This window comes from Vibrio intestinalis (genome assembly GCF_025195085.2).
Taxonomy (GTDB): Bacteria; Pseudomonadota; Gammaproteobacteria; order Enterobacterales; family Vibrionaceae; genus Vibrio; species Vibrio intestinalis.
In genome coordinates this window covers 230,687-288,357 of sequence record NZ_JANAVY020000003.1, presented here as the reverse complement: position 1 = coordinate 288,357, position 57,671 = coordinate 230,687, and the positions used below count along the sequence as shown (strand labels likewise).

Annotated in this window: 51 protein-coding genes and 1 pseudogene (2 of these 52 running past the window's edge); 32 read left to right on the top strand and 20 right to left on the bottom strand. The window is 46.5% G+C overall.

Annotated elements, in window-relative coordinates:
- Both thrB and thrC read left to right on the top strand, forming a co-directional pair.
- A protein-coding gene (thrB, locus tag MU515_RS07690; RefSeq protein ID WP_260259936.1) for a homoserine kinase crosses the window boundary here: on the top strand, nucleotides 1–546 show its 3' portion. 411 nt of this gene lie to the left of the window's left edge; the window shows 546 of its 957 coding nt (coding positions 412–957); its start codon lies off the left edge, out of view; the stop codon is at nucleotides 544–546.
- Entirely contained in the window at nucleotides 543–1,826 is a 1,284-nt protein-coding gene (gene thrC, locus MU515_RS07685; protein WP_260259839.1) for a threonine synthase, read from the top strand. Before thrB ends, thrC begins: the two co-directional genes overlap by 4 nt.
- A gap of 75 nt (nucleotides 1,827–1,901) precedes the next feature.
- On the opposite strand, the gene MU515_RS07680 is transcribed toward thrC, so the two are convergent.
- From MU515_RS07680 to mtnN, 4 genes are all read right to left on the bottom strand, one after another.
- Nucleotides 1,902–2,531, bottom strand: coding sequence for a TRIC cation channel family protein (locus tag MU515_RS07680; RefSeq protein WP_260259838.1), 630 nt, complete (start codon nucleotides 2,529–2,531; stop codon nucleotides 1,902–1,904).
- A 97-nt stretch (nucleotides 2,532–2,628) separates the two neighbouring features.
- The gene (btuF, locus tag MU515_RS07675) at nucleotides 2,629–3,453 is read right to left on the bottom strand and encodes a vitamin B12 ABC transporter substrate-binding protein BtuF (protein WP_260259837.1); all 825 of its coding nucleotides are present in this window, start codon (nucleotides 3,451–3,453) and stop codon (nucleotides 2,629–2,631) included.
- Complete coding sequence (locus tag MU515_RS07670) at nucleotides 3,453–4,406, bottom strand: cobalamin biosynthesis family protein (protein ID WP_260259836.1); 954 nt, start codon at nucleotides 4,404–4,406, stop codon at nucleotides 3,453–3,455. The genes btuF and MU515_RS07670 overlap by 1 nt, the downstream gene beginning before the upstream one ends.
- 12 nt (nucleotides 4,407–4,418) lie before the next feature.
- Entirely contained in the window at nucleotides 4,419–5,117 is a 699-nt protein-coding gene (gene mtnN, locus MU515_RS07665) for a 5'-methylthioadenosine/S-adenosylhomocysteine nucleosidase (RefSeq protein WP_260259835.1), read from the bottom strand.
- Nucleotides 5,118–5,361: 244 nt separating this feature from the next.
- Here mtnN and rpsO point away from each other — a divergent pair, with 244 nt between their 5' ends.
- Entirely contained in the window at nucleotides 5,362–5,631 is a 270-nt protein-coding gene (gene rpsO, locus MU515_RS07660; protein ID WP_070972367.1) for a 30S ribosomal protein S15, read from the top strand.
- A gap of 186 nt (nucleotides 5,632–5,817) precedes the next feature.
- Here rpsO and MU515_RS07655 read toward each other — a convergent pair whose 3' ends face one another.
- Both MU515_RS07655 and MU515_RS07650 read right to left on the bottom strand, forming a co-directional pair.
- Nucleotides 5,818–6,924 (bottom strand): ATP-binding protein, encoded by a 1,107-nt coding sequence (locus MU515_RS07655; RefSeq protein ID WP_260259834.1) that lies wholly within the window; start codon nucleotides 6,922–6,924, stop codon nucleotides 5,818–5,820.
- Nucleotides 6,921–8,111 (bottom strand): vWA domain-containing protein, encoded by a 1,191-nt coding sequence (locus MU515_RS07650; RefSeq protein ID WP_260259833.1) that lies wholly within the window; start codon nucleotides 8,109–8,111, stop codon nucleotides 6,921–6,923. The genes MU515_RS07655 and MU515_RS07650 overlap by 4 nt, the downstream gene beginning before the upstream one ends.
- A 387-nt stretch (nucleotides 8,112–8,498) precedes the next feature.
- Between MU515_RS07650 and MU515_RS07645 the strand changes: the two genes are divergently transcribed.
- Together MU515_RS07645 and MU515_RS07640 are read left to right on the top strand one after the other, a co-directional pair.
- Nucleotides 8,499–11,306 carry a leucine-rich repeat domain-containing protein gene (locus MU515_RS07645; RefSeq protein ID WP_260259832.1) on the top strand — a complete coding sequence of 936 codons (2,808 nt, stop codon included), beginning with the start codon at nucleotides 8,499–8,501 and terminating at the stop codon, nucleotides 11,304–11,306.
- A 21-nt stretch (nucleotides 11,307–11,327) separates the two neighbouring features.
- Nucleotides 11,328–14,171, top strand: coding sequence for a BRCT domain-containing protein (locus tag MU515_RS07640; RefSeq protein ID WP_260259831.1), 2,844 nt, complete (start codon nucleotides 11,328–11,330; stop codon nucleotides 14,169–14,171).
- Between the two features lie 12 nt (nucleotides 14,172–14,183).
- On the opposite strand, the pseudogene MU515_RS07635 reads toward MU515_RS07640, so the two are convergent.
- Nucleotides 14,184–14,318 (bottom strand): annotated as a pseudogene (locus MU515_RS07635) (IS982 family transposase); the annotation flags it as partial.
- 260 nt (nucleotides 14,319–14,578) lie between these two features.
- Here MU515_RS07635 and pnp point away from each other — a divergent pair.
- From pnp to MU515_RS07615, 4 genes are all read left to right on the top strand, one after another.
- Nucleotides 14,579–16,702 (top strand): polyribonucleotide nucleotidyltransferase, encoded by a 2,124-nt coding sequence (pnp, locus tag MU515_RS07630; RefSeq protein ID WP_260259830.1) that lies wholly within the window; start codon nucleotides 14,579–14,581, stop codon nucleotides 16,700–16,702.
- Nucleotides 16,703–16,875: 173 nt separating this feature from the next.
- On the top strand, nucleotides 16,876–17,790 hold the full coding sequence (nlpI, locus tag MU515_RS07625; RefSeq protein WP_260259829.1) for a lipoprotein NlpI: 915 nt from the start codon (nucleotides 16,876–16,878) through the stop codon (nucleotides 17,788–17,790).
- Nucleotides 17,791–17,897: 107 nt separating this feature from the next.
- The gene (locus MU515_RS07620; RefSeq protein ID WP_260259828.1) at nucleotides 17,898–18,308 is read left to right on the top strand and encodes a MarR family winged helix-turn-helix transcriptional regulator; all 411 of its coding nucleotides are present in this window, start codon (nucleotides 17,898–17,900) and stop codon (nucleotides 18,306–18,308) included.
- A gap of 74 nt (nucleotides 18,309–18,382) precedes the next feature.
- Nucleotides 18,383–19,720: an MATE family efflux transporter gene (locus MU515_RS07615; protein WP_260259827.1), complete on the top strand. Its 1,338-nt coding sequence runs from the start codon at nucleotides 18,383–18,385 to the stop codon at nucleotides 19,718–19,720.
- A gap of 75 nt (nucleotides 19,721–19,795) precedes the next feature.
- On the opposite strand, the gene MU515_RS07610 is transcribed toward MU515_RS07615, so the two are convergent.
- The 3 genes from MU515_RS07610 to MU515_RS07600 form a co-directional block, all read right to left on the bottom strand.
- Nucleotides 19,796–20,674, bottom strand: a complete 879-nt coding sequence (locus tag MU515_RS07610; RefSeq protein ID WP_260259826.1) for a U32 family peptidase — start codon at nucleotides 20,672–20,674, stop codon at nucleotides 19,796–19,798.
- A 16-nt stretch (nucleotides 20,675–20,690) separates the two neighbouring features.
- Nucleotides 20,691–21,704, bottom strand: a complete 1,014-nt coding sequence (gene ubiU, locus MU515_RS07605; protein WP_260259825.1) for a ubiquinone anaerobic biosynthesis protein UbiU — start codon at nucleotides 21,702–21,704, stop codon at nucleotides 20,691–20,693.
- A 145-nt stretch (nucleotides 21,705–21,849) separates the two neighbouring features.
- Nucleotides 21,850–23,889, bottom strand: a complete 2,040-nt coding sequence (locus tag MU515_RS07600; protein ID WP_260259824.1) for a bifunctional diguanylate cyclase/phosphodiesterase — start codon at nucleotides 23,887–23,889, stop codon at nucleotides 21,850–21,852.
- Nucleotides 23,890–24,088: 199 nt separating this feature from the next.
- Here MU515_RS07600 and ubiT point away from each other — a divergent pair, with 199 nt between their 5' ends.
- The 5 genes from ubiT (at nucleotide 24,089) to prfC (ending at nucleotide 27,770) form a co-directional block, all read left to right on the top strand.
- Nucleotides 24,089–24,616 carry a ubiquinone anaerobic biosynthesis accessory factor UbiT gene (ubiT, locus tag MU515_RS07595; RefSeq protein ID WP_260259823.1) on the top strand — a complete coding sequence of 176 codons (528 nt, stop codon included), beginning with the start codon at nucleotides 24,089–24,091 and terminating at the stop codon, nucleotides 24,614–24,616.
- Nucleotides 24,600–25,103 (top strand): GNAT family N-acetyltransferase, encoded by a 504-nt coding sequence (locus tag MU515_RS07590; RefSeq protein ID WP_260259822.1) that lies wholly within the window; start codon nucleotides 24,600–24,602, stop codon nucleotides 25,101–25,103. The genes ubiT and MU515_RS07590 overlap by 17 nt, the downstream gene beginning before the upstream one ends.
- Before the next feature lie 120 nt (nucleotides 25,104–25,223).
- The gene (locus tag MU515_RS07585) at nucleotides 25,224–25,622 is read left to right on the top strand and encodes a DNA polymerase III subunit psi (RefSeq protein WP_260259821.1); all 399 of its coding nucleotides are present in this window, start codon (nucleotides 25,224–25,226) and stop codon (nucleotides 25,620–25,622) included.
- 22 nt (nucleotides 25,623–25,644) lie between these two features.
- On the top strand, nucleotides 25,645–26,091 hold the full coding sequence (gene rimI / locus MU515_RS07580; protein ID WP_260259820.1) for a ribosomal protein S18-alanine N-acetyltransferase: 447 nt from the start codon (nucleotides 25,645–25,647) through the stop codon (nucleotides 26,089–26,091).
- A 98-nt stretch (nucleotides 26,092–26,189) separates the two neighbouring features.
- Complete coding sequence (gene prfC / locus MU515_RS07575) at nucleotides 26,190–27,770, top strand: peptide chain release factor 3 (protein ID WP_260259819.1); 1,581 nt, start codon at nucleotides 26,190–26,192, stop codon at nucleotides 27,768–27,770.
- Nucleotides 27,771–28,222: 452 nt separating this feature from the next.
- On the opposite strand, the gene srmB is transcribed toward prfC, so the two are convergent.
- Both srmB and MU515_RS07565 read right to left on the bottom strand, forming a co-directional pair.
- Nucleotides 28,223–29,461: an ATP-dependent RNA helicase SrmB gene (srmB, locus tag MU515_RS07570; RefSeq protein ID WP_260259818.1), complete on the bottom strand. Its 1,239-nt coding sequence runs from the start codon at nucleotides 29,459–29,461 to the stop codon at nucleotides 28,223–28,225.
- Nucleotides 29,462–29,573: 112 nt separating this feature from the next.
- Nucleotides 29,574–30,296, bottom strand: coding sequence for a tRNA1(Val) (adenine(37)-N6)-methyltransferase (locus MU515_RS07565; RefSeq protein ID WP_260259817.1), 723 nt, complete (start codon nucleotides 30,294–30,296; stop codon nucleotides 29,574–29,576).
- A 308-nt stretch (nucleotides 30,297–30,604) separates the two neighbouring features.
- Between MU515_RS07565 and brnQ the strand changes: the two genes are divergently transcribed.
- From brnQ to vpsR, 4 genes are all read left to right on the top strand, one after another.
- Complete coding sequence (gene brnQ / locus MU515_RS07560) at nucleotides 30,605–31,918, top strand: branched-chain amino acid transport system II carrier protein (protein WP_260259816.1); 1,314 nt, start codon at nucleotides 30,605–30,607, stop codon at nucleotides 31,916–31,918.
- Between the two features lie 160 nt (nucleotides 31,919–32,078).
- Nucleotides 32,079–33,177 (top strand): peptide chain release factor 2 gene (prfB, locus tag MU515_RS07555; protein WP_260259815.1). Its coding sequence is split into 2 segments (ribosomal slippage): nucleotides 32,079–32,153 and nucleotides 32,155–33,177, totalling 1,098 coding nucleotides; the frame shifts between segments, so codons are not numbered across the junction.
- A gap of 34 nt (nucleotides 33,178–33,211) precedes the next feature.
- On the top strand, nucleotides 33,212–34,729 hold the full coding sequence (gene lysS / locus MU515_RS07550; protein ID WP_260259814.1) for a lysine--tRNA ligase: 1,518 nt from the start codon (nucleotides 33,212–33,214) through the stop codon (nucleotides 34,727–34,729).
- 329 nt (nucleotides 34,730–35,058) lie between these two features.
- Nucleotides 35,059–36,393 carry a cyclic-di-GMP-binding transcriptional regulator VpsR gene (gene vpsR / locus MU515_RS07545; RefSeq protein ID WP_260259813.1) on the top strand — a complete coding sequence of 445 codons (1,335 nt, stop codon included), beginning with the start codon at nucleotides 35,059–35,061 and terminating at the stop codon, nucleotides 36,391–36,393.
- A 67-nt stretch (nucleotides 36,394–36,460) separates the two neighbouring features.
- Here vpsR and tolC read toward each other — a convergent pair whose 3' ends face one another.
- A complete protein-coding gene (gene tolC / locus MU515_RS07540) occupies nucleotides 36,461–37,789 on the bottom strand; it encodes an outer membrane channel protein TolC (protein ID WP_260259812.1) in 1,329 nt (442 codons plus the stop codon).
- Nucleotides 37,790–38,021: 232 nt separating this feature from the next.
- Between tolC and nudF the strand changes: the two genes are divergently transcribed.
- From nudF to parC, 6 genes are all read left to right on the top strand, one after another.
- Nucleotides 38,022–38,651 carry an ADP-ribose diphosphatase gene (nudF, locus tag MU515_RS07535; protein WP_260259811.1) on the top strand — a complete coding sequence of 210 codons (630 nt, stop codon included), beginning with the start codon at nucleotides 38,022–38,024 and terminating at the stop codon, nucleotides 38,649–38,651.
- Nucleotides 38,639–39,079: a DUF1249 family protein gene (locus MU515_RS07530; RefSeq protein ID WP_260259810.1), complete on the top strand. Its 441-nt coding sequence runs from the start codon at nucleotides 38,639–38,641 to the stop codon at nucleotides 39,077–39,079. Before nudF ends, MU515_RS07530 begins: the two co-directional genes overlap by 13 nt.
- 9 nt (nucleotides 39,080–39,088) lie before the next feature.
- Entirely contained in the window at nucleotides 39,089–39,910 is an 822-nt protein-coding gene (gene cpdA, locus MU515_RS07525; RefSeq protein ID WP_260259809.1) for a 3',5'-cyclic-AMP phosphodiesterase, read from the top strand.
- A gap of 2 nt (nucleotides 39,911–39,912) precedes the next feature.
- A complete protein-coding gene (gene yqiA, locus MU515_RS07520) occupies nucleotides 39,913–40,494 on the top strand; it encodes an esterase YqiA (protein ID WP_260259808.1) in 582 nt (193 codons plus the stop codon).
- A 274-nt stretch (nucleotides 40,495–40,768) separates the two neighbouring features.
- Complete coding sequence (gene parE / locus MU515_RS07515; RefSeq protein WP_260259807.1) at nucleotides 40,769–42,649, top strand: DNA topoisomerase IV subunit B; 1,881 nt, start codon at nucleotides 40,769–40,771, stop codon at nucleotides 42,647–42,649.
- 3 nt (nucleotides 42,650–42,652) lie between these two features.
- Entirely contained in the window at nucleotides 42,653–44,932 is a 2,280-nt protein-coding gene (gene parC / locus MU515_RS07510; RefSeq protein ID WP_260259806.1) for a DNA topoisomerase IV subunit A, read from the top strand.
- Between the two features lie 74 nt (nucleotides 44,933–45,006).
- Here parC and degS read toward each other — a convergent pair whose 3' ends face one another.
- The 3 genes from degS to zapG form a co-directional block, all read right to left on the bottom strand.
- The gene (gene degS / locus MU515_RS07505; protein WP_260259805.1) at nucleotides 45,007–46,071 is read right to left on the bottom strand and encodes an outer membrane-stress sensor serine endopeptidase DegS; all 1,065 of its coding nucleotides are present in this window, start codon (nucleotides 46,069–46,071) and stop codon (nucleotides 45,007–45,009) included.
- A gap of 115 nt (nucleotides 46,072–46,186) precedes the next feature.
- A complete protein-coding gene (locus tag MU515_RS07500) occupies nucleotides 46,187–47,554 on the bottom strand; it encodes a Do family serine endopeptidase (protein ID WP_260259804.1) in 1,368 nt (455 codons plus the stop codon).
- A 170-nt stretch (nucleotides 47,555–47,724) separates the two neighbouring features.
- Complete coding sequence (zapG, locus tag MU515_RS07495) at nucleotides 47,725–48,177, bottom strand: Z-ring associated protein ZapG (RefSeq protein WP_260259803.1); 453 nt, start codon at nucleotides 48,175–48,177, stop codon at nucleotides 47,725–47,727.
- A gap of 195 nt (nucleotides 48,178–48,372) precedes the next feature.
- Between zapG and zapE the strand changes: the two genes are divergently transcribed.
- From zapE to sspB, 8 genes are all read left to right on the top strand, one after another.
- On the top strand, nucleotides 48,373–49,476 hold the full coding sequence (zapE, locus tag MU515_RS07490) for a cell division protein ZapE (protein ID WP_260259802.1): 1,104 nt from the start codon (nucleotides 48,373–48,375) through the stop codon (nucleotides 49,474–49,476).
- Between the two features lie 340 nt (nucleotides 49,477–49,816).
- Complete coding sequence (gene rplM / locus MU515_RS07485) at nucleotides 49,817–50,245, top strand: 50S ribosomal protein L13 (RefSeq protein WP_260259801.1); 429 nt, start codon at nucleotides 49,817–49,819, stop codon at nucleotides 50,243–50,245.
- Between the two features lie 15 nt (nucleotides 50,246–50,260).
- The gene (rpsI, locus tag MU515_RS07480; protein ID WP_038866232.1) at nucleotides 50,261–50,653 is read left to right on the top strand and encodes a 30S ribosomal protein S9; all 393 of its coding nucleotides are present in this window, start codon (nucleotides 50,261–50,263) and stop codon (nucleotides 50,651–50,653) included.
- A gap of 325 nt (nucleotides 50,654–50,978) precedes the next feature.
- Nucleotides 50,979–51,572: a ubiquinol-cytochrome c reductase iron-sulfur subunit gene (petA, locus tag MU515_RS07475; protein ID WP_260259800.1), complete on the top strand. Its 594-nt coding sequence runs from the start codon at nucleotides 50,979–50,981 to the stop codon at nucleotides 51,570–51,572.
- Complete coding sequence (locus tag MU515_RS07470) at nucleotides 51,572–52,837, top strand: cytochrome b (RefSeq protein WP_260259799.1); 1,266 nt, start codon at nucleotides 51,572–51,574, stop codon at nucleotides 52,835–52,837. The genes petA and MU515_RS07470 overlap by 1 nt, the downstream gene beginning before the upstream one ends.
- On the top strand, nucleotides 52,834–53,571 hold the full coding sequence (locus tag MU515_RS07465) for a cytochrome c1 (protein ID WP_260259798.1): 738 nt from the start codon (nucleotides 52,834–52,836) through the stop codon (nucleotides 53,569–53,571). The genes MU515_RS07470 and MU515_RS07465 overlap by 4 nt, the downstream gene beginning before the upstream one ends.
- Nucleotides 53,572–53,669: 98 nt before the next feature.
- The gene (gene sspA / locus MU515_RS07460; protein WP_260259797.1) at nucleotides 53,670–54,305 is read left to right on the top strand and encodes a stringent starvation protein SspA; all 636 of its coding nucleotides are present in this window, start codon (nucleotides 53,670–53,672) and stop codon (nucleotides 54,303–54,305) included.
- 10 nt (nucleotides 54,306–54,315) lie between these two features.
- Nucleotides 54,316–54,810 (top strand): ClpXP protease specificity-enhancing factor, encoded by a 495-nt coding sequence (gene sspB / locus MU515_RS07455; RefSeq protein ID WP_260259796.1) that lies wholly within the window; start codon nucleotides 54,316–54,318, stop codon nucleotides 54,808–54,810.
- A gap of 60 nt (nucleotides 54,811–54,870) precedes the next feature.
- Here the strand turns inward: sspB and MU515_RS07450 are convergent, their stop codons facing one another.
- The 4 genes in view from MU515_RS07450 to MU515_RS07435 are tightly spaced (at most 4 nt apart) and all read right to left on the bottom strand, a layout consistent with a single transcriptional unit that may run on beyond the window.
- On the bottom strand, nucleotides 54,871–55,440 hold the full coding sequence (locus MU515_RS07450) for a BON domain-containing protein (RefSeq protein WP_260259795.1): 570 nt from the start codon (nucleotides 55,438–55,440) through the stop codon (nucleotides 54,871–54,873).
- Between the two features lie 4 nt (nucleotides 55,441–55,444).
- Entirely contained in the window at nucleotides 55,445–56,035 is a 591-nt protein-coding gene (locus tag MU515_RS07445; protein ID WP_260259794.1) for a phosphoheptose isomerase, read from the bottom strand.
- Between the two features lie 3 nt (nucleotides 56,036–56,038).
- Nucleotides 56,039–56,407 (bottom strand): YraN family protein, encoded by a 369-nt coding sequence (locus MU515_RS07440; protein WP_260259935.1) that lies wholly within the window; start codon nucleotides 56,405–56,407, stop codon nucleotides 56,039–56,041.
- A protein-coding gene (locus tag MU515_RS07435; RefSeq protein ID WP_260259793.1) for a penicillin-binding protein activator crosses the window boundary here: on the bottom strand, nucleotides 56,391–57,671 show its 3' portion. It continues 546 nt past the right edge of the window; 1,281 of the gene's 1,827 nt are visible here — the last part of the coding sequence; the start codon falls outside the window, past its right edge — the gene reads right to left on this strand; its stop codon occupies nucleotides 56,391–56,393. Before MU515_RS07435 ends, MU515_RS07440 begins: the two co-directional genes overlap by 17 nt.

Sequence of the window (57,671 nt, the reverse complement as noted above, 5' to 3'; positions counted from 1 at the left end):
GGTCAAATCTCTGGTGGTATCCACTACGACAATGTTGCGCCATGCTACCTAGGCGGATTACAGCTCATGCTTGAAGAGCTGGGTGTGATCAGTCAAGAAGTGCCATGTTTTGATGAGTGGTACTGGGTGATGGCTTACCCGGGGATTAAGGTTTCGACGGCAGAAGCCCGTTCGATTTTGCCGTCGCAATACCGTCGCCAAGATGTGATCGCTCATGGTCGTCACTTAGCCGGTTTTATTCATGCTTGTCACTCAGGGCAGCCAGAGCTAGCCGCCAAAATGATCAAAGACGTGATCGCAGAACCATATCGTGAGAAACTGCTACCGGGATTTGCTGATGCGCGTAAATATGCGGCATCGGCAGGCGCGTTAGCAACCGGTATCTCGGGCAGTGGTCCAACACTGTTTAGCATCTGTAAAGAGCAAGATACTGCTGAGCGTGTCGCTCGATGGCTCGAACAAAATTATGTACAAAATCAGGAAGGATTCGTTCACGTTTGTCGCTTAGACAAGCAAGGTTCGAAAGTAACAGGAAGTGAGCTATGAAGCTTTACAATATAAAAGAAAATGATGAACAAGTTTCCTTTGGCCAAGCCGTTCGCCAAGGGTTAGGTCGTAATCAAGGCCTATTTTTCCCATCTGAACTGCCTAAGTTTGATGATGTGGATGCGCTACTGGAGCAAGACTTTGTTGCTCGTAGTACTAAGATTCTATCGGCATTGATCGGTGAAGAGCTTGCAGAGCAGCAAGTTAATTCTATGGTTGATGCGGCATTCCAATTCCCAGCACCGATTAAGCAAGTTAAAGACGGTGTTTATGCGCTTGAGCTTTTCCATGGCCCAACACTGGCGTTTAAAGATTTTGGCGGCCGTTTTATGGCGCAATCTTTAGCAGCAGTTTCAGACGGCGGTAAGATTACTATCCTAACGGCAACGTCTGGTGATACTGGCGCTGCGGTAGCACATGCTTTCTATGGTATGGAAGACATTAATGTCGTGATTCTTTACCCGAAAGGCAAGATCAGCCCACTGCAAGAGAAACTGTTCTGTACACTAGGTAAAAATATCCATACCGTAGCGATTGATGGCGATTTCGATGCTTGTCAGGCGCTAGTGAAGCAAGCTTTTGATGATGCTGAGCTACGTGAAGAGATTGGCTTAAATTCAGCTAACTCAATCAATATCAGCCGTTTAATGGCGCAAATCTGTTACTACTTTGAAGCTGCATCTCAGCTAACCAAAGAGCAACGCGATAATCTTGTTGTTTCAGTACCAAGTGGTAACTTCGGTAACTTAACTGCGGGTCTGCTTGCTAAAGCAATGGGCTTACCGATCAAACGCTTTATTGCCGCGACCAATGCTAACGATACTGTGCCGCGCTACCTAGAAACAGGTAAGTGGGATCCAAAACCGACAGTGGCAACCACATCTAATGCGATGGACGTTAGCCAGCCAAACAACTGGCCACGTATCGAAGAGCTTTGCCGAGTGAAAGAGTGGGGCTTAGAAACGTTAGGTAAAGGCGCTGTGACTGATGAGCAAAGTGCTCAGTCAGTGCGTGACCTAAATGAACTGGGTTACCTGTGTGAACCACATGGCGCGATTGCTTACCGAGTGCTTGAAGAGCAATTGGCGGAAGGTGAAACAGGCCTATTCTTGTGTACTGCGCACCCTGCGAAGTTTAAGGAAGTGGTGGATGACATTTTAGGTAGTGACATTGAGCTACCAGGCCCACTAGCCAAACATGCGGTGATGGAGCTACTGTCAGAAGATCTAGCAAATGACTTTGATGCACTTAAGCAAGTACTGCGTCGCGTTCAGCCGTAGATTAAATGTAAGTTCACCGGAATAGAAAAAGGTCGTCTAAATTAGACGACCTTTTTGTTTGTTCTTTTCCAAGCTTTAATTCGATGGCTTGTGCAAAGCAAATGTCGGCAGAGATAAGTGCCAGCGAATTGCGCCTAGACGAATCAGTAAGGTAAAGAAGACACCAGCAAGGAATGCGGTTGAGTTACTATAACCCATTGCCAGTGCAGTGGTATGGAACACACCGCCAACAATACAGGCGGTCGCATAAACTTCACTTCTCAGTACCATTGGCACTTCACGAGCCAGCACATCACGGATAATACCGCCGCCACAACCGGTTATAACCCCCATGATCACTGCTACCATCGCAGAATCTTGATAGATCATGGCTTTTTCTACGCCAATGCCCACGAACACAGCAAGGCCAATTGCGTCACAAACAGGTAAGATCCACCATGCTAAGCGTTTCGGTCGACGGACGATCAGCATAGTCAGTAGGCAGGTAATAATAATCACCCAAAGGTAATTGGTGTCAGTAATCCAGAAAACCGGAGTTGCGCCCAAAGCCATGTCACGGATTGTACCGCCGCCAATAGCCGTCACGCTGGCAAGTACCGCGACACCAAATGGGTCCATTTTTAAGCGGCCCGCAAGCAGCACGCCAGAGATAGCAAAAATTGCCGTACCAAAAAGGTCAATTGTATAAAGCAGCATGGAGTCCATGTCACTAAGTTCTCATCTTGTTGTTAGCTGTTGATTTTTTCACCGAGCAGGTAACGTTTGCTCGGCGAGGCATAGTACGGAATAAAATCGAGTTCCGTTAACGGTTTTTTCTCACATTTTCGAAGTGCTCACAAACTTGCTCAATGGCGCGCACCGTTCGCGGTGTTGGGCGGTTCAACCAGTCAGAGGTTAACGTCCAGACGTGCTCATTTTGTAGCGCTTGTAATTGCTCATGCCATGGTTGCCACATGGTGTTGTTTTCAATCGCGTGGCGAGAAGTAAATATCACTTCTGGGTTTGCCAGTAGCACCTGCTCTTGTCCTACTTGAGGGTAAGGGGCCGCGGCTTTTTCAAAGATGTTTTCACCACCACAAAAGCTGAATACTTCGCTAGGCCATTTCCCCTGAGCGACGGTAATGATTGGTTTTTCACTTAACTGATAGAAGTAGCTGACTTTGTTATCTGTGTGGTAACGCTGCTTGAGTGCTAATAGCTGTTGGCGAAATTGGGTTGCTGCTTGTTGGCCTTGGCTTGGGTCATCGGCGAACTGACTTAGATCTTCGATATTGCGGGCTATATCTTCTAGTGAATGGGTGTTGGTTTCATACATATTAAAACCGAATTGACGTAATTTTTCTAATTCTCGTGGAGGGTTACCCGATGGCCAAGCAATGATTAAATCGGGTTGCAAAGCGATGATACGCTCAACATTGATGCCTTTGTAGTTGGCGATTTTTTCCAATTGATTCGCGACTGGTGGGTAGTCACTGCGATCGCTGACCGCAATCAGTTTATCACCAAGCCCAGCGGCAAAGGCCAGTTCAGTGGCGGAGGGTGCGAGGCTGATGACTCGCTCAAACGATTGCGCCAATGAAGTAAAAGAAATCAAACTGCTGAGTAGCAGAAGAGAAAAACGGAACATTACAATCCTTGATAGATGAAGCCCATGATAAGGCTTTGTAGCGCGAGCCAAACCCAAATGCGGCTAAGTAATAATTTACGGGTTTGATCTAAGTGAATGGCGGATGGAGCAATGCGTCCGCCTAACTTTGCACGCACGCTTTTTTTGCCGTCATAAATGGCAGGGCCGCATAGGGATAGCTCCAGTTTACTGCCGACAGTAACCAGAACCCAAGAAGGGCCGGGTAAAGGCCATGATGCGGCCTGTTGTTTTAGCAACTGCATGGTTGCGTTGCTGCGTTGACCAATTAGCAGCATTAGGGCAAACAGTCGCAACGGAATGAAATCAAGTACGGCTAAAGCGCGAATCGCTGGAATACCAAATGGGCTGAACCTTTGACGCGAAGGTGACCAAGCGCGAGCAAGCTCTATCGTCATTCGATACATAAAGGCGCCAATACCACCGCCAATGGCATACCAAAACAGCACACCAATGACGTTACGGCTGTAACTCATGATCACGGTTTCTGTTGCTGCTTTGCCTAGCCCCATCAAAGAGAGGGTTTCCGTTGAGCGGTTAATAAGCGGATTAATCAGTTGCTTGGCCGCTTGTTTATCTTCTTTGGCAAGCAGTTGACCAAATTGATTGGCAAATTTTTCAGTATTTCGCCAATCTAAAGCGAGAATAAGAAATGCGAGCTCGAATAATACCGGCTGCCAAACGAGTGTTTTTAATGCGATTAGCACTGCGAGCATAGGCGCTAGCATGAGCAACCAAGCTAACGAACCAGAAAGCAGGCTCTGAGAATAACTGTTATTGTTATTTACTTTGCTTGCTAATAGCTCTGCAAATTTATGCCATAAGATGGCCGGATGGGCTTCGCGAGGGAAGGGCAGAATCGCTTGGCAAAGTAGCGCGCCCCAAAGTGCGAGGAGCGCGCCGTTTGCATAAAACTGATGAAATAGTTCGTCCATGAGCGTGAGCAATTATGCCTTCAACAGTTCAACCATCTTGAACACCATTTCTGATGAGCTCTTCGCTGCAAGAGGTAGGAACTCATCAAAGCTCATGCTCGCTTCTTTGTCCGCTACGTCAGAAATTGCGCGTACCACAACAAATGGTACTTGGAACTGGTGACATGTTTGTGCAATCGCCGATGCTTCCATTTCTACTGCAATAACAGATGGGAAGTGCTTACGAATAAACGCTTGGCGTTCAGCAGTACAAACAAACGCATCGCCAGTACAGATAAGGCCGCGTACCGCGTGTTTATCTTCCATTTGCGATAGGGCTTTTTCTGCCACATCCATTAGGTTGGCGTCAGCCATGAAAGCGGCTGGTTGCTGAGCCATTTGACCCATTTCGTAACCAAATGCGGTTACGTCTGCATCGTGGTGACGAACTTCGGTAGAGATAACCACATCACCAAGGTTTAGGCTTGAATCAAAACCGCCCGCAGAACCTGTGTTAATGACCACATCAGGTTGGTATTCGTTCAGTAAGATTGTTGTGCCGACTGCAGCCGCCACTTTACCAATACCTGATTGAAGCAGAACAACGTCAACACCATTTAGTTGACCAGAGAAGAAAGTACAACCTGCTTTTTTCTCTTCGTGGCAGTTTTCGATAGCTTGTTTAAGGATGGAAACTTCTTGTTCCATTGCACCAATGATGCCGATTTTCATAGTGAGTCCTGTATATATCAGATAGGTCTATCCCCAGAGCGTTGAGGCGCACTTTCATAAATTTAATGAGTGGTCACTTCAACTATTTGGGGTAGTTTGCATTGTTGCTAAGTGTACCAGAAATCGTCGAACTGGAAACAGCTTGCTTAAGCGTTATACATCTCATATAATCCGCGCTTCGCGTAGCGGCTGAATCAGAGATCGGCTGCTACAACTTTAAACCTACTCTTATTAGGAGAGAATTATGTCTCTGAATGCAGAAACTAAAGCAGCAATCGTTGCAGAATACGCACAAGGCGAAGGCGACACTGGTTCACCAGAAGTTCAAGTAGCTCTACTTACAGCTTCTATCAACCACCTACAAGGTCACTTCAAAGCACACAAAGGCGATCACCACAGCCGTCGTGGTCTTCTACGTATGGTTTCTCGTCGTCGTAAGCTTCTAGATTACCTTAAAGGTAAGAACCTAGAGCGTTACCAAGACCTAATCAAGCGTCTAGGCCTACGTCGCTAATCAGCGGCTGCATAGAACAGTTTGTTTAAAAGGGGCTATATGCCCCTTTTTTGTATCTGAAACTTATGATTTGACAGTTCTATTTGTTATATCCTTGCTGAAAGAGTAAGTGATCAATCGCTTCAAACAAAAATGCCAGTTCGCTTAGCGAACTGGCATTTTTTCTTTGGGGAAGGGGTAATAAGGTTAAGAGTTACTTAGGAACAGCTTAGCCAGTTCCGCATCTGCTAATACCCCTTTCACCGAAGCATTACCGCTGTTCATTAGATCCTGCATCAGTCCAAGACGCAGATCGTTTGGTAGGAAGCCCAGCTTAAGAAACGCCTGTATATTACCAATTTGAGCCGGTTTGAGTTTAACGCCACTGACTTTCAGGTAGTGGTGGAGGCGGGTACACAGGGTGGCCAGAATGTCGATTCGTGGTGCGGCACCGCCGGCGATGCGCTCAATTTGTGGAGCGATCTCCTTATCGAAGGATTTGGCATCCACCATAGCCTGAGGCGAAACCAGCTTACTCAGGTTCTGCTCCACAAAGGCGATGAAGGCGGCGCAGGTGGTCTCATCCAAACAGGAGCGAGCCAGAATGTTCACTAGTGGCAGCTGCAACTTGAGATCCTCAATTGCTGCAATGGCTTGGAAGAACTGTACCAGAGAGCGAGGGGTGGTGCGCTCGCCGCTGACCAGCTCAGGGTAGGTCAACACAAAGTCGATGCCTCTAGGGTCGATGTTGGCACCTTCTGCCCACAATGCCCACGCTCTCGCATCAAACTCCATGGTGATGTGCATCATGCGGGTCAGCATGGCGTCGTCCATTGGTGTGACTGAATAGTCGCCACCATCTGGGTTTGCGGTAAGCACAATTTGCCAGCCTTCAGGCAGCGCCCAGCTGATGAGCTCATGGTTTTGCAGCAGCTGCATGATGCCTCGAAGGATGCGCTCGTCGGCGCGGTTAACATCATCAATCAGTAGGATACCTGGGCCGGGTTCGGTCGGAACCCAGTGGGGAGCGGCAAATTGAGTTACGTTTTCTCCCTGTTCATTTTGGGTTACCTGAGGCATCCCCAACAGATCCCCCATTTCCTCAAACTGAGCTGGAGCAATGGTGCGCCACTGCATTTCTCTCTCTTTGGCGATTTGCTCCACCATCTGGGTTTTACCTATGCCGTGACGGCCCCAGATGCAGACAGGAACGCTGCGTTGACCTGATTTAGGTAGCAGATGTTCGATGAAGCTGCGTACTTCCGGCGCTTGGCAGGTTAAACCGTAGTAGCTGTAGTTGTGGCTGTGTGTCATGAATGTCTCGTGCTGGTTTCGGTGCTGGTATTGGTATCGGCCATGGGGATCACCCGACCGCATTGGCGAAGAGGTGTGTTTTTTATCGAAGTTCTGTCGTTGTGAATCAACCACAGAATAGGCGCCCGCGCCGAAATCTCCGGCGGCGGCGCTTCACCATCGGTGAAGTAGATGGTGGCATCAACCCGCAGTCGATTGGCCATTTCAATGGGGGCGTCAAAGCAAGTGCCTCCGCGTCCACTGATCGCTTTTGGTGGTTCGCCTCGGTAACGGTATTGACTTTTGATCTCGGTATCGCATTCAACGATGGTGAGTTCGGCGCCGACACGCCAGATATGGTGTAGCTCCTCAAAAAAACGCTTGAGCTGTTGGTCATCGACACTTGCAGAAGTATCTATGGCGACCAGAATGTGTTGATGAGGCTGAATGCGGGTTCCGGGAGTGGTACCGTAGCGTTTCGAAGGTCGTCGTAGGGTATTTTTTACTGAGGTGCGCCGAGCGCTAGAGGCGAACAGCTTTAGTAGGCGTCGCCAGTTAACTGTAGGGCGACGACGAGCAATAGCCTGGGCAAGCGCTTCCAGTACGCTGGCGGGCAAAAGGCCTCGCGCTCTGGCGTTTACCTGCTCGGTGCGTTGAGCGCTTTCCTCCAGCTTACTGTCTAGCTGCTGACTCACCAGAGAGCGATGGGCTTCATCGAGCTGGCCTAGTGCGTTCCAGCTTTGGTGCCCTAGTCCTGCGCCATCAAAGCCTTGACTGCCCGTGAATTGGTTGTTTTGGGGCAGTCTTTGGTAGTAGTAGCCCAGTTCGCGATGGGGCTCTAACTCTGGATGGCCTAGTCCCGTCAGCCACTGGTTTACCAGTTCGAGATTTGGGGCATTTGGGGCCAATTGGTCAGGGTTGAGATATTGATTCACCACCAGATCAGCCGCCAGATCAAAACGGGCTGAGTCTGCGTATTGGTGGCGGCCGAAGGGATGCCCTAATACTAAGTGCAGGGCTTCATGTTTTAGTGCCCCCAGTTGTTGAGATTCGCTCAATGCGCCCCAAGGTGCAAAGTGGCATATGAACTGAATGTTACTGTTTTCTTTGAGTTTTATCTCAAGAGGAGCGGTTCCTTCGTCACCTTGCTCTAGGGTAGCCTTATGAAAACTACTCAGATAATGGCCGTAAAAGGGCTCATTGAGCATCAGTTTGACTAGGATTCGTGACAGATTGGTGGTGTTTATAGCGTAATCCAGATTAACTATATGATTTAACGTGAATTATCCATATAATGCTCGGGTGGTCAATCCACGTTCGAGTTTAATAGTAAGAGTTTTAGGAGCATTTCGTTGAAACCTATGTATGGTGATTTAACGTAAAGCCCGGTACGCGCAGTAACCGTACAAAGACGAAACCTCGCAGTACCCATCTGGAAACCTATCCACCATGCTCGACTGAGCGAATCAATTTCTGCAGCCATCCAGCTTTTTGAAGTTGAACCTAATCGAATTTTAGAGGTGATTCTCGTTGGTCACCCTTGTTGCCGTGCCTTTGTCGCGTCCCCAACCAGAACAGAACCGTAAGGAGGCTCCATGCTGAGTGTGGAACTGGAAGATTACAATCACGACTCCCTGTTGGAATCGGTACACCTTGATGTCGAGCATTTGTTGTATGACAGTGATGAGCCGATGGAGAGCTGGCAGCAGCTCAGCCGAGCCTTCCCTCGACTTCGTAAGCTGACCTTTGAGGATCTTGGCCGCGTGGGTGGTCGCAAAGAGATCAATGCGGAGTTTTTCCAGCAGTTCCCCAACTTGTCTGAACTGGAAATGCCGACTCGAAGTCGCGATAAGCTGTCGGTGAACTTGGAGAACGTCAATCCGGAGCACCTGGCCAATTTGGAAAAACTGAAACTGAGCCAATGCCGAGATGAGGATCTGGTGCTGCTCTCAAGCCTGCCTAAATTAACCGATCTGACAGTGCGCCTCTACCAGTCCAGCGTTAAGGTTGCCATCAGTGACCAATCCTCTTTGAAGGTACTTAAGGTGGGGCTGGAGTCTCAGGTGAGTGCGCTCAGTTGTGATCTTGAGAACAGCCAACTGACCTCCGTAGTTCTGGGGCAACTGGATTACTATGATGATGGCCCGACGGCTCTTTCTGTGAATCAGCTGTGTTTGCCAAGCTCACTGCAAGAGTTCACCTTAGATGCCCATTGTGTCGGAAAACTGCCCGGCTCTATCTTGGGTGCCAACCAAAGCCTAAACCAGTTAACTCTGAATTTGGGCTCCGCTGAGCTTGCGGAGGATCTTCTCGGTGAACTTAAGGAGTTGAATCGACTCACTCTGACCTTAACTGAGCCGACACCGCCCTTGCCTCCGGCGTTGTTTTCCAAGCTAACTCGAGCTACTAAGTTGGAACTTAAGTGCGAACAGACCCAGATCCCAGGACTGCTGCTACCTCATGGAATGATGGTGGAGGATTTTAATTACAGCAATGTCAGTGGGGCGCTAGAGAAAGCTAATGAGCTGATACTGCCAGAGCTGAGCAGAGCGTGGATTTGTGGCTTAAACGGCGAGCAACTGGATTGGTTGGCTCACAGCCCGAAACTGAACGATTGTAATTTTTTACTAAAGGGCAAAGTGTCGCAGATGCCTGAACTGCCGATGCTTACCAGCTTGACCCTGCGAGGGGGAGAACTGGAGCAGTTACCGACGTCGGTACTGAGCAGTAGCACCATTGAGCGTCTTAATTTACTGTCAGTTACCTTGCCTCGACTGGGGGATATGAGCCAGATGACGGCTCTTGCTGACGTGTGGATTCAGCCTTGGCGTCATCAGCAAGCATCATTGCCAGATCAGAAGGACTTAGTCACCATTCCCGCTCTAAAATCGCTTCGTCTAGACATCGAACTGAAGCAGTTTGATCCCGCCTGGATCAACTTAAATGCGGAGTTGAAACTGGACATCAGCAGTGAAAAATTGGCGGCGGAGTGGCAGATCTTAAAGCGCTCTCACTTAAATGATGAGGAGTCTTTGGGCTACCTGAATATCTTGGCTCCTGTGTATAAGCCCGCTGAGCTGCCATCGATGCCGGCTAATTTCCATTTGACGATGATGGCGGCTAAGTACAACCGCTTTAAGGCACAGCACAAAGCGTGGCTAAGCCAGTTGGCTCAGCACAATCAGCAGCAGCGACCTTTTGGCGCCGACAGTATTTTGTTTGTTTCTGGGCGCAGTGGCTTTAAAGCAACGGAGCTTAAAGCCAAAGCCGAGGAGGTGGGCTTTAGCCTCAGCAAGAAATTGGATGATAAGGTCACTCACATTTTGCTAGGCAGCGCACCTAAGAACACCGAGAGTTTCGATCTTGAGCGCCACGCCATCATTGATGATTCGGTGCTGCAGCAGTGCTTCGAAGCCAACGCGCCTAAGTTTCTGCAGCAGCAGGGCGGCGAATCGATGGAGGCCAGTGTATTGGAGATGTTGGCCTCTCCCGATGAAGCGTCCCACAAGGTTGCCGTACAGATGTTGGAACAGGGCGGGGTGACCGAAGCGATGCGCCTGCCGCTGTTCCTGATTTTGAAAACTACCGCCGACAATGGCTTTCGTAAGCAGATCAAACATCTGCTGGCGGGCATGGGGGATGAAGCCTTCCAACTGGCGGTGAACGATCGCATCCTGTTTCACAACTGCCGCGGCCTCGACGATTATGGCAACCATAAGGGGCAGGGCGTGATGGTCGATAAGCTTAAGAAGCAGCGCAGAAAGTGGGGCGATGTGCTGTGCATGGAGTTTGCGCAGCTATTCTTTAGGCGTTATGGCGAAGGCCTTATTTACGTGATGCTGCAAAAGACCCCAGCTGAGCTGCGTTTGTCGATGCTGGAATCACTGGTTGAGGGTGATTGTCTTAACTGGCGTCGAGGCATGGGTATGGATCAGATTCAGGAGTTCTGGAACAGGGAATCCCAGATTAACTTGCACTGGCATCCGATGTTCTATCTCAATAGAGATAACCTACTGGGCGCAGTGAAAATTGAGATTCCAAAGGAGTTGGCCAGCGGGCGCACTATTCGTCGTCTGGATCTGGGCAACTGCCTATTGAGTACGCTGCCAAAAGGTGCCGATCAATTTACCGAGATCACCAGCTTAAGCTTAGCCCACAATATGTTGGACTCCCTGCCGAGCGCAATGACTAAGTTCACCCAGCTTGAGGAGCTGGATCTCTCCTTTAACCACTTCCGTGAATTTCCCAAGGTGTTATTGAAGATGCCTTGGCTGAAGAAGCTGGACTTTCGCCGTGCCACTCGTCCTGGACTGGATGAGGATTATGGCTCGCACTATCACAAATTGCGTGTGCCGCAGGCATTTTTAGAAGCCTGCCCAGAGTGCGAAGTGCTTCAGGATTAATGAACTAGGATACAATTTTCGATGACAAAAAAAGCTTCTTTGTATGATTATGATCTGGAACAGTTGGAACAGATCCACCCAGACATCACCAATCTGCGTTACCGCGTGAGTGAAGTTGCCCCTGACTGGAACAAGATCGGTCGAGCTTTCCCTAATGTTGAAGAGCTCTATTTCGGTAGCTATCAGGAGCCTCTTCGCCCCATTGATGCCGAGATGTTCAGTGCGTTTCCTAATCTCAAAATTCTCAACTGCGAAACCAATCCGCTGGAGCTTTCCGATGTTAAGCCTGAGATGGTTAAAAACCTTAAGGCGATTCGGGGAGCGGTGGTTACCCAAGCCCATCAATTGGGTTATCTCAAACACTGTCAGGCTCTCACCGAGCTCTATCTTGAGGTGGAGAAGGGATCTTTGGTTCTGGAGCTGCCTGAAGGAAGCCGCCTCCAATCGTTACATCTGCGGGGCGATGAAGTGGATCGACTGGCCTTAAACCTCTCTGGGGCCAAGGAACTGACGGAGCTTCACCTCTATTGTCGTCACTATAATGGTGAGTCTTATACGATGCAGGTAGAGCAATTGCTGCTGCCCGACTCAATTAAGAAGATCTCGATCTCTCCCCATTGCCAGATGCAGATAGAGCGAATTATCGATGCTGGAAACGCTGAACTTGATGAGATGCGACTGGAGGCCGATAAGTTAATTGTGGCTCCCGGAGGCTTGATTCGGGCTAAGTCTGTGAAGGAGCTGCATCTGAATGTGGGGCTAAATGGCACCGAGGTTGCTAGCGATCTGTTTTGCCAACTGGGCAGCGCTGAGCGTTTGATTTTCCTGCCTCACAACGCCAGTTATAACCTGACGGAACTGGTGGCGCCGCTGCAATCCTTAACTTCAATCTACCTGTTTTCAGAGGGCAAAGGAGTGGTTGGTGAGCTTAATTTGCCGCACTTGAATCACCTGTTTGCCACCGGTGTGCCATTTACGCAACTGGACGGCCTGAAAAACTCACCACAGCTGACTCAATTGGAGCTGCGTGACTCGGGAGAGTTGGGCGAGGCCAAGGTGCTTAGCGCCCTAACTAAATTGGATTACTTGCAGCTGGAAGGTTTTACCGACGCAGAGCTGCCGTTAACGCTGCGTCAGCATCCCGGCATTACACGGCTTCGAGTGAGCAATGGACCTACCGAGCAGCTTGGGGATCTGAGTGCCATGACCGGCGTCACCGAGATTCGAATCGAGCAGTTTAGTCATCATGGTCCATGCACCACATTGCCGGCATTGGATCAACTGCTGACCGCACCGTCGCTAAAACGTTTGGCTCTCGACCTGACTGCACAAAACGGCGATCGCACCGACTTCTTAATGCGCATGCCTCCAGAGATTGAGGTGGAGTTTGGCATCTACGATCAAGTGGCCCGCAGTGAAGCCCTCAACAAGCAGCGGAAGATTCTGCTCAATGCCCCGCTAACTCTTGAGCAGCGTCAAACCTACTGGCAACAGCTGTATCATGCGCCAAAACCAAGAGAGCTGCCTCAGATGGAGGGCCGCTTCCATTTGACCTTTCTTGAGGCGAAGTACTCTCCATTTAAGAAACACGCCCACGCCTGGCTGAGGGCTAACGCCGAGCAGGCGTTAACTTGCCGCACACTTGGTAGTGATACCGTGCTGTTTGTGTGTGGTAAGAGTGGGTTTAAGGTCACAGAGCTCAAGGCCAAGGCTGAGGAGCTGGGCTTTAGCATCAGCAAGAAGTTGAACGACAGTGTGACCCACGTGTTGGTTGGCGCCAATCCGAAGCAGACCGAGCAACTGGATCTGCAGCAGCATCTGCTGATCGACGATACTGCCCTAAGCCAGTGGTTTGAGCAGGCGGCGCCGCAGTTTTTGCAGCAGGAGCAAGCCATAGACAGCGGTATGGTTGATACCGTGATGACGATGCTGAATTCCCCAGATGAAGCCTCCCATCAAGTGGCGGTGGAGATGTTAGCTCAAGGGGGCGTCACTGAAGTGATGTGGATGCCGCTGTTCCTGATTCTGAAAACCACCAGCGATAAAGCACTGCGTAAATCGATACAGCAATTGCTGGCTGGTAAGGGGGACGACCTGTTCCAGTTGGCGGTAAAAGATCGCATCTTGTTCGAGTCGGATCTGCGAGGTCTGAACTGGGAGGGCCACCCAACCGGTGAAGGGCCGATGTTTAAGAAGCTCAAGGGCTTGACTAAACGTTGGGGACGTCCTCTGTGTATCGATTTCTCCAAAGCCTACTTTGACCGCTATGGCGAGGGTCTGTTGTGGTTGCTGACTCAGAAAGAGGAGTGTGAGCGCCGCCAAGCCATTACCCGCTCGTTCGTGGAAGGTGAGTGCCTCAACTGGAACAGAGCTTGTGGCTTTGAGTTGATGCTGGAAGGTGCCGATGAGGAGTATTTGATCAACTGCCATCGCTCCCCTGACATTTACATGCAGAACAGCTATGAGCTAGGTAATCCGAAGACTAGGTTACCGGAAGCGCTGCCTGAACAGACGCGGATCACTGAGCTTGATTTGCACAACTCCTACTTGAATGCGCTGCCTGCTAATTTTGAACGCTACTTGCAGGTGAAGAAGCTCAACTTGAACTTCAATCATTTGGAAAAGTTGCCGCCGAAATTGGCTGAGCTAACTGAGTTGGAGGAGCTGGATCTCTCCTTTAACCATTTTACTGAGTTTCCCAAGGTGCTGTTCAAGCTAAAAAAACTGAAGAAGCTCGACTTGCGTCGTGCGGCAGAGCCTCTGTACCGCTGGGGCTATGACGCAGAGCAGGGCTATGAGTCGATAAGGGCTCCGCAAAAATTCCGCGATGCGTTCCCTGACTGTGAAATTCTAGAGGACGCCTAAGGGCAGAGTGGTGTGCTTTAAATTGATACTAAGATAAAAATTCTTAAAGTCACGTTGATGCGACATATGAAAAGCAATAATGATGGTCATTGTTTCGCTTTCAGATATTCGCCCTTTGCGGTCCCTCTTGCGTTGACCAGCTTCAACAAATTCTACGGGATTTAACCCTCGAACTAGTCTATAATCGTGCCGCTATTTTCGTAACCTTGCGATAGGTTTCGGAATAGCGGCATTTTTGTCCACTAACTACAGTCACGTAAGTCGACCAAATGGTCGCGGCTATTAAAAGTTGGTTAGCTTTTTATTGGTCTTTCTTTTGACAAGGCGCAATGGGAGGTGAGGTAGCCTGCTTTCACTAGTCGCGATTGGTAGTGGTGGATTCACTCAAAATCCAACAAGGAATTTTCATGTTCGAAAAACCAGTTGTTAAAACGTTCCAGTACGGTAACCACACGGTTACTCTAGAAACTGGCGTTATTGCACGTCAAGCTACGGCTGCTGTTATGGTAACTATGGACGATACATCTGTATTCGTTTCTGTAGTTGGCAAAAAAGAAGCAGTAGAAGGTCAAGACTTCTTCCCGCTAACAGTAAACTACCAAGAGCGTACTTACGCTGCTGGTAAGATTCCTGGTGGCTTCTTCAAGCGTGAAGGTCGTCCATCTGAAGGTGAGACACTAACGGCTCGTCTAATCGACCGCCCAATCCGTCCACTTTTCCCAGACGCATTCAAAAACGAAGTACAAGTTATCGCGACAGTAATGTCTGTTAACCCTGACGTTCAACCAGACATGGTTACAATGATCGGTACTTCTGCAGCACTAGCTATCTCTGGTATCCCGTTCAACGGTCCTATCGGTGCAGCACGTGTTGGTCACATCGACGGTCAATTAGTACTTAACCCAAGCAACACTGAGCTAGAGACTTCTAAGCTTGACCTTGTTGTTTCAGGTACTGAAGGCGCTGTTCTTATGGTTGAATCAGAAGCTGACAACCTAACTGAAGAAGAGATGCTATCAGCAGTTGTATTTGGTCACGACCAACAGCAAGTTGTTATCAACGCAATCAACGAATTCGCTGCTGAAGTTGCTACTCCAGCATGGGATTGGGTTGCTCCTGCTGAAAACACAACGCTTGTTACTAAGATCGCTGAGCTAGCGGAAGCTAAGTTAGTTGATGCTTACAAAATCACTGAAAAGATGGCTCGTTACGACCGCATCCACGAGATTGCAGCTGAAGTTAACGAAGCACTTCTAGCAGAAGATGAAGAGCTAAACCTAAAAGAAGTTCACACTATCTTCCACGATCTAGAGAAGACAGTTGTACGTCGCAGCATCATCGCGGGCAACCCACGTATCGATGGCCGTGAAAAAGATATGGTTCGTGCGCTAGACGTTCGTACTGGTGTTCTTCCACGTACTCACGGTTCTTCACTATTCACTCGTGGTGAAACTCAGGCAATCGTTACTGCTACTCTTGGCACACAACGTGACGCTCAAATCATCGACGAACTAACAGGTGAGCGTAAAGATCACTTCCTACTACACTACAACTTCCCTCCATACTGTGTTGGCGAAACTGGTTTTGTAGGTTCTCCTAAGCGTCGTGAAATCGGCCACGGTAAGCTAGCTAAGCGTGGTATCGCTGCAGTAATGCCTTCTGTTGATGAATTCCCATACACAGTACGTGTTGTATCGGAAATCACTGAATCTAACGGTTCTTCTTCAATGGCTTCTGTATGTGGTACATCTCTAGCACTTATGGATGCTGGTGTTCCAATTAAGTCTTCTGTTGCGGGTATCGCAATGGGTCTTGTTAAAGAAGGCGACGACTTCGTTGTTCTTTCTGACATCCTTGGTGACGAAGACCACTTAGGTGACATGGACTTTAAAGTAGCAGGTACTAACACTGGTATCACTGCACTTCAAATGGACATTAAGATCGAAGGTATCACTAAAGAGATCATGCAAATTGCTCTTAACCAAGCGCAAGGTGCACGTAAGCACATCCTATCTGTAATGGATGAAGCTATCTCTGGTGCTCGTGAAGATATCTCTCAATTCGCTCCTCGCATTCACACAATGAAGATCAGCGCAGAGAAGATCAAAGACGTTATCGGTAAAGGTGGTGCAGTTATCCGTGCTCTAACTGAAGAGACTGGTACAACTATCGAAATCGAAGACGACGGCACAATCAAGATTGCTGCAACTGAAGGTGCAGCAGCGAAAGAAGCTATCCGTCGTATCGAAGAGATCACTGCAGAAGTTGAAGTGGGCCGTATCTACACAGGTAAAGTTGCTCGTCTAGCTGACTTCGGTGCATTCGTTACTATCCTGCCTGGTAAAGATGGTCTAGTACACATCTCTCAAATCGCTGATAAGCGTGTAGAGAAAGTATCTGACTACCTAGCAGAAGGCCAAGAAGTTCAAGTTAAAGTTCTTGAAATCGACCGCCAAGGCCGTGTTCGTCTAAGCATGAAAGAAGCGGTAGAGAAAACTGAAGCTGCAGACGAAAAACCTGCTGCTGAATAATTCTCAGATTAGTGTGTAACGCTAAAAGCATGATATAAAGGGAGCCTCGCGCTCCCTTTTTTAATGCGCAATAAATCGGTTAATTTATCGGCTTAATGTGGTAGCCAGACAAAGAGACAACGGATACTCAGTTTGGGTATACACTGTAAAGTGGATAATAGGAGTAGATATACGTGAAATGGTTTCAAACCGTAACGCTGGGCTTGAGTATTCTGGTCGCGACAGGTTGTGCATCAACCAAGGATAACCCACAACAGTGGTTATACCCACCAATGGCCGTGCCGTTGCAAGCCAGTGTGCAGCAGGAAGTGCAAATTGCTCGCTTAAGCCAACTATTGCAACGCCCCAACCTCCCCGATGAAGTAAGAGCGAAGATGCTGTTTGAGCGTGGTAATTACTACGACAGTGTCGGTTTAAGGGATCTTGCACGTTTAGACTACAACCATTCTCTCAAGCTTAATCCTGCGCAGCCAGATGTGTTCAACTTATTAGGTGTCTACCTGACTCAAGTCGGTGAGTTTGATGCCGCATATGAAGCGTTTGATTCAACGCTTGATCTTGACCCTGGTAACTCTTATTCCGTGCGTAACCGTGCGATTGCACTGTATTACGGTGACCGTATCGACCTAGCATTAGAAGATATGGAAAAGCATTTTGCAGAAGATCCAACCGATCCGTTCCGTGCTCTTTGGCTTTACTTGATTAAGTTAGAGAAAGATCCAGTCGCCGCGCGTGAGCAATTGATGGCGTTATATCAGCAGCGCGATGATCAATGGGGTTGGGTATTGGTAGCGATTTCGCTTAACCAAATTTCAGAAGAGCAGACCTTCAAAGCTATCTTAGCGGGTACTCGTGATAATACGGTATTGGCTCAGCGCTTAACTGAAACTTACTTTTATCTAGGTAAGCGCTATCAAAAAGAGGGCGATTTCGCCCGTGCTATCTCCATGTATAAATTGGCGATTTCTTTTAACGTGTTTGAATATGTAGAGCATCGTTACTCTTTCCTTGAGCTAACACGAATCTTCAATCAGGTTAAACAAGAGCAGTTAGCTAAAGCCAAGCTTGAGCAACAACAGCAGCAGTAATTTATTGCCGTAATAGAAAGAGAACAAACCGCCTCAGGGCGGTTTTTTATTGCGTGTGGATAAAAAATCGCTAAAATAGTTAGCCTTGCTAACTAAATTGAAGCGCAATGCAATTAGAACAAAGTTTAATTAGCCTAGAACGTTTTTGTTCCAAGGCATGGCGAGTACATGCCAAAGAAGATCCTATGTGTCAGCTCAGCTTTAACGAGTTTGATTACCTAAAGGTGATTCAACAACACCCGCAAGGGGTAAGAATTACCGATCTGGCACAAGAACTTGAAGTCACCAAGCCATCAGCCTCCAACATGGTGGTTCGATTGGAAAAGAAAGGTCTAGTAAGGCGTGTCGCGTGCAGTGAAGATGCGCGTGCAAAACGGGTTATTTTGACCGAAAAAGTGATTAAGGATCTGTCACTTGAACAAGTGGTGTACAAACAGATCGCGAATGATCTCAACGCCAACCTCTCAGAGCAAGAAGCTCAATCTCTGGTTCAACTGCTCAACAAAGCATTGAAGTAAAAATTTGCCGTTTTAGTTAGCCTTGCTAACTATTTTATTCAATCGTTTAGATTGATTATCGCTTGGTAAGAAGAATGCAAAAGTCGATATACAAACAATTTTGGAGCTATGCGATCCCTACTGTTGCCGCCATGTTGGTCAACGGTTTATATCAGGTGGTCGATGGTATTTTTATTGGCCGTTATGTGGGTGCCGATGGCTTAGCGGGCATCAACGTCGCATGGCCTGTCATTGGCTCTATTCTCGGTATTGGTATGCTGGTGGGCGTAGGTACTGGTGCGCTTGCTTCTATCAAACAGGGTGAGAAAAACCTAACGGCCGCGAAAACCATCTTGGCGACCGGTTTGTTGCTACTGCTTGCTTTAACGCCATTGGTGTCGGGCGCGCTGTTCTTATTCGCCGATGATTTCCTAGTTTGGCAAGGGGCGACAGGGCGAGTGTTTGAGCTAGGTGCTCAGTATCTGCATATTCTGATTATTGCGAGTGTGTTTACGCTTGGCTCAATTGCGATGCCGTTTCTATTACGTAACGACGACAGCCCAAACTTAGCCACGCTGCTAATGGTAGTGGGGGCGTTGATTAACATCGTGCTGGATTACCTGTTCATCGCTCATTTGCAATGGGAGCTCGAGGGGGCTGCGATAGCGACCGCGATTGCACAAATGGTGGTAACCGGTCTTGGGTTAGCTTACTTCTTTTCTAGCCGAGCTAAGTTACGTTTACGAGTCTCAGATTTACGTGTTAATTGGTCAGTGGTGCCACAGATTTTCGTTATTGGTGTATCGAGCTTCTTCATGTATGCCTATGGCTCAATGATGGTGGCACTACATAACTCATTATTTGCCCAATATGGCAGTTCAGTTTTAATTGGTGCGTATGCGATTCTTGGCTACATCGTGACTGTTTACTACCTCACAGCAGAAGGTATCGCTAACGGTATGCAGCCACTTGTGAGCTATAACCACGGTGCTAAGAACAATGACAATATCTTGAAGCTGCTAAAAGTGGCGATGGGTGTTGCCGTGCTGGGTGGTATCGCGTTTGTGGCGCTCCTTAACTTATTCCCGCGCGAGTTTGTCTCAGTATTTAACAATCAAGATGAAGCGTTAATAGAGAACGCGATTCTTGGCTTAAGATTGCACATGTTTGCGCTGTTCTTAGATGGCTTCTTAGTCGTGGCTGCGGCTTACTATCAAGCGGTCAATCGCGGCGGTAAAGCGATGTTCGTCACCATTGGTAACATGGCGGTACAATTGCCATTCTTGTGGTTGATGCCAAAATTGTTTGGTGTGAACGGTATCTGGATTGCGTTCCCGTTATCCAACATCGCATTAAGCTTGGTGGTGATCGTGATGCTGATGAAAGATATTCGTCGCCATCAAATGCCGCAGATGGCCACGCAACAAGCGTAAGTTTGGTTTCAAAAAAACAAAAGGGCTCAGTTGAGCCCTTTTGTGTATCTAACGTTTGCTTGAGTGTCTATCAGCTTAAATGCTTTTAACCTCTAAGCCCGCTAGGCGGTGCCAGTAGCCATTACATTGGCGATCAAGCGCGCTTACTGGGTTATTACCTTGTTCATTAGCGCGGAACTTCTCAATTTCAGAGAAGGTCTCTAGGCCTAATGGGCTAAGGCGAACTACATCCACTAAGCCTTGCATGCTTGGTAGATCGTTGACCAAGTTGTAGCAGTAGCCTGACTGAGTTTGAATGCCATTAAGGTTAAATACTTCTTGGCCTTCTTGGCTGCGAACTTGAATACCGGTTGGGTATTTAATACAGCAGGTTTCGCAGTCGTCTTTGGCTTTATCTTCTGCGCGAGCGGTAAAACAGCGAGCAGAGTAGGCTAGCGGTAGGTAGCCATGGCTAAATACTTCTACTTCAAATTGATTGCGAATACCAATCTCATCACACTGAGTCAGCACATTGCTCAACCATTCACGAGATAACTCAACCGGCATACACCAGCGAGTCATCCCTTGTTTTAAAAACAGGTTCAGCGTGTGGGCGTTGTAGGTATTCACCGCAGGGCCAACCACAAACGGTACTTTATGTTCGTGGGCAAGCTGAATCGCGGATACATCGTTTGCTTCAATCGCGAAGTCACCGTTGTCGATGTACTTCTTCATTACGTTCACTTCGCTTGGCGCTTCAAGTAGTGCCATGGTTGAAAGCACCACTTGCTTACCGTTGTCAGCCAGTTGCTTAGCGATATCAAACCAATGTGCGGCCTTCATTTCTCGGCGCTTAGAGCAAACCGTCTCACCGAGGTAGATAATTTCGGCAGAGCTGTCTTGCGCCTGTTGGTAAAAGCCTTCTACATCTTGCTTTGGCCAAAAGTAAAGCAGTGGGCCTAATGCATATTTCATCGTGTTACTCTCTGCTTTATTGCCATTTACGGTGGTAAGCACCCAAAGTGGTTTGTGTGCCTTCTGATACGTTTGCTAGCGTTGCATCCCATGCTGCTTCCACTTGGTAAGCTTCTGGGTTCGCTAAGTAGCGGTCAATCGCAGCGCGCCATGTACGAGTGACTTGTTCTACGTAAGCTGGGCTGCGTTGACGGCCTTCAATTTTCACCGAGGCAACATTGGCAGCAAACAGCTCAGGCAATAGCGAGAGAGTGTTCAAGCTCGTTGGCTCTTCTAACGCGTGGTATGGCTTTTCGCCCCCTTCTAGGTCAGAGATAAAACGACCTTTACACAGGGTTGGATAGCCCGCGTTTTCACCTTGGTTGTAACGGTCAATCAAAATATCGTTAAGGCGAGATTCAAGACCTTTATCGGTTTCTTGCCAGCGAACGTATTTGGCTGGAGAACAAGCGCCAACGGTGTTTGGTGATTCACCTGTCATGTATGACGATAGGTAACAACGACCTTCAGCCATGATACATAAGCTACCAAAAGCAAAGACTTCCAGCTCAACATCACTGGTCATATTACGCGATAGCTGTTTGACCTGATGAATTGAAAGTACGCGCGGCAATACAACGCGTTTAACGTTGAAATTGTTTTTGTAGAAGTCGATAGCTGCAACGTTCGTCGCTGAAGCTTGCACTGATAAGTGCAGTTCTAAATCTGGGTATTTACGCGCTGCGTATTCTAAAACCGCGATGTCTGCCACTATAAGGGCATCAACACCCACATCAGCAGCGCGATCGACAGCGTTAGTCCAACGCTCAAAGCCATCAGGGTGAGCGAATGTATTCAACGCAACGTGAATTTTTTTATTGTGGTCATGAACGTACTGGACTGCTTTATCGAGTTTTTTACCAGTGAAGTTCAAGCCAGCGAAGTGGCGAGCATTGGTATCATCTTTAAAGCCGATGTACACCGCGTCTGCTCCGCAATCTATCGCTGTTTTTAAGGCAGGTAGGTTACCTGCTGGGCATAGAAGTTCCATTGCTCTACTAAACCAATTGCTTTCATAGTTGCTTCGCATTTTATGAAGAATTATGAACGGCAAATTTGATGTAAGGCAGGTTTGAGTGAGTTAACCAGCAATTAACCCCAATGGAGTAGATTTTTGAGGGGGTGTTATAGGTGTGTTAGTTCTTATGGCGGCGATTTTGTACAAATAGCTCTTCGACTTCCTGTTTTGGCTGCGGGCGGTAGAAGTGGAAGCCTTGAATGGAGTTACAGTTAAGGTTGGAAAGCAGAGTCGCTTGTTGCTGAGTTTCAACACCTTCTGCAACGACCGTAAGGTTAAGTGACTTACCAAGGTTGATGATGTTTTCAATCACCGTCACTTGTTTTGGTAGGGTGTCGATCTCATTGATGAACGCACGGTCTATTTTGAGCTCATCCAGCGGGAAGCGAGCCAGATAAGAAAGCGACGAGTAACCCGTACCGAAATCGTCAATTGATAGTGAGAAGCCTAGCTTTTTAATCGCGTTGAGCATTTGCAGTGTGTGGTCACTGTCACTCATTACCGCACTTTCGGTTAATTCAAAGGTAATGCAGCTAGGGTCAAGCTCGGTGGTGCGAAGCAGCTTCTCCATGTAGTCGATAAGTTTAGGGTTACCAAACTGTTCTGGAGAAAGGTTAATCGCCACACGTCCCGGTAAAATACCTTGGATTTTCCAACGTTTCACCGTGTTGAATACTTCACGCATCACTACTCGGCCTAAATGTTCAATTAGGCCGGCACGTTCAGCAACAGGGATGAAAGCGCCCGGGCTAATATAGCCTTCAACCGGGTGTTTCCAACGAATCAGTGCTTCTGCGCCATTGATACTGAAATCACGCGCGTTGACTTTGGGTTGGTACCAAACCTCTAGGCCATTTTGTTGCAGCGCTTTTTGCAGCTCGATTTCAAGCCACAAACGCATACGCGCTTCTTTGTTCATCTGATCGTTAAATTTAATCAGACGATTGCGGCCACGATCTTTTGCTTCATACATCGCGGTGTCGGCATTTTGCAGCAAGATACGCGCATCATTGCCATCACCAGGATAGGCAACACTACCAATTGAGCAAGCGAGGCGCTTACTGAAGTGGTGCAGGTCGAAAGGTTGGTTAATTAGGGAAATGATTCTATCTGACAGCATTTCAACCATGCGATTGTTTTCTGGCTCAGGTAGGATCAAACCAAACTCATCACCTCCTAAATGCCCTAGTACCGCTTGTTGCGGTAGAAGACGCTTAAGACGAGAAGATACTTCTTTAATGACTTTATCGCCAATGTGATGGCCAAGTGAGTCATTGATATTCTTGAAGTTATCGATATCAAGGTAGAGCATGATCAGCGGTGTTTCGTTCTTGATCAGTTGCTCTAAACGCTTAGTAAAACCAAAACGGTTGTAAACGCCAGTCAGTGAGTCGATGTTGGCATCTTCCACTGGGCCGTTAGAGCTTGGTGCTGCGTTTTGCTCTGCGTCTTGAATTAAGACAATTTGAGAGTCACTACCTAAGATTACGGCGCTGTCTGCTTTGAGTTGCACTTTACGTTCAAAGCCGCAGCGAGGGCCGGTTAAACAAACAAATGGTGAGTTTTGCAGTAATAAACTCAGCTTGTTATTGAATACCGTTTTGGTCTTTTCATCAATGAATAAGCGAGATAAATCTTCACCTAATAAATCGGCAGAAGATTCAAAACCCAGCAGGCGTACAGCGGCAGGGTTGGCCGATAGGATGCAATCATCCTCAACCAATAACAGGCCATCAGGAAGAAGGGCAGTTAACGTGCTGAACTTGCTTTCAGACTCTTCCAGAGAACGGACGAGAATTTGCTTTTCTGACGTATCAATTGCGTGCAGAACGATAGATTGTACTTTGCCGTCGATCTCAATTGGTGAGAGGGTGCAATGGAAACAAGTCTCTAAATCGATTTCATCAAGAGTGATTTCAGCTTCGAGGTGTTCGCCTGAAAATGCGCGCTGATAGTAAGGTTTGAGATGTGAGTAGAATTGTTCACCAAGGATTTGGCTATCATTCATGCCGATCAGTTCATCATTGGATAATCCAGCAATTTCACAATAGCGCTCATTAACCATGACATAGTTATGTTGGCTATCCAAAATGGCGGAAAAAAACGGACCGTGAGCGGTTATTTTTTTAAACCAATGCTGTAGTTGTTGCGATGGCATCAGAGGTGTACCAATTCTCCATATGGCTGACACAAAACATCTTAGCAGTTGTTATGTAGCGAATGGCCTACTATAACTGCGATTGTAGTGACTTTAAAGAGTTGTTGTCATTACGTCATTTTTTGATACATAACAGGTATCTTCCATGATTCATCGATTATGATGAACATCTCTTTTTACAAAGTAACGGATAACCCGCGTGATTAACAAGATTCGCACTCAATTAGTTCAAAATGCAGCATCAATTTTGCGATCTCCAGTCCACTTATTGCCTCAGTCTGTACAAAAAAAAGCCTTGCTAGATAGCCTAAAAATGGTTTTTAAAGAGGCTTTAGAAGACGGTGATTTTGAATTCCTTGAAGACAAGTGGTTGAAAGTTGAAGTAAAAGATATGAAATTGCATTGGTATATCAGTTACGAAGACGACAAGCTAATTGTAGCGGATGGCGAAGTAAAAGAAGACGTTTCATTCAGTGGCAACCTGAATGATTTAGTGCTGATTGCTGGTCGCAAAGAAGACCCAGATACACTGTTCTTCCAGCGCAGATTGTCTATCGAAGGTGATACTGAACTCGGTCTCGAAGTTAAAAACCTAATGGACAGTGTCGATCTTGAACTTCTGCCAAAGCCGTTACAAATGCTACTAAATCAACTAGCCGATTTTGTTCATAAGGGCGTACAATCCCCAGTGATACAAAATGAGGTAGCGAATGCTTATACGAACTGAAGCTCCAGCAGATATTCTGGTTATTGACCGCCTGTTAAAATCTGCATTTGAGACAGAAGCTGAAGCCAATTTGGTGATGCAGCTGCGTGAAAACAGCCATTTAACTTTGTCACTTGTTGCATGTACTGACGAAGGTGAAGTGGTGGGTCACGCGATGTTTAGTCCTGTCACTCTAGAAGGTGAAGACTTAAACTGGCAAGGTCTTGCGCCAGTGGCCGTGAAAGAAGAATACCGTAAGCAAGGTATAGCGGATAAATTGATTCGTGAAGGTTTATCTTCATTGTTTGAATTTGGTTATCCAGCATGCGTAGTGCTTGGCGATCCAAATTACTATGGCCGTTTTGGTTTTGAAGCGGCAGAGAGCAAACAGATGCGCTGTGAGTGGGATGTACCTGCTGGTGTTTTCCAAGTATTGGCAATGGCAGACGGTGAATTTGACCAACGCCAAGGCTTAATTCAATACTGTCCTGAATTCTCAGAGCTATAGTTCTAGATGCTGATAGAGCAATCATCACGTGAAAGGGGCTGATGCCCCTTTTTTGTTGGCTACTCCTTTGTGTTAGGATAGCCCGCATATTTACCGACTCATTAAGACGAAATTCTACTAATGCAAAATGATGAGAACGCTTACTTACAGCAAATGGGGATTGATACCTATCAGCTGGCTCATCCACAGCGTTTAACGGGTTATCAAGCGCTTGAGATAGCGCTACCAAGCGAATGTAAACTGCTATTGGTTTCGCCTAATTTGCCGCAAGGTGATAGTGCCGTGTTGTTTGAGCGCGTGCTAAAAAGCATGAAGCTTTCTTTACAACAAGCGTTGCATTTATACCCAGAGCAATTACCTCAACTGAGCACGACTCAAATTGAGTGGCTATGGTTTGCTGGTTGCGCGTCGAACTCCGATATTCAAGCTAACGTGCTTACTTCGCCTCTAATAACTGAAATTGAAGGCAATACCCAGCATCGTAAAGCCCTTTGGCAGCAAATCTGTTCTTACAACTAGGTCTTTGAACCTGTCGAAAACTATGTCATTACAACTTATCCCTTTAGCTGAATCTCATCTTGATGCGGTTTGGCAAATTGAGCAGGCCGCTCATACCCATCCTTGGACACAATCGATGATTCGCGATGTGAACAGCCGTGGTGCTTGTCATCATGTGCTATTTGATGGTGAAAAGCTGGTGGGGTATTTCTACGCACAGAACATTGTCGGTGAAGTGACGTTACTTAATGTAGCGGTTGACCCAAACCAGCAAGGTAAAGGCTACGGTAAGGCTTTGCTCGATCATTTCCTTAACGTGTGTGAGCAAGCTAAAGCGGAAAGTGCTTGGCTTGAAGTGCGCGAGAGTAACCAGGTCGCTTTTGGTTTGTATGAGTCCACAGGCTTTAATGAAGTAGACCGTCGCCGTAACTATTACCCAACCGCTAGCGGCAAAGAAGACGCCATCATTATGAGTTTTCTGTTCCTATAGAGAAACAGCCTCGACTTCTGTATAATCCGCACTCAAATTTCAAGGGCAGTATTGTGTTTACTGCCCTTTTTACGCTTTAAGATCATCAAAGGGCGGTTATGTCTTTCCTACAAGAAGTTAGCAAGCGCAGAACGTTTGCGATTATCTCTCACCCGGATGCGGGTAAAACCACAATCACTGAAAAAGTTCTGTTATTCGGAAACGCGATCCAGAAAGCGGGTACCGTAAAAGGCCGTGGTTCTAACCAGCACGCGAAGTCGGACTGGATGGAGATGGAAAAAGAGCGTGGTATCTCGGTAACGACCTCTGTAATGCAGTTCCCATACAATGACTGCCTTGTAAACCTTCTTGATACTCCAGGACACGAAGACTTCTCAGAAGATACTTACCGTACACTAACAGCGGTTGACTCATGTTTGATGGTGATCGACGCAGCGAAAGGTGTCGAGGATCGTACACGTAAATTGATGGAAGTTACGCGCCTACGTGACACGCCAATCGTAACGTTTATGAACAAACTTGACCGTGACGTTCGTGATCCAATGGAAGTAATGGATGAAGTTGAAAGCGAACTAGGTATGTCTTGTGCGCCAATCACATGGCCTATCGGTTGTGGTAAAGAGTTTAAAGGTGTTTACCACATTCACCGTGATGAGACGATTCTGTACGAATCAGGCCACGGCCATGAGATTCAAGAAGTTCGCATCATCAAAGGTCTAGACAACCCAGAACTTGATGAAAAAGTGGGTGCAGATCTGGCTGAAAGCGTACGTGAAGAGCTAGAGCTAGTAATGGGCGCTTGCCCTGAGTATGACCAAGATCTATTCCTTGCGGGTGAGCTAACACCAGTTTACTTCGGTACAGCACTAGGTAACTTTGGTGTTGACCATATGCTTGATGGCTTAACAGAGTGGGCACCAGCACCACAAACTCGTAAAGCGGTTGAGCGTGATGTCGAAGCAAACGAAGAAGAGTTTTCTGGTTTCGTATTCAAGATCCAAGCGAACATGGATCCAAAGCACCGCGACCGTATTGCTTTCATGCGTATCGTATCAGGCACATACAGCCAAGGTATGAAGATGAACCACGTTCGTACAGGTAAAAAAGTGAGTATATCTGACGCAGTTACCTTTATGGCGGGCGACCGCGCGCGTGCCGAAAAAGCATACGCAGGTGACATCATTGGTCTTCACAACCACGGTACGATTCAGATTGGTGATACGTTCACTCAAGGTGAAAATCTTAAGTTCTCAGGTATTCCAAACTTTGCGCCAGAACTGTTCCGTCGTATTCGCCTAAAAGATCCTCTAAAGCAGAAACAGCTACTAAAAGGCTTAGTTCAGCTTTCAGAAGAGGGTGCAGTACAGGTATTCCGCCCACTGCAAAACAACGATCTAATCGTTGGTGCGGTAGGTGTGCTTCAGTTTGATGTGGTTGTAGCGCGCTTGAAAGCTGAATACAACGTAGAAGCGATCTACGAAGGTGTAAACGTGGCGACAGCACGTTGGGTAGAGTGTGGTGATGCGAAGAAACTGGACGAGTTCCAACGTAAGAACCAATCAAACCTAGCGCTAGATGGTGGCGATAACTTAACGTACATTGCGCCAACTATGGTTAATCTGAACTTAGCATCGGAGCGATTCCCAGATGTGGAGTTCCGCGCAACTCGCGAACACTAATCTTCTGCGCCTTTGACGCAATAACTGCGTTGATTTCGTAAACTCACCTTAGTCACGTAGCGTACTACGTTCCCAAGGCTGAGTTTACTTATCGCCTTGTTCTTACGCCAAACACTTTGAAGAAATCTTCGTCATATTTGGGGTGATAACTACGTTAACTGCACAAATTCACTGGAATGCCAGCCCAGCCCTATCACATAGGTAAACTATGCTCATGGCGATGAGTTATCTCGTCGCTTTGTTCTGACACCAACTACTTAGAAGATGTACTATTTCCCAAGGCTGAGTTTACTTATCGCTTTGCTCTGACTCCAGCTATTTTGAGTATCCTTCCGTGTTCAAGGTGAGCTTGGTCATCTCTTTGGTTTAGCGCTGAAATGATAGATACAAAAATGCCGCTTCATGATTGAAGCGGCATTTTTATTTTTGGCTGTTGGAGCTTTTAGTTCGCGTTACTTTTTCTTCTTCGCGACTTTCTTTTTGCTTTTAGCAGCAGACTTCTTCTTGTCGTCTTTCTTCTTGTTCTTTTTCTTGAACACAGGTTTTTTGTGTTTTGGACGTAGTTCTTTAATGAAGCGCTCTTTAATGTCTTCTTTCACATAACGTTCTACGCGGTCTAGCATTGGCTGATCGTGCGCTTCTACTAGAGAAACGGCATTACCCTTTTTACCTGCACGAGCGGTACGGCCGATGCGGTGTAGGTATACGTCAGCGCTGCGTGGCATGTCGTAGTTAATTACGTGGCTTACGTCTGGTAAGTCGATACCACGAGCCGCAACGTCAGTCGCCAGTAGAACGTTAACCGTACCATCGCGGAAACGAGAAATTGCGTTGTTACGACGATCTTGCGGCATCTCACCTTGAATCCAAGCACAAGGGATTTGCGCTTTTTCTAGTTCGATACGCAGCTCAGCTAGGCGCTCACGAGTTTTTAGGAACACGATAGAGCGTTCAGCTTGTTCCGTTACAATCACTTTTAACATTGCAAGCTTGTGCTCCATGGTATCAGCACGGTGATACCACTGAGTAATCTTCTTACGCTCGCGACGTGATGGCTCAGCATCGATCTCTGCTGGCTCTTTGAGAAGGTCAGCTGTGAAGCCTTCAACGCCTTTACCTTCGAGTGTTGCAGAGAACAATAGCGTTTGTTTACGCCAACGACACTCTTGAGACAGACGGTCAACGGTAGGGCCAAAGCCCATGTCTAGCATGCGGTCTGCTTCATCTAAGATAAGCCATTCAATTGCGCGGCAATCAAAACGCTCTGCGTTGATGTATTCCATCAAACGGCCCGGTGTTGCAACAACGATATCTTGCGTAGTTGATAGAATGTCAGCGTGCTCTTGGTACTGAACACCACCAGTGATGGTGAAGATGTTTAGCTTAGTGTGTTTTGCTAGTGCACGCGCTTGATCCGCTACCTGCATAGCTAGTTCGCGAGTTGGCGTCAAGATAAGTACGCGAGCAGGCCCTGGCTTACGGCGCGGGAAATCTTGTAGGTATTGTAGAGCAGGCAATACGAATGCTGCTGTTTTACCTGTTCCTGTAGGCGCAGATGCTAAGATATCACGACCGTCTAATGCTTGCGGGATCGCTTGCGCTTGCACTTGAGTTGGGCGTTCATAACCCATTTCTTCAATGGCAATGAGCAGGTTTGGATCTAAATCGAGTTCTGCAAAATTTTTGATCACAGTAGAGTCTCCACAAGCCGATTTGGCGTGATTCCTAAGAATGAAAAGTCAGGACGTAAAAATAAGGCTGCATAGTATAGAGCGTTAAGTGATTAGGATCACATCTTATTTGCTACATCTTCAAATAAAAATCTTTAGTTAGGGCGATAAAGTCCTCAGTGTAACCCAACTTGTTGCGAATGGTTAATTGCTGGTGGATAGAAGCGTGGCTTTCCGCCAAGCTTAATTCGATAAGTAGGCGATTGACTGGTTTTGTTTCTGTCGGTCTGACATCACAGCGTCTATTGAGAGCAAAACCCATCTCTAGCGCTAGGCGAATAAAGGCTTCCCCCTCTGTTATTGGCAAAACAAAGCTCGCATTACCGTCTTCTGAAAGCAGTGACTTACACTTCTTCAATAGATCCGTGTGGCTCAAACTGTCTGTATGCCTTGCTGTCGCTCTTTGTTGGTTATTGGCTTGTTCGCCATTGTTGAAATAGGGCGGGTTGCAAATAATCGCATCAAATTGATCTTTAAATCGATGCGCAATTAAATCGCAGTGGCTCACATTGAGTCGAGTGTGCCAAGGACTATTAGCAAAATTGGCTTTGGCGGTTTCAGCGGCTTCTAAATCAATATCAAGAGCTTCTATTTTCGCATGGCCATTTCTTTGCGCGCACATCAGAGCGAGCAAACCCGTTCCTGTGCCAATATCGAGGATCGAATTCGCCTGTTTAATGTTTGACCAAGCACCCAAAAGTACGCCATCGGTACTGACTGGCATGCCACATTGGCCACCATCAATCTCGAACTGTTTGAATCTAAAGCCTTTTGTTTTACTGATTTGTCTGCTCATTAATTGTTCTGAAAATGATTTGATATCAAGTGATATTTACTGTTGTGGATCTAATGTATAGATATATGTTCTATTTATATAATGTTTTGTTGTTAAAATGTTTGGTATAAAACACTGGTATAAATTTCTAATGTAGTGGTAATCACTGGTTTTTACTCTGATGTATAAATTTATATGGTGTTTTTTGCTTTGGTGTTGCGGATAGTTGTGTATTTAGTCATTATTCTTTTCTAAATTATATAGCTCAGAGAGCATTATTGCTCATCTAGGCAGACACAACATCTATCATTATAAGTAAAGGTTAATCTGTGAATCAGACGTTAAAAATAACAGATATTCTCGCGTTGGGCTTTATGCTTTTCGCGTTCTTTTTGGGTGCAGGCAACATCATTTTCCCACCGCCAGCAGGTCTGCTTGCCGGTGAAAATGTACTTTCTGCGATGACAGGTTTCTTATTAACAGCGGTAGGTCTTCCTCTAATTACCATCGTTGCTATTGCTGTTGCGGGTGGCTCTTGGGAAAAACTGACTCAAGATATTCCTGCTAAAGCGGCAGTATTGATGACAGTTCTTATCTTCATCATTATCGGCCCTGCTTTTGCTGCTCCTCGTACAGGCCTAGTTGCCTACGAAATGGCGGTAATGCCTTTCTTTGCTGATGTTCAGCAGATGCATTTAACCATCTTCTCTATCATCTTCTTTGCTGTCGCGATGTCGTTCTCGTGGTCTCAAGGTAAGCTGATTGATGTTATTGGTAAGGTACTGACACCAGTACTATTTATTGGTTTAGTGATCTTGGCTACAGCGGTATTCATGAACCCTCAAGGTGAAATTGTTGCAGCTCAAGGTGAATACTTATCTCACCCGCTACAGAAAGGCTTCCTTGATGGTTACAACACCATGGATACCTTCGGCGCATTGATGTTCGGTACTTTGATTGTGGAAGCTATCCGCAGCAAAGGTATTACAGAGCAACGTGCAACGGCAAAATACCTAATCTTCGCAGCTCTAATTGCAGCGGCTGGTCTAGCGTTTGTTTACATCTCGTTGTTCTACCTAGGTGCAACAAGTTCGGCAATCGCAGCTGGCGTTGAAAGCGGTGGTGCAATCCTAAGCCTATACGTTCAAGCGCTGTTTGGTCCTTCTGGTCAAATCGTACTATCAGTGATCGTATTGCTAGCATGTTTGACGACTGCGATTGGTCTAATTTCAGCGTGTTCTGATTACTTTAGCTCGTTAACGCCTATTTCTTACAAAAAATGGGTGTTAATCAACGGCGTAGCATGTGCTGTTGTCGCTAACGTTGGTCTATCTCAGCTAATTACGCTATCTATCCCAGTTCTATTCGCTCTTTACCCTGTAGCGATTGCACTGATTGCATTGACGTTCATCCGTCATAAGCTGCCAAACCCTCGTGTGGCTTACCCTGTAGTGATGTTAGTAGCGTTGTTGTTTGCTCTGATTGATGCGGCTAAATTTATTGGTGCTGACGTTTCTGCTCTGGATATGTTGCCATTATTTGATGTAGGTATGGCTTGGTTGCTGCCAACAGTAGCTGCAATGATTTGTGCGTTTTTCATTAGTAAATCAAACGAAGTGAAGCTAGAGCGTAAAACTGCATAAATTCATCATTGAATAAGAATAATAATCCCCCGTCACGCCAAGCGTGGCGGGGGATTTTTTATTTTTGTTTATCAAAAGGCCAATAAAAAATTCCTGTATCTTCATCACAGTTTTCAGTACAATTCCTCGGTTAAATTCTACTCATAGATATTGAGCAAACATGTTTGAAATCAATCCTATTAAAAACCGCCTGCAGGATGTGTCTGAGCGCACAAGTATCCTGAGGGGGTATCTTTGACTATGACGCCAAGAAAGAGCGTCTAGAAGAGGTCAATGCAGAACTAGAACAGCCGGATGTATGGAACGAGCCAGAGCGTGCGCAAGCACTAGGTAAAGAACGTGCATCATTAGAAGCGGTTGTTGAAACGATCGATCAACTTGAACAAGGCGTGGAAGACGTAGATGGTCTTTTAGAGCTAGCTGTTGAAGAAGAAGATCAAGAAACTTTTGATGAAATCGAGCCAGAATTAGTTGAGCTTGAAGTTAAACTTGAGAAGCTAGAGTTCCGTCGTATGTTCTCTGGTGACCACGATTCTTCTGATTGCTACATCGATTTGCAATCAGGTTCCGGTGGTACAGAAGCTCAAGATTGGACGTCAATGCTACTACGCATGTACTTGCGTTGGGCTGAAGCGAAAGGTTTCAAAACAGAAGTTATTGAAGTATCAGAGGGCGAAGTTGCTGGTCTAAAAGGCGCAACTGTGAAGATCTCTGGTGAGTACGCTTACGGTTGGTTACGCACTGAAACGGGTGTTCACCGCCTTGTTCGTAAGTCACCATTTGATTCAAGCGGCCGTCGTCATACTTCATTTGCGTCTGCATTTATCTACCCAGAGATTGATGACAATATTGAAATCGATATCAACCCATCTGATCTACGTATCGACGTATACCGTGCATCAGGTGCGGGTGGTCAGCACGTCAACACCACTGAGTCTGCGGTACGTATTACGCACGTACCAACCAACACGGTAGTGCAATGTCAGAATGACCGTTCTCAGCATAAGAACAAAGACCAAGCGATGAAGCAGCTACGTGCGAAATTGTTTGAGTTAGAGATTCAAAAACAGAATGCTGAAAAACAAGCGAACGAAGATGCGAAATCGGACATCGGCTGGGGCAGCCAAATCCGTTCTTACGTATTGGATGACTCGCGCATTAAAGATTTACGCACCGGCGTCGAAAACCGCAATACTCAAGCGGTTCTTGATGGCGACTTAGACAAATTTATTGAAGCTAGCCTGAAATCAGGCCTGTAAGCTTTTCACCGACCAACGACAGGATACATCGAAAATGACTGATGCTGTTCAAAACGAAAATCTACAAGAAGAAAACAAACTGATTGCTGAGCGCCGCGCTAAATTGGATGAGATCCGAAAGAGCTGCAAAGCAAACGGCCACCCAAACGACTTCCGTCGTGATGCACTAGCGGGCGACCTAGAGAAAGAGTTCGGTGAGAAGACGAAGGAAGAGCTAGAAGAGCTTAACCATGTAGTAGCAATTGCTGGTCGTATTATGGCTAAGCGTGGTCCATTCCTTGTGATTCAAGAGACTTCTGGCCGCATTCAGGCTTACGCAGCGAAAGACGTACAGAAAGAGCTGAAAGAGAAATACCAAGGTCTAGATATCGGTGACATCATTGGTGTTAAAGGTGCACTGCACAAATCTGGTAAAGGCGATCTATACGTAAACATGGAAGAGTACGAGTTGCTAACGAAAGCACTTCGTCCACTACCTGAAAAATTCCACGGTCTAACTGACCAAGAGATGCGTTACCGTCAACGTTACGTAGACCTTATCGTGAACGAAGATTCACGTACTGCATTTAAGATCCGCTCTAAGCTGATCTCTGCGATTCGTCGTTACATGGAATCTAAATCATTCATGGAAGTTGAAACGCCAATGATGCAAGTGATTCCTGGTGGTGCGTCTGCGCGTCCATTCATCACTCACCATAATGCATTGGATCAACAAATGTTCTTACGTATTGCTCCTGAGCTTTACTTAAAACGTCTTGTTGTTGGTGGTTTTGATCGCGTATTCGAAATCAACCGTAACTTCCGTAACGAAGGTCTATCGCCTCGTCACAACCCAGAATTCACAATGATTGAATTCTACATGGCGTACGCTGATTACAAAGATTTGATGGATCTGACAGAAAGCATGCTAAGTTCTGTTGCTCAAGAAGTGCTAGGCGCAACATCAATGCCTTACGGCGATCAAACTGTTGAATTTGGTGGTCAATACGCACGCATGACAATGCTTGAAGCGATCAAACACTACAACCCTGACCACGCTGACATCCAAGCGCTAACAGAAGAAGGCGTTCAAGATCGTGAGCTAATGGTTTCTATCGCTAAATCACTAGATATCTACGTAGAGAAGTTCTGGACATGTGGTCAGCTTCTTGAAGAGATCTTTGGTGAGACAGCTGAACCACAGCTAATTCAACCAACTTTCATCACTGGCTACCCAGCGGATATCTCTCCACTTGCACGTCGTAGCGATGACAACCCATTCTTCACTGACCGCTTTGAGTTCTTCATCGGTGGCCGTGAAGTAGCGAATGGCTTCTCAGAGCTTAACGATGCAGAAGACCAAGATGCTCGCTTTAAAGCGCAAGTTGACGCTAAAGACGCTGGTGATGACGAAGCAATGTTCTACGATGCAGACTACATCACTGCTCTAGAGCACGGCCTACCGCCTACAGCTGGCCAAGGTATTGGTATTGATCGCCTAGCGATGCTATTTACCAACACGCACACTATCCGTGACGTGATCCTATTCCCAGCGATGCGTCCTCAAGCGTAATCCGTACGGAAATAACCTTGAGTTGACTAGCAAAACCACCTTCGGGTGGTTTTTTTATACCCAGAATTCTGTCGTTAATGGTCAACAGTCACAGGTTATTTGAAGCATTTGGCATGACTTGACAGTGAATGTATGTGGCATTAGTAACCTTTGTTACATGTTTTTTCTGAATAGGAATCGCAGAACAATTTGGCGAAAACATAATTTGTGACTATGTCTTAATTTTGAGACAGATTATTATCGTCAGCACCTTATAGTGTATCAACTTTGTTGATGTGCTCATGGCGGCACTAATAATTATAAAATGATTAATATAAGGAAGAAGTTCAATGGGTAGTCAATTCCGAATGGATTCTGTCCCTGGCTCGTTGATTGTGGTTGGTGGTAGTTATGAACCATGGCTATCAGTATTGGAGCAAGTAGGTTGGCGTTGTACTCAATGCGCAGACTTACGTAAAGCAAATACGCTCTTTGCTGAAACCGGCCCTTGTATTGGTGTAGTTGATTTAAGTCACGATGAATTTAGTCTCAACGGCATTGCTAATTTGGTGAGTAACCATAAGCAAGTTCGTTGGATTGCCTTTATTAGAGAGTCACAGTTAAGTTCAGATACGATCTGTCAGTTCATCGTGAACTTCTGTATCGACTTTTTCACCGCACCAATTCCTGATGCTCAACTGCTTAGTACCATTGGTCACCAACTCGGCATGCTTAAACTCGAGAAAAAAGTCTGGCCTCATTATGGTAACAACAACGACATGGGGCTGATTGGTGAATCGGTACCGATGAAGCGTCTGCGTGATCAAATTAAACGTATTGGTCCAACAGACGTGAGTATTTTGATTTATGGAGAGAGTGGCACAGGTAAGGAGACCGTTGCTCGCGCTGTTCATAATACTTCTGCCCGCGCGCAGAAAGAGTTCCTTTCGGTCAACTGCCGTGCGATGTCTGAGCGTCGCATTGAAAGCGACCTATTCGGTATCAACCGAGAAGACAGCTCTGAGCCTTCGATTCTAGAAAAGGCCAACGGCGGGACCATATTGCTCAACGATATCCTGACTCTGCCTAGATCGCAGCAACTCAACTTATTACGTTTCTTGCAAGAAGGAACCGTAGAGACCGAAGAAGGACGTAAAGAAGTTGATGTGCGCATCTTAGCGGCCAATTCAGCCGATATTGAAAAAGCGCTGATTGATGGCGACTTCAATGAGGAGCTTTATCACTACATCAATGTGCTTCGGATCAATGTCCCGAGCTTGAAAGAGCGTGCTGGTGATATTTCAATTTTGGCGCGTCACTTCCTAATGGAGTACTCAAAAGAGTACAACGCACAAGCGCGCAGCTTTACGGAAGAGGCAACACGAGCACTGACCCGTTACCATTGGCCGGGCAATGTCCGTGAGCTAATGAACCAGATCAAACGCGTGGTGTTAATGTCTGATACCGTGATGCTGGATGAGCCACATTTGGATTTACCAAAGCGTAGTGATGGCAAACGTAGTTTGAAGAGTATTCGTGAGCGCAGTGAACGCGATGCTTTGCTATTGGTGCTTGAGTCCCACTCAGGGCAAGTTTCTATGGCGGCGAAAGAGTTGGGCGTATCGCGTGCGACTATGTATCGCTTGCTCAATAAGCATAATCTCATCTCCGACAGTACGGTATAGCGCTGTTATCAAACAAAAAGCCAGCTCAATGAGCTGGCTTTTACTGTTTTAGGCTATCAAGTATTGATTAGCTTGCAGGCTTTAGGCCTGAGTTGATATCTAGGATATCTTGCTCGCTTAGTGTACCAACAGCTTGACGAAGTTGTAGAACACTTAGGATGTAGTCGTAACGAGCGTTCGATAGGCTCTTGTTCGCATCGTATAGACGGCGAGTTGAGTCTAAAACGTCAACGATAGTACGAGTACCTACATCGAAACCAGCTTCTGTTGCTTCTAGTGCAGAGCGAGCAGATACAACGGTTTGCTCGTAAGCACGTAGTGCACCAATTGATGCGCTGATGTTGTTGTTAAACGCGCGCACATCTTTCACTACGCTACGGTAAGCAGCTTCAAGATCTTCGCTAGCGGCTACGTAGCCAAGCTCAGCTTGCTTAGTTTGCGAGGTGATTTTACCACCGGTGTAAAGTGGCACTGCTAGGTTTACGCCAACTGTAAAGTTGTTGGTTGTACCGTCAGAATCAGCACTGCTTGAGATGTCACCATAGTTGTATCCGCCATCTAAAGTCAGTGATGGTAGGTGGCCTGAGCTTGCTAGAGAGATGTTGTCTTTCGCAATGTCTTGCGTGATACGAGCACTTAGTAGGCTTAGGTTTTTCTCTTGAGCTTCTTGAATCAGCGCATCGATCGCTGTCTTAGTCTTGCTTGCTGAGAAACGGTCAGTATCAAGTACATCAAGGTTTGAGTGTTCTTGACCTGTAATTTCACGTAGGCCTTCGTAGCTGTTTACTAGGCTGTTTTCTGCCAATACTTCATCAGCCAATACTGCATCGTACTGAGCTTGTGCGTCATGAACGTCGGTAATTGCCGATAGACCCACTTCGAAACGTTGCTTAGTTTGCTCTAGTTGGCGGCCAACCGCAGCTTTTTCCGCACGAACGAATTCAAGGTTGTCTTGTGCACGTAGTACATCAAAGTAAGCGGTAGAAACGCGAAGAATCAATGCTTGTTGAATAGACGCGTAAGTCGCATCTGCTTGGCGAGCGCTTTTTTCTGCAGTATCAAGAGAAATCCAGCTTGAACGTTGGTAAAGCTCTTGTGAGAAGGCAATGCCTGCAGTCAGTGCGTTTTGATCGTTATCGCGATCTGGCACGTTAGCGTCTAGATTAGTTTCGCCACGAGTTAGGTTGTAACCCGCAGTCAGACTGATTTGTGGAAGCAATGGTGCGCGGCTTTCTTCGATAGCTTCAAAAGCAGCGTCTTTACTTGCAGCGGCACTAAGCAGCGTAGGATCGTTTTCTTTTGCTTGGTTGTAAATGTCTGCCAGCGTATCTGCCCAAGCAGAAGTGCTGAGACTACCTAATGCTGCACTGATAAATAGTGGAAGCAATTTTTTCATGGGTTTGATTCCTGCCAAATTAAAATTGAGTTCTATTGTTCAAGAGTTTAACTCATATTGATGCTAATTCACTCTAAACTTTGCATTCTTTTACACTTAATTGTCCATCTGTGCAATAAAAACCACTTCTATTTAAAAATAAATATAAATTTTGTATAAAAAGTTGAAGTAGGTCGATAGCGCATTAATAAGTCTACAAGTAAACTATAAGGTTCACTGACAGAGGTGCCAAATGCAACAGTCTGAAAAACAACCAACTCAGTTTACACCTGAAGATGTGGAAATAATCTCAAAACAAACGCTGTTTCAAGGCTTTTTTAAAATGGTGAAGTACCGCTTTAAGCATAAGCTATTTGAAGGCGGTTGGAGCCAAGAGATCGAACGAGAGATGTTTGAGCGTGGTCATGCAGCGGCGATGTTGCCGTATGATCCAGTCACCGACCAAGTTGTGCTGATTGAGCAAATCCGCGTAGGCGCGTTAGAGCACGACAATCCTTGGCAGCTCGAGATTGTTGCAGGCATTATTGACCAAGGTGAGCAAGCTGAAGATGTCGTTCGCCGCGAAGCCGTTGAAGAGGCTGGTATCGATGTCTCTCGCCTAGAAAAGGTGACTTCTTATTACCCTTCTTCGGGCGGATGCTCCGAGATGCTTGATGTCTATGTTGGTGAAGTCGATGCGAGCACCGCGCACGGCGTTCATGGTTTAGACTATGAAGGCGAAGATATTCGCGTTCATGTGGTGAGCAGAGAAACGGCCTATCAGTGGGTCGTCGATGGTCGCTTTGAAAATGGCGCATCAATAATTGCTTTGCAATGGTTACAACTTAATTATCAGCGTTTGAAGACCGAATGGGACAACTAGCAACAAACAAACCGTATCATGTTGATTTAACAGAATTGATGCGGGTATATGAAACGAATTATGCCAAGCTTAATGCCTTGATACCGCAGAGAGCAGAGGTAGGAGATGTTCGTTGCTATCAAGCTGCTAGTATGTCGTACCAAATACAAGTGGGAGAAGTCACAAAGTACACAACTTTGGTTGATATTTGTCAAAGTGATGACGTTCCCGTGTTTCCATTGCCAAAAATGTCTGTCAGGCTCTACCACGATGCTCGTGTGGCAGAGGTGTGCAGCAGTGAATACGTTAATCGAGTCCAAGCTCGATATGACTACCCGAATGACAAAATGGTTCAAAAGGATGAAAAAGCACAATTGAACCGTTTTCTAGGTGATTGGTTATCGTTCTGCCTTAGGCATGGTATTAGCCGAACGCCCTTAAATATCTAGGTTTTTATTTTGAAAGTGACGTCAAGTTCAGCAGTGAAAGACAGCATCAAACTACTCCAAATTACTGATACTCATTTGTTTGAAAATGAGGACGGATGTTTGTTGAGCGTCAACACCAACAGTAGTTTTGAAGCGGTAGTCGAAGCGATTCAACACACTGACTTTGAATTCGATGCAATTCTTGCCACTGGCGATATTTCGCAAGACCATACCGATAAATCGTACCAGCGTTTTGAGCAAGGGATTGTGCCTCTAGAAAAGTCTTGTTACTGGCTGCCGGGCAACCATGATTACAAACCGAGCATGGATTCTGTTTTACCATCGCCGCAAATCATTCAAACTCATCACGTTATGCTCGGTGAGCATTGGCAGATGATTTTGCTCGACTCTCAAGTGGTTGGTGTACCTCATGGCCGTTTAAGCGATCAGCAGCTTGATATGCTTGATCGTAAGTTAGCTGAGCATCCTGAAAAACATACGCTTGTGTTGCTACATCATCATCCAATTCTGGTGGGGAGTGCGTGGCTTGATCAGCATACCTTAAAAGATGCTGAACATTTTTGGCAGGTGATTGAGAAACACAGTAACGTGAAAGCGGTATTGTGTGGTCACGTGCACCAAGATATGCAGGTAGAAAAAAGCGGCGCTATCGCGATGGCTACCCCATCCACCTGTGTCCAATTTAAGCCTAACAGTGATGACTTCGCACTGGATGAAACCTCGCCTGGTTGGCGCGAGCTAGAGCTGCATGCCGATGGCCGTTTTGACACTCGTGTTAAGCGTTTAGCGGGAGGCTCATTCCTGCCTAATTTTGACTCTACAGGTTACTAAGCATGAAACCATCACTACTTCTGTATATCCACGGCTTTAACAGCTCACCTCTTTCTCACAAAGCTAATGTGATGAAGAGCTATTGCGAGCAGCATCGCCCCGATATTAAAGTCGTAGTGCCTCAGCTACCTTGTTTTCCGCAGCAAGCTGCGCAGCATTTGTTGGCTTTGGTCGAGCAGTACCAAGCAGACTACCAGATTGGTTTGGTGGGCAGCTCACTGGGCGGTTATATGTCTACTTGGTTGAATAACCAATTTGGCTTTAAAGCGGTATTGGTAAACCCAGCAGTGAAACCATATGAGTTACTTGTTGATTATCTTGGTGAGCAAGAGAACCCATATACCCATGAACGCTACTTGCTTGAATCTCACCATATTGAAGAGCTAAAGCAATTGGATGTGGCTTCGCTAAAACAGCCGACAGATTTTTGGTTGTTGCAACAAACCGAAGACGAAGTGCTTGACTACCGCCAAGCGGTAGCAAAGTATGCCGATTCGAAACAAACGGTTGAGCAGGGGGGTGATCATAGCTTTGTTGATTTTGAGCGTTACCCAGAGCAGATTATTCAGTTCTTAGCTCTGTAGCCCATAAAATAAGCGTTTCTCGCTTTCTTAACCAATGACCATAATTTTCTCGACTTACCCATATCTCTGAGGGAAGAGTCATAAATTTGCGAGTTACTCACTTAACTCGCTTGACATGAACTGGTCTCTTCCAGACTATGTTGTCCCTAGACTATTGCAGTTGTAAAACGCTGATAGATTCAGCGTTTGAGTCAATATTTAGCCGAATAGACACAATACTTACTCAGTTGCCTGCAAAGTAACCAATTAAATCTCTACGACGATATTCCGTATTATGACTGAACAATATAATGCTGGGGCCATTGAGGTTCTTAATGGCTTGGAGCCAGTACGTCGCCGACCAGGGATGTATACGGATACAGCGCGCCCGAACCACTTGGGCCAAGAAGTTATCGATAACAGTGTCGATGAAGCGCTAGCCGGACATGCCTCAAAGGTACAAGTTATTCTTCATGCTGACCAATCATTAGAAGTTATTGATGATGGCCGAGGCATGCCAGTGGATATTCACCCTGAAGAGAAAGTCTCAGGGGTGGAGTTGATTCTATGTAAGCTTCACGCTGGTGGTAAGTTCTCCAATAAGAACTATCAATTCTCTGGTGGTTTGCACGGGGTAGGTATCTCGGTCGTGAACGCGCTATCTAAGCGTGTAGAAGTAACGGTACGCCGCGATGGTCAAGTGTATGAAATTGCATTTGAGCACGGTGATAAAGTTTCTGACCTTACTGTGATAGGCACGTGTGGCCGTCGCAATAAAGGTACGAGCGTACACTTCTGGCCAGAAGCGAAGTACTTTGACTCGGCTAACTTCTCCGTCACTCGTTTGGTGAACAACCTACGAGCGAAGGCCGTTCTTTGCCCAGGCTTGGAAATTACCTTTAGCGACAAAGTCAATGGTAATGAGTACAAGTGGCTGTATGAAGATGGTCTAAATGATTACTTAGCGGAAGGCGTAAAAGGCTTCCCTGTTCTACCTGAAGCTCCATTTGCCGGCGAATTTTCTGCAGAAACAGAAGCAGCGAATTGGGCGGTAATTTGGCAGCCAGAAGGCGGTGAGATGATCACCGAAAGCTACGTTAACTTGATTCCGACTGCACAAGGCGGCACGCATGTTAACGGCTTACGCCAAGGCTTGCTGGATGCAATGCGTGAGTTCTGTGAATTCCGCAACCTTCTGCCGCGCGGCGTGAAGCTAACGGGCGATGATGTCTTTGACCGTTGTTCTTATGTTCTTTCGGTGAAGATGCAAGACCCGCAGTTCGCTGGTCAAACAAAAGAGCGTCTGTCTTCTCGTCAAACTGCAGCATTTGTAGCGGGTGTTGTAAAAGACGTGTTCAGTTTATGGCTTAACGAACGTCCACAATTGGCTGAGCAACTGGCTGAAGTCTGTATTGCCAATGCGCACCGCCGTATGCGTGCAAGCAAGAAGGTAGTACGTAAGAAAGTGGCATCTGGCCCGGCATTGCCGGGTAAGTTGACCGACTGTTCGGTACAAGATTTAAACCGCACTGAAATCTTCTTTGTCGAGGGTGACTCGGCGGGCGGTTCTGCAAAACAAGCACGTGATCGTGAGTTCCAAGCGGTGATGCCACTGCGCGGTAAGATCCTAAACACATGGGAAGTCTCTGCTGACCAAGTGCTAGCATCACAAGAAGTACATGATATCTCTGTGGCTTTGGGTATCGACCCAGATAACGATAACCTTGAAGGCTTACGTTACGGTAAGATCTGTATCCTAGCCGATGCGGACTCGGATGGTCTGCATATCGCAACTCTTCTTTGTGCTCTGTTTACTCGCCACTTCCGCGCGCTTGTGGAAGCGGGACATATCTATGTGGCAATGCCGCCTCTGTATCGTATCGACTGTGGTAAAGAAGTGTTCTATGCCCTCGATGATGATGAGAAAGATGGCATCTTAGAGCGTCTATCGAAGAAGAAAGCCAAGATCAACGTACAACGATTCAAAGGTCTGGGCGAGATGAACCCACTTCAGCTACGTGAGACCACCATGGATCCAAACACACGTCGTTTGGTGCAGCTAACGATTGACGATAGCGAAGCAACCATGGAAATGATGGATATGCTGCTTGGTAAGAAGCGAGCAGATGATCGTCGCTCTTGGTTGCAAACCAACGGCGATATGGCAGAGGTTTAACGAATGTCGACAGAAATTACTTATGATGGCGTTGAACAGTTGCCAATGCGCAAGTTCACTGAAGACGCTTATCTAAACTACTCAATGTACGTGATCATGGACCGCGCGTTACCATACATTGGTGACGGTCTAAAACCGGTTCAACGTCGTATCATTTACGCGATGTCTGAGCTGGGCTTATCAGCGGCAGCAAAATACAAGAAATCAGCGCGTACGGTTGGTGACGTGTTGGGTAAATATCACCCACACGGTGACTCAGCATGTTACGAAGCAATGGTGCTAATGGCTCAGCCATTCTCTTACCGCTACCCACTAGTAGATGGTCAAGGTAACTGGGGTGCGCCGGATGATCCGAAGTCGTTCGCAGCAATGCGTTATACCGAAGCAAAATTGTCTAAGTTTGCTGAGGTATTGCTAGGCGAACTAGGTCAAGGCACGGTTGAATGGCAACCAAACTTTGATGGCACGATGAAAGAGCCTCAAATGTTGCCAGCGCGCTTGCCTCATATCCTATTGAACGGCGTTACGGGTATCGCGGTAGGTATGGCTACTGACATTCCACCTCACAACGTTCGTGAAGTGGCGGAAGCGGCGATTCACCTGATTGATAATCCGAAATCTGAACTGTCAGATGTGATGAACTTTGTTCAAGGCCCTGACTATCCAACAGAAGCGGAAATTATCTCGCCAAAAGCGGAGCTTGAAAAAATCTACCGTACTGGCCGTGGCAGCATTAAGATGCGCGCGGTATGGCACAAAGAAGGCTCTGATATCGTTATCACTTCTTTGCCACACCAAGTATCGGGTTCGAAATTGCTTGAGCAAATCGCCAACCAAATGCGTGCGAAGAAACTGCCGATGGTTGACGACTTGCGTGATGAATCGGATCACGAGAACCCAACACGTATCGTCGTTGTGCCTCGTTCCAATCGTGTAGACAGCGAACAGTTGATGAACCACCTGTTTGCGTCAACGGACTTAGAGCGTAACTACCGTGTTAACTTGAACATGATTGGCCTTGATAATCGCCCACAGGTGAAAGGCTTAGTTCAAATCTTATCTGAGTGGATTGAGTTCCGTCGTACCACTGTACGTCGCCGTCTACAACACCGCTTAGACAAAGTGCTTGCGCGTTTACACATCTTGGAAGGTTTGTTAGTTGCTTACCTAAACCTTGATGAAGTGATTGAAATCATCCGTACGGAAGACGATCCGAAAGCCGTTCTAATGGCACGTTTCGGCATTACAGATATTCAAGCGGATGCAATTTTAGATACTAAACTTCGTCACCTAGCGAAGCTAGAAGAGATGAAGATTCGTGGCGAGCAAGACGAGCTAGAAAAAGAGCGTGAGAAGCTAGAGCAGCTACTTGGCTCTGAGCGTCGTCTAAACACGCTACTGAAGAAAGAAATCAAAACGGATGCTGAGAAATACGGTGATGACCGTCGTTCACCATTGGTTGAACGTGCTGAAGCGAAAGCGCTAACAGAACGTGACCTAGTACCAAGTGAACCAATTACTGTAGTTCTTTCTGATAAAGGTTGGATTCGTCATGCCAAAGGCCATGACGTTGACGCTGAAAACCTCAATTACAAGTCTGGTGATAAATTCCTTGCCTCAGCGCGCGGTAAGAGTAACCAGCAAGCGGTATTCCTTGGCAGTGATGGTCGAAGCTACTCACTTGAGTCACACTCGTTACCTTCTGCGCGTAGCCAAGGTGAGCCAATTACAGGCCGCTTGAACATCAATGCAGGTACGTCGATTCGCCAAGTGATCATGGGTGAAGAAGATCAGCTATGGCTGATAGGCTCTGATGCAGGTTATGGCTTCGTATGTAAAGGCAGTGATTTACTGTCTAAGAACAAGAGCGGTAAAGCGTTAGTCAGCTTGCCGCAAAATTCTGAAGTGATGGAACCTCATACCATTGGTGACTTAGACAGTGATGAAATCTTGGCTATCACCAACCAAGGCCGCATGCTGCTGTTCCCAATCAAGGAACTACCACAGCTAGGTAAAGGTAAGGGCAACAAGATCATTAACATTCCAGCTGCGAAAGCCAAGGAACGTGAAGAGATTGTTTCGCACCTTATCTCTATTCCACAAGGTTGCTCAGTTACCCTATATGCGGGTAAACGTAAGCTTGGGCTGAAGGCTAGTGACTTAGAGAACTTCCGCGGTGAGCGTGGTCGTCGTGGTGGCTTATTGCCTCGAGGTCTGCAACGTGTTACTCGTATTGAAGTGGAAACTGCGCAAGGCGCGAGTGAATCAAGCGAAGACGAATAACAGTACGACTAAATAGAAATAAAAATCCCAGCTCTGTGAGCTGGGATTTTTTATGCTTTATGTTTTTTGCAGCGTTACTCGCGAGTATCTTCTTCAATCGTCACGGGTAAAGTTATCTCTTCGCCATTTCTGAGTATCAACACTTCGACGCTAGTACCAGGGCGTAAATCAGTCACTATCTCAAGTACACTTTGGCGACCATTCACTTTATGGCCATCTATTTTCAAAATAATGTCTTGCGCTTCAAAACCTGCATTCGCCGCAGGGCCATTCGGGTCAACGCCTAGTACCACGATGCCGCCGATATGTTCATTGCCTAGTAGTCGCGCAGTCACTGAAGTAATGTCTTGGCCATCAATACCAATGTAGCCGCGAATCACACGACCATCGGCAATAATACGATTCATGATTCGATTGGCTAACGAATAAGGGATCGCAAAAGAGATGCCGTAGGTTTCAAAATCGGTCGCTTGTTGGAAAGAGGCGGTATTGATACCGACTAGCTCGCCTTGCGTGTTGACCAAAGCGCCACCAGAGTTACCTTCATTGATTGCTGCATCGGTCTGGATGAAGGCTTGGCGACCACCTGCGCTGATAGAAGAGCGACCTGTCGCAGAAATAATACCAAAGGTCGTCGTTTGGCCTAGGTTATATGGGTTACCAATCGCGAGTACAACATCACCAACTTTGGCTTTGTAGTCTGGGTTTAGCGGGATAACAGGTAGGCTGCTGCCTTCGATTTGTAGTATCGCAATATCAGTGCGGCGGTCTTTACCAATGAGCTGCGCAGCGGCCACACGACCATCTTGCAAAGCCACGATAATTTGATCGGCTTGCGCTACCACATGGTAGTTAGTAATGATGTAGCCTTTCTCGCTAACAATAACACCTGAACCGAGTCCTTGAGTTGAGAGCTTAGAGCGGTCCTCCTCTGTGTACTTTCGGCTATAGATGTTAACTACCGCAGGAGCGGCGCGCCTAACCGCTTCATTAAATGACACTTGCAGTGAATCAAAGCTCGTCACTGGGTTAGTAATATTCTCTGGAAGGATATTGGAACGCAGCGAAGGGACTGCTAACAAAAGCAGGACAGCAGTCGCAAGACCGAGAGCAACTGATCGCAGTAGGAAATTGAGCATACCTTCCTCAGATAAATTAGGTAGTTATTGAACTGGGAAGAATAGCATTAGATGGGCAAATAACAAAAGGGCAGACCAATAACGGACTGCCCTTTGAAATCAACGTCTCATTAATCTAACGAATAACGATATAAAGCGTTTGCTCGCCGCGTTGAACTTGCAGCGCCAAGACGCTTGGTTGTTTCTCTAATAAGCTACGTAGTGTTGCGAGATTTTTTACTCGCTGACGGTTTACACCAATGATGATATCGCCTTTTTGTAGCTGGTAAGCCTCTGCTGCCGAGCCTTGCGCTACCGATGAAATCTTCACCCCGGCAATTGCATCATTGCTGGTGGTATTGGTTAACTCAGCGCCGGTTAAACCATCGTGAAGTTTCTTCGCGCTAGTCTTGATGTCAATCTGCTCACCTAGGGTGATGTTGTAGGTCTTGTGTTTTCCATCGCGGAATACGCCAAGCTCGACAGACTTACCTGCGCCAATGGTACCAATCTTGGCGCGTAGCTCTAGGAAGCTATCCACTTTTTTGCCATTAATCGAGGTGATGATATCTCCAGCTTGCAGCCCCGCTTTTTCAGCAGCGCTGTCAGGCACGATTTGCTGAATAAATGCGCCTTTGCTTGAGTCATAGCCCATCGCCTCTGATAGCTCAGGGGAAAGTTCTCTACCTTGCACACCAAGCAGGCCACGTTTCACTTCACCAAATTCTATAATTTGGTCGGTGAGGTTTTTCATCATGTTGGCAGGAATAGCAAAGCCGATGCCTACGTTGCCACCATTAGGGCCATAGATAGCGGTATTAATACCAATCAGCTCACCATTGAGGTTAACCAGCGCGCCACCAGAGTTACCGCTGTTTATCGCCGCATCGGTTTGAATGTAGTTTTCGAAGTTCTCGATATTGAGGCCAGTACGACCTAAGGCAGAAACAATACCCGAAGTAACGGTTTTACCTAAGCCAAATGGGTTACCGATCGCCACCGTGAAATCACCGACTCGTAGGTCATCAGAATCACTGATTTTAATTTGAGTTAGGTTCTTGGCGCTTTCTAGTTTAAGCAGCGCAATATCTACCTTCTCGTCTCCGCCGATGAGTTCTGCATCGAGCTCGCGGCCATCATCCAGTTTGACGCGAATCTTTTCTGCGCCGCGAATAACGTGGAAGTTGGTGACCACATAGCCTTGCTTAGCATCAATGATGACGCCCGAGCCTAAACCATGAAATGGGCGCTCTTGAAGTTGCTCTACAGGGAACTCGTCGCCAAAGAAAAAGCGGAACTGTTCAGGAATATGTTGTTTCGATACTTGTGTCCCTTCTACCGCAATGCTGACAACCGCAGGGGTGACTGTTTCGAGCATGGGTGCAAGGCTAGGGAGCTGTTGGCCTGATACTGCAGGAGGAATAGCTGCAGAGGCCGGGAGAGTGGTCAAAACGGAACTGACACTGAGAGAGAGAATTGTTAAGGCAAGCAATTGCTTTTTCATTGCATAACTCCTATTGGTACTGATCTACTTATTAAGCCCTTTGTTGAGTGTTACGGGGAGTAACGCCAAGAGGCTCAATTAAGGCCTCCGCTACTCGTTGAATAGGGAAGCCAATCATTGTTATAGAAGTTATGACTTGAAAAACCGAACAAAGTTCACAGATTCAGCGGCTAAGAGGCCTTAGCTGTAACGACTTCACCGGAATCTAAGATTTCTTTTTTCTCTTCTCTTAGCAGGCCAGTCGCACCTGACGCGTAGTCTTTTGGCGCTTGATCTAAGTTGGAATCATCAGATTGAGAGTTAGCCGATTGCGCGTTGCTTTCAGAAATCTTCTTGGCAAACGGGTTATCTTGCTCTGGTAGTTTTGGTAATAGTTCAGAAGAGGTTTTAGCCATGTGTTGATAAAGCTTGGTGTACTCTTTACCAATCGTATCAAGCATCTCTGCGCTTTGAGCAAAGTGATCGGTGAGATCTTGTTTTTGCTGCTCTAGCTCAAACTTGGCCGCATCAAGCTCTTTTTGAACGCTCTTTTGTTTTTTATATCCAGGGGTAGTAAGGCGCGAGATGATCATTCCTAACACAGTACCCACAAGCAGACCGACAAGGGCATAAATCCAAGGCATAATTGCTCCTTATTATTGTGATTTAACATGTTATTTACCGGGTGGTTACACATGCTTATACGACATGGTACTATGAGAAACTCATCCAATAAAGAAAAATGCGCGTGACCTAATACCCACATCCATACGGTTATCGTGTCGATTATTTTTGTCTTCTCTACACAGCTATATAAGAAGAATTTAGAAGGCCGCCCAATGACACCATTACAGATCTACCAAAACGATATTGAAAATAACGGTTTTCGAAAAGACTCCGCTCAGCACATGGCCGTTGAGGCTTTAGATAACCTTTATCGTGAATTTATCGACTATTTAAATACTCCAGTTGTTCCTGTCTCTCGTTTGCAAAAATGGTTAGGTAAAAAGCCAGCAATGCCCCAAGCGCCAAAAGGCCTCTATTTTTGGGGTGGTGTCGGGCGAGGTAAAACCTACTTGATGGATACCTTTTTCGATGCCTTGCCAACAGACAAAAAAACGCGAGTCCATTTTCACCGCTTTATGCACCGTGTCCACGATGAGCTCTCTGCATTAGGAGAGGTGAGCGACCCGCTAGAAAAAGTGGCTGATGTTTTTAAACAGGAAGCGGAGATCATCTGCTTTGATGAATTCTTTGTTTCGGACATTACCGATGCGATGATTTTGGGTAAGCTATTTGAGTGTTTGTTTGAGCGCGGTGTGGTGCTGGTTGCGACCTCCAATATTCTACCGCATGACTTGTATAAAAATGGCTTACAAAGAGCGCGCTTTTTACCTGCGATTAAATTGATTGAGCAAAACTGCCAAATATTGAATGTCGACAGTGGCGTGGATTACCGGCTCCGCACGTTAGAGCAAGCTGAAATTTACCACTTCCCATTAGATCAGCAAGCCAGCGACAACCTAAAGCACTATTACGTTCAGCTTGCGGGGGAAGGGAAGGCCTCCGACTCGCAAATTGAGATTAACCATCGCCAGTTGGATGTGATTAAAGCGACCGATGGTGTATTGCATGCCAGTTTTGCTCAGTTATGCCAAACGGCGCGCAGTCAGAATGATTACATCGAGCTTTCAAGAATCTATCACACCGTGTTGTTGGCGGATGTAAAACAGATGGGGCATACCTTGGATGATGCTGCTCGGCGTTTTATTGCGTTAGTGGATGAATTCTACGAGCGTCATGTCAAACTCATTATTTCCGCTGAGGTGGATATGGCGCAGCTATACACTAATGGTCAGCTGGAGTTTGAGTTTAAACGCTGTCTTTCTCGACTAACCGAGATGCAAAGCCACGAATATCTAGCCAGAGAGCACCTTGCTTAGCTGATTGCAGAACTTTATCGGTTAAGGTTAGATAATAAATTAATTAGAAATAAATAATATACGCTTGGGTTAGGGCAGGAATAACAGACATATTTGCTGCATTAGGCGTTATTTCAGGGATAGAGGGTTAAAAGTCCGATTTTTGTTAAAAAAAGAGGTGATTTTTTCAGCTCACTTCTCTATAATCCTGCGACCCACCGTTACTGCAGACCTAATATCGAAGTTACTTCGAAATTGAGGTCGAGAGTGCCAACCACTCGAAGGGGTGATGACTGGGCTCTTAGACAGTGGGAGCATTTGCTCCTTTAAGTTTAAATTAATTTAACGGGTTATTATTAGCATGAAAACTTTCGTTGCTAAACCAGAAACTGTAAAACGCGACTGGTACGTTGTAGACGCTGAAGGTAAAACTCTTGGCCGTCTAGCAAGTGAAATTGCATCTCGCCTACGTGGCAAACACAAAGCTGAATACACTCCTCACGTTGACACTGGCGATTACATCGTTGTTATCAATGCTGAGAAAGTTGCTGTAACTGGCAACAAAGCTAAAGGCAAAGTGTACTACCGTCACTCTGAGTTCCCAGGTGGCCTAAAATCAATCACTTTTGAAAAGCTGATCGATCGTAAGCCAGAAATGGTTCTAGAGCTAGCTGTTAAAGGTATGCTACCACGTGGTCCTCTAGGCCGTGCTATGTACCGTAAGCTAAAAGTTTACGCTGGCGCTGAGCACAACCATGCTGCTCAACAACCACAAGTACTAGACATCTAATCGGGGATTTCGAAAATGGCAGAGAATCAATACTACGGCACTGGCCGTCGCAAAAGCTCAGCTGCACGTGTTTTCATTAAACCAGGCAGCGGCAACATCGTAATCAACAAGCGTAGCCTTGATGAGTACTTCGGTCGTCCAACTTCTCGCATGGTTGTTAAACAACCTCTTGAGCTAGTTGAACTAACTGAGAAACTAGACCTATACGTTACTGTTAAAGGTGGCGGTATTTCAGGTCAAGCTGGTGCGATCCGTCACGGTATCACACGTGCTCTAATGGAATACGATGAGTCATTCCGTCCTGCTCTACGCGCAGCTGGCTACGTTACTCGTGACGCTCGTTGCGTTGAACGTAAGAAAGTTGGTCTACGTAAAGCACGTCGTCGTCCACAGTTCTCTAAGCGTTAATCTTTTTACAAAGATATCGCTTTCAGCTTATGCTGGATGTGGATTCAAAGCCTGGCTATATGCCAGGCTTTTTGTTTTTCTAAATCCCGATAATTTTCCCCACTCCCATTCCTGAATTCTATACTTGTTGAAAAACCCTTTCTTTTGTGACGCCTTTGGCGTTGTTGTTCATAAATGTTACAAAAAAGTAGCTTTACCTTGTCAAAAAGTAGGGTTTTATTTATCATTTTTTAATCAGATAAATACAACAAAAATAAGTTTGTTAGCCATGTTCTTAGAAAAGGAATAACAAACATCCATATGGAGCCAATGGGAGAATGTCTGGATGAGCAATGCGCCCTTAAATAACGGACGCAGGCGCTTCCTAACCGCAACAACAGCCGTTGTTGGTGGGTTAGGCGCAGCTGCGGTCGCCGTCCCTTTTATAAAATCTTGGAACCCAAGTGATAAAGCGAAAGCCGCTGGTGCCCCGGTAGAAGTTGATATTGGCAAGTTAGAACAAGGCCAAATGGTTCGTGTTGAGTGGCGAGGCAAACCCGTTTGGGTCGTTCGTCGTCCTCAAGCAATTGTTGATGCGCTGGCTGCTTTAGATGGTCAATTGCGTGACCCTTCCTCTGGTGAAGAACAGCAACCGACTTATGCGCAAAATGCCTATCGCTCGATTAAACCTGAATATTTCGTTGCAGTCGGTATCTGTACCCACCTTGGTTGTTCTCCTACCTATTTACCCGACAGTTTCAATGAACAAGTTCAAGGTGTGAAATCAGGCTTCTTTTGTCCGTGTCATGGTTCTAAGTTCGATATGGCAGGTCGTGTATTTCAAGGTGTCCCAGCGCCATTAAACCTAGTCGTTCCCAAACACATGTACCTAAGTGATACCAAGATCATCATAGGTTTGGATGAAGAGGGAGAAGCATAATGCAAGCACTACTCGATTGGTTTGAAAAACGCTTACCTGCGATGAATGCTTATAAAAAGCATTTGTCGGAATACCCAATGCCAAAGAACTTTAACTTTTGGTATCTGTTTGGCTCACTGGCGATGTTGGTGTTGGTGAATCAGATTCTTACTGGGATATGGCTCACCATGAACTATGTGCCGTCGGGAGATGGCGCATTTGCTTCAATTGAATACATCATGCGTGATGTTGAGTACGGTTGGTTGCTGCGTTACATGCACTCAACAGGGGCATCGGCGTTCTTTGTTGTGGTCTATCTGCACATGTTCCGCGGCCTGATTTACGGGTCTTATCAAAAGCCGCGTGAGTTACTGTGGATCTTCGGTATGCTGATTTTCTTGGTGCTGATGGCAGAAGCTTTCATGGGTTATCTACTACCATGGGGACAGATGTCCTACTGGGGCGCGCAGGTTATCATCTCACTATTTGGTGCGATCCCAGTGATCGGTGATGATCTGACGCTTTGGATTCGTGGTGACTACGTAATCTCAGGCGCGACTCTCAACCGTTTCTTTGCCTTACACGTTATTGCGCTACCGATTGTTCTGCTGTTACTGGTTGTGCTGCACGTTTTGGCGCTGCACGAAGTGGGCTCAAACAACCCTGATGGGATTGAAACCAAACTCCCGAAAGGTTCGATGGGCGAAAACTATAAAACCCAGTTTAAGTTCCATGATTACTACACCAAGAAATACGACATTATCGATTCGATACCTTTCCACCCTTATGGCACGGTAAAAGATTTGATTGGTGTCGCAGGATTCTTATTCCTGTTCTGCTATGTGCTGTTCTTTAACCCAGAAATGGGTGGTTATTTCCTTGAGCCACCAAACTTTGAAGCGGCGAACCCACTTAAAACGCCAGAGCATATTGCTCCGGTATGGTACTTCACACCGTTTTACGCCATCTTGCGTGCGGTACCTGACAAATTGCTAGGGGTATTGGCAATGGGCGGTGCGATCGTGGTGTTGTTCTTACTACCATGGTTAGACCGTTGTAAGGTACGTTCATATCGTTATCGCAGTAAGTTCCACTTACTCAATATTATTCAATTCACTATTAGCTTCATCGCACTCGGTATTCTTGGGGCGTTGCCTGCAACGGATTTGTATACCTTGCTCGCTCGTATCTTTAGTTTGGGGTATTTCATGTTCTTCGTACTGCTGTTCTTCTACAGCAAAAATGAAGCAACGAAGCCATTACCAGAGAGGGTGACATTCAAATGAAAAAGTGGATTGTAATGCTATTTGCTTTGTTGCCATCTTTAGCCATGGCTGCGGGCGCAAACGTACCTTTAGATAAAGCCAACAACGATCTCAGCGATCAAGCGTCACTGCAAAATGGTGCTAAGTTGTTCATGAACTACTGTTTTGGTTGTCACTCAACTCAATATCAGCGCTATGAACGTGTTGCGCGTGATATCGGTATCCCGATTGAGTTGATGAAAGAGCATCTTATCTTTGACCCTAACGCCAAAGTGGGTGATTTAATGGAAAATGCCATTCCAGATAAATCAGCGGCACAGTGGTTTGGTGCTCCGCCGCCGGATCTTACTCTGGTTGCGCGCGTAAGAGGTACGGATTGGCTCTATACCTATTTACGTTCATTCTACGCTGACCCAGCTCGCCCGTTTGGTGTAAACAATATAGTCTTCCCAAGTGTTGGTATGCCGCATGTATTGGAAGAGCTACAAGGTATTCCAATGCCTGTTTATGGTGAAAAAGAGGTCGACGGTGAAACCGTGCAAGTGATTGTCGGAGTGGAGTCTGACGGTACTGGGGAGTTAAACCAAGAAGAGTACGACGATGCGGTACGAGATTTGGTAAATTTCCTCGAATACTCAGGAGACCCAGTTAAGCTTGAGCGTCATGCGCTGGGCTGGTGGGTGATGGGCTTCTTAGTGATCTTCACAATACTTGTGGTGCTATTGAAGAAAGAGTATTGGCGTGATGTGCATTAATTATGCTATCATACCGTGCTAATTACCATATTTGACTGTTTACAATGGAGGCTGAGCCTCCATTGTTTTTTATTTCTGTAAGTGTGCTGGAGGGCTCCATGGCTGTAGCTGCCAATAAACGTTCCGTAATGACTCTATTCTCAAGTGCATCTGATATGTATAGCCATCAGGTACGCATTGTACTAGCCGAAAAAGGCGTAAGCGTAGAAGTTGAGTTAGTTGATGAAGCAAACTTACCTGCGGAATTGATTGAGCTAAACCCATACAAAACGGTACCAACTCTAGTTGACCGTGAACTTGCACTTTACGACTCTAAAATCATCATGGAGTACTTAGATGAGCGTTTCCCTCATCCACCTCTAATGCCGGTTTACCCTGTTGCTCGTGGTAACAGCCGCCTGATGATTTTCCGTATTGAAAAGAACTGGTACTCGCTAGCTGAGAAAGTCGTTAACGGCACAGCTGAAGAGTCAGAAGCAGCACGTAACAAACTACGTAACGACCTGCTTACTCTTGGCCCTGTATTCGCTGAGTACGAATACTTCATGAGCGAAGAGTTCAGCTTGATCGATTGTTACCTAGCGCCACTACTATGGCGTCTGCCACAATTAGGTATCGACCTAATTGGCCCTGGTTCTAAAGAGCTTAAAGTATACATGAACCGTGTATTTGAGCGTGATTCATTCCTAGCTTCTCTAACAGAAGCTGAGCGCGAAATGCGTCTAGTTCGTTAATTTCGAGCTAATGGATATTGCTAATATGACACCACGCCGACCATATATGCTTCGTGCATTTTATGATTGGCTGGTGGACAACGATCTAACGCCTCATCTTGTTGTTGCCGCAACACTGCCAGGTGTACGTGTACCAGAAGAGTTTATCCAAGACGGACAAATTATTCTGAACGTCGCTCCTCGCGCTGTGGGTAACTTACAGCTTGGTGATGACGAGATTACTTTCAACGCTCGCTTCAGTGGCCGCCCACATACTGTGATTGTGCCTCTGTATGCGGTTCAAGCTATCTATGCGCGTGAAAACGGCGCTGGTACTATGTTTGAGCCAGAAGAAGCGTATATGGAAGAGTTTGATGAAATTGAAGATGAGTTTATCGACGAAGTCGAAGAGCCATCATCGTCTCTTTCTCTTGCTACCGAAGCAGAATCTGAGTCAGACTCTACGACGCCCGACGATGAGCCGCCTCGACCAAAAGGTCGCCCGAGCTTACGAGTGGTTAAGTAGTCAAAGAGTAATAAAAAAAGCAGCGTTAAACGCTGCTTTTTTTGTATCCGATGAGCGGGATTAATCGCCGTATTGGAAAGCCTTAATCACTTGTTTTACGTCGGAGATATTACGTGTAACCTCTGTGGCAACTTCGCCGTGATGACGGGAAACATAGCCAAGTAAGAATACTTCTTTATCTTCAGTGATCACTTTCACCTTAATGCCGTTCAGCTCTTCATTGGTAAGTAGTGCCGATTTTACCTTGGTTGTGATCCAACTATCATGGCTGATTTGGCCAAGAGATAGCGGCTCTTTAATACGAACTTGGTTGTGAATTTGGTTCACGCCTTTCACTTCGCGAGCTTGCTGGATAAATTGTTCTAAAAGCTGCTCGTCTTTCGACTGTCCCATCAATACTACTGTGCCACGGTATGAGCTGGCAGTGATTCGCACTTGGCCTTGGTAAGGGGCTTTGTTGGTGATACCGGCGACTTCAAACTCTACGTTATTGTCGTTCCAAATTTCTTTGGTGGTGCGAGTGTCAGTGACAAGATTCACCGTCGTCGCTGCGCCAGCAACAAATACGCCTGCACAACCCGTGGTTGAGAGGAGCACTGCGCTAAGCATTAGGGCTTTTAATAATTTCATTTCGTTACTCTTCGTGAGCTGGGAATAAAACTTGGTCAATTAGATCGCATAAGCAGTGTAGGGTAACCATGTGTACTTCATGGATACGAGCAGTGCGCTGCGAAGGGATTCGAATCTCGACATCATGTTCGCCTAGCAAACCAGCCATCTCACCGCCATCCTTGCCTGTTAAAGCAATGATGGTCATGTCGCGAGTTACCGCCGCTTCCATCGCTTTGATGATGTTTTTGCTGTTACCACTGGTAGAGATCGCCAGTAAAATATCACCCGGTTGACCAAACGCACGCACTTGCTTTGAGAAGATTTGTTCGTAGTGGTAGTCGTTGGCGACGGCAGTTAGTGTCGTGTTATCTGACGTAAGCGCCATTGCAGGTAAGCTTGGGCGCTCAGTTTCAAAACGGTTGAGTAAACAAGAGACAAACTGCTGCGCGTTAGATGAAGAACCGCCGTTACCACAACAAAGAATTTTGTTGCCGTTAAGCAGGCTTGAAACCATCGCCTGAGCGGCATGGGTAATGGCATCCGGCAGCGCTTCTGCCGCTGCGATTTGGATTTGAATGCTTTCAGTAAAACTTTCTTTAATGCTTTCGAGCATTGATTATCCTTGAGTAATTGCGTTTCTAATCCATTCGATATCGTCGCCTTGTTGATGAATAGCGACTATATCGAATCGACACTCGGTTGTGTAAACGGACAAGCCTTGTTTCATTAGCCAAACATTCGCGGCCTTAATGAGGCGTTGCTGTTTGCGATAAGTGACTGTTTCAGCCGCGTGTCCATAATCAGTTGTGTTGCGGTAGCGAACTTCAACAAACACAATGGCAGTGCCATCGCGCATGATGAGGTCTATTTCGCCACCTTTGGCATGGAAGTTTCGCTCAATTAGTTTGAGGCCGCAACCACTAAGGTATCTCTCGGCTGCGGACTCATACAGTTTGCCTTTCCGAAACTTACTCAGCAGTCCCATTGCCATGTTCTGCCCAGCTAATTTCACGCTGCACGACACAGTGCTCATCAATGCTGAGTTTGCCTGTGTTGCCATTGATACTGTAGCCGTGTACCACTTTCATTTGTGGCAGTTGCTCCATGAGTAAGTAAGCGTCCATACCGAGCGCTTGTAAACGTTTCTCTGCATTAGAACCTTTTGGCCACATTTGGTTCATTTGTGCTTCGATAGCGCTATTTGGTTGAATCAGTAGCGGAATATCACTGAACATCACACCAGTTAGATCTTCGTATTGCTGGCGACCGCTGTTGCTGCGCGAGTTAGAAAATAGCTTAGGTGGTGTCGTGTCTGGGTTAATCGCCACTTCGATAAACGGCTTAATCAGTGTCAGCTCTGAGCTACCTGCAACAATGTATACCGCATCGACATCACGACGGCTTCGAGGTTCGCCCTCAAGTTTCATGCGCAGTAGTGATTGCATTTGAGTGATGTGCTGTTGGCTCTCTTGAAGACCAAACGCATTGTTGACGTCTTTTTGTAGCTGACGTTTGTCGGTAAATAGGCTGACAGCGACTTTATTGTTGCTGAACTTGCTCCACTCTTCATCAAAGGCTTCTACTGCGCGTTGGCCTAAGCGGTTTTTCGGCGCAAGAATTAACGGGTAGCGGTAGCCTTGCGTAAACAAGTGTTTAGCGGCTTGCGCAACTTCTTGTTCTGGTGAAAGCGCTAGGTAGCAAACACTAGTTCCTGTTTCTAATTCATCAGGAATGTTCAACGCAAGCATTGGCAGCGGTTGGCCTTGTGCGTTGCGGGTTTGCTTAAGCTTAGTGATGTTATCTTTCACTAGAGGGCCAACCACAAAGTCGACCTCTTTTTCAGTTAAGGTAGCTTGTAGAGCCTCAATACTGGTTGTATTGGTATCAATCACCGTCAATGTTGCATTGGCATCGCGCTGAGAGTCATTCATCATCTGTAGGATGAAACCATCGCGAATAAGCTCAGCTTGCTTGGCAAACTTACCTGTCAAAGGCAGTAGCAATGCGGTATTGAGTGGCTTAGATATCTCAAGGTTTAAGATGTCTTGAATCGATTGCGGTGTGTACTCTGCCGCCGGATGCGTTGGGTTTTCAGCCAACCATTGTTCAATGGTGTTTTTTAGTTGGCTGATATTGCTACCTAATGTCGCGTTATAAATTGCCAATTGGCGCCAACCATCAAATTGAGAGTCGTTAACATCAATAGAGAATTCAGTGATTTGTTGCTCTGGGTATTGAGTTAGGTTCTG

Bases quoted from the DNA above. Each gene is read 5' to 3' on its own strand.
- thrC (WP_260259839.1), top strand. From the start codon at position 543: ATGAAGCTTTACAATATAAAAGAAAATGATGAACAAGTTTCCTTTGGC.
- MU515_RS07680 (WP_260259838.1), bottom strand. From the start codon at position 2,531: ATGGACTCCATGCTGCTTTATACAATTGACCTTTTTGGTACGGCAATT.
- btuF (WP_260259837.1), bottom strand. From the start codon at position 3,453: ATGTTCCGTTTTTCTCTTCTGCTACTCAGCAGTTTGATTTCTTTTACT.
- MU515_RS07670 (WP_260259836.1), bottom strand. From the start codon at position 4,406: ATGGACGAACTATTTCATCAGTTTTATGCAAACGGCGCGCTCCTCGCA.
- mtnN (WP_260259835.1), bottom strand. From the start codon at position 5,117: ATGAAAATCGGCATCATTGGTGCAATGGAACAAGAAGTTTCCATCCTT.
- rpsO (WP_070972367.1), top strand. From the start codon at position 5,362: ATGTCTCTGAATGCAGAAACTAAAGCAGCAATCGTTGCAGAATACGCA.
- MU515_RS07655 (WP_260259834.1), bottom strand. From the start codon at position 6,924: ATGACACACAGCCACAACTACAGCTACTACGGTTTAACCTGCCAAGCG.
- MU515_RS07650 (WP_260259833.1), bottom strand. From the start codon at position 8,111: ATGCTCAATGAGCCCTTTTACGGCCATTATCTGAGTAGTTTTCATAAG.
- MU515_RS07645 (WP_260259832.1), top strand. From the start codon at position 8,499: ATGCTGAGTGTGGAACTGGAAGATTACAATCACGACTCCCTGTTGGAA.
- MU515_RS07640 (WP_260259831.1), top strand. From the start codon at position 11,328: ATGACAAAAAAAGCTTCTTTGTATGATTATGATCTGGAACAGTTGGAA.
- pnp (WP_260259830.1), top strand. From the start codon at position 14,579: ATGTTCGAAAAACCAGTTGTTAAAACGTTCCAGTACGGTAACCACACG.
- MU515_RS07620 (WP_260259828.1), top strand. From the start codon at position 17,898: ATGCAATTAGAACAAAGTTTAATTAGCCTAGAACGTTTTTGTTCCAAG.
- MU515_RS07615 (WP_260259827.1), top strand. From the start codon at position 18,383: ATGCAAAAGTCGATATACAAACAATTTTGGAGCTATGCGATCCCTACT.
- MU515_RS07610 (WP_260259826.1), bottom strand. From the start codon at position 20,674: ATGAAATATGCATTAGGCCCACTGCTTTACTTTTGGCCAAAGCAAGAT.
- ubiU (WP_260259825.1), bottom strand. From the start codon at position 21,704: ATGGAACTTCTATGCCCAGCAGGTAACCTACCTGCCTTAAAAACAGCG.
- MU515_RS07600 (WP_260259824.1), bottom strand. From the start codon at position 23,889: ATGCCATCGCAACAACTACAGCATTGGTTTAAAAAAATAACCGCTCAC.
- MU515_RS07590 (WP_260259822.1), top strand. From the start codon at position 24,600: ATGCTTATACGAACTGAAGCTCCAGCAGATATTCTGGTTATTGACCGC.
- MU515_RS07585 (WP_260259821.1), top strand. From the start codon at position 25,224: ATGCAAAATGATGAGAACGCTTACTTACAGCAAATGGGGATTGATACC.
- rimI (WP_260259820.1), top strand. From the start codon at position 25,645: ATGTCATTACAACTTATCCCTTTAGCTGAATCTCATCTTGATGCGGTT.
- prfC (WP_260259819.1), top strand. From the start codon at position 26,190: ATGTCTTTCCTACAAGAAGTTAGCAAGCGCAGAACGTTTGCGATTATC.
- MU515_RS07565 (WP_260259817.1), bottom strand. From the start codon at position 30,296: ATGAGCAGACAAATCAGTAAAACAAAAGGCTTTAGATTCAAACAGTTC.
- lysS (WP_260259814.1), top strand. From the start codon at position 33,212: ATGACTGATGCTGTTCAAAACGAAAATCTACAAGAAGAAAACAAACTG.
- vpsR (WP_260259813.1), top strand. From the start codon at position 35,059: ATGGGTAGTCAATTCCGAATGGATTCTGTCCCTGGCTCGTTGATTGTG.
- tolC (WP_260259812.1), bottom strand. From the start codon at position 37,789: ATGAAAAAATTGCTTCCACTATTTATCAGTGCAGCATTAGGTAGTCTC.
- nudF (WP_260259811.1), top strand. From the start codon at position 38,022: ATGCAACAGTCTGAAAAACAACCAACTCAGTTTACACCTGAAGATGTG.
- MU515_RS07530 (WP_260259810.1), top strand. From the start codon at position 38,639: ATGGGACAACTAGCAACAAACAAACCGTATCATGTTGATTTAACAGAA.
- yqiA (WP_260259808.1), top strand. From the start codon at position 39,913: ATGAAACCATCACTACTTCTGTATATCCACGGCTTTAACAGCTCACCT.
- parE (WP_260259807.1), top strand. From the start codon at position 40,769: ATGACTGAACAATATAATGCTGGGGCCATTGAGGTTCTTAATGGCTTG.
- parC (WP_260259806.1), top strand. From the start codon at position 42,653: ATGTCGACAGAAATTACTTATGATGGCGTTGAACAGTTGCCAATGCGC.
- degS (WP_260259805.1), bottom strand. From the start codon at position 46,071: ATGCTCAATTTCCTACTGCGATCAGTTGCTCTCGGTCTTGCGACTGCT.
- MU515_RS07500 (WP_260259804.1), bottom strand. From the start codon at position 47,554: ATGAAAAAGCAATTGCTTGCCTTAACAATTCTCTCTCTCAGTGTCAGT.
- zapG (WP_260259803.1), bottom strand. From the start codon at position 48,177: ATGCCTTGGATTTATGCCCTTGTCGGTCTGCTTGTGGGTACTGTGTTA.
- zapE (WP_260259802.1), top strand. From the start codon at position 48,373: ATGACACCATTACAGATCTACCAAAACGATATTGAAAATAACGGTTTT.
- rplM (WP_260259801.1), top strand. From the start codon at position 49,817: ATGAAAACTTTCGTTGCTAAACCAGAAACTGTAAAACGCGACTGGTAC.
- rpsI (WP_038866232.1), top strand. From the start codon at position 50,261: ATGGCAGAGAATCAATACTACGGCACTGGCCGTCGCAAAAGCTCAGCT.
- petA (WP_260259800.1), top strand. From the start codon at position 50,979: ATGAGCAATGCGCCCTTAAATAACGGACGCAGGCGCTTCCTAACCGCA.
- MU515_RS07470 (WP_260259799.1), top strand. From the start codon at position 51,572: ATGCAAGCACTACTCGATTGGTTTGAAAAACGCTTACCTGCGATGAAT.
- MU515_RS07465 (WP_260259798.1), top strand. From the start codon at position 52,834: ATGAAAAAGTGGATTGTAATGCTATTTGCTTTGTTGCCATCTTTAGCC.
- sspA (WP_260259797.1), top strand. From the start codon at position 53,670: ATGGCTGTAGCTGCCAATAAACGTTCCGTAATGACTCTATTCTCAAGT.
- sspB (WP_260259796.1), top strand. From the start codon at position 54,316: ATGGATATTGCTAATATGACACCACGCCGACCATATATGCTTCGTGCA.
- MU515_RS07450 (WP_260259795.1), bottom strand. From the start codon at position 55,440: ATGAAATTATTAAAAGCCCTAATGCTTAGCGCAGTGCTCCTCTCAACC.
- MU515_RS07445 (WP_260259794.1), bottom strand. From the start codon at position 56,035: ATGCTCGAAAGCATTAAAGAAAGTTTTACTGAAAGCATTCAAATCCAA.
- MU515_RS07440 (WP_260259935.1), bottom strand. From the start codon at position 56,407: ATGGGACTGCTGAGTAAGTTTCGGAAAGGCAAACTGTATGAGTCCGCA.